The organism is Microbacterium sp. ProA8 (genome assembly GCF_039905635.1).
Lineage (GTDB): Bacteria > Actinomycetota > Actinomycetes > Actinomycetales > Microbacteriaceae > Microbacterium > Microbacterium chionoecetis.
Genome location: NZ_CP157000.1, coordinates 4001507 through 4057987 on the forward strand (window position 1 = coordinate 4001507; position 56481 = coordinate 4057987).

Annotated in this window: 52 protein-coding genes (2 of these 52 only partly in view); 16 read left to right on the forward strand and 36 right to left on the reverse strand. The window is 71.5% G+C overall.

Annotated features, from left to right (window positions below; genetic code table 11):
* The 11 genes from ABG085_RS17880 to ABG085_RS17930 form a co-directional block, all read right to left on the reverse strand.
* Positions 1-2501, reverse strand: the 5' portion of a protein-coding gene (locus ABG085_RS17880) for a S8 family serine peptidase (protein WP_347977094.1). It extends 1288 nt beyond the left edge of the window; the window shows 2501 of its 3789 coding nt (coding positions 1-2501); it begins with the start codon at positions 2499-2501; its stop codon lies off the left edge, out of view.
* A 336-nt stretch (positions 2502-2837) separates the two neighbouring features.
* The gene (locus tag ABG085_RS17885; RefSeq protein WP_347977095.1) at positions 2838-3620 is read right to left on the reverse strand and encodes an SDR family oxidoreductase; all 783 of its coding nucleotides are present in this window, start codon (positions 3618-3620) and stop codon (positions 2838-2840) included.
* Between the two features lie 270 nt (positions 3621-3890).
* On the reverse strand, positions 3891-5276 hold the full coding sequence (locus tag ABG085_RS17890) for a glycine--tRNA ligase (RefSeq protein WP_347977096.1): 1386 nt from the start codon (positions 5274-5276) through the stop codon (positions 3891-3893).
* 70 nt (positions 5277-5346) lie between these two features.
* Positions 5347-6387 (reverse strand): hypothetical protein, encoded by a 1041-nt coding sequence (locus ABG085_RS17895; RefSeq protein ID WP_347977097.1) that lies wholly within the window; start codon positions 6385-6387, stop codon positions 5347-5349.
* Between the two features lie 2 nt (positions 6388-6389).
* Entirely contained in the window at positions 6390-8264 is a 1875-nt protein-coding gene (locus tag ABG085_RS17900) for a substrate-binding and VWA domain-containing protein (RefSeq protein WP_347977098.1), read from the reverse strand.
* Between the two features lie 53 nt (positions 8265-8317).
* Positions 8318-9682, reverse strand: a complete 1365-nt coding sequence (locus ABG085_RS17905; RefSeq protein WP_347977099.1) for an alpha-hydroxy-acid oxidizing protein — start codon at positions 9680-9682, stop codon at positions 8318-8320.
* A 32-nt stretch (positions 9683-9714) separates the two neighbouring features.
* The gene (locus tag ABG085_RS17910) at positions 9715-10644 is read right to left on the reverse strand and encodes a hypothetical protein (RefSeq protein ID WP_347977100.1); all 930 of its coding nucleotides are present in this window, start codon (positions 10642-10644) and stop codon (positions 9715-9717) included.
* 55 nt (positions 10645-10699) lie between these two features.
* The gene (gene menC, locus ABG085_RS17915; protein ID WP_347977101.1) at positions 10700-11863 is read right to left on the reverse strand and encodes an o-succinylbenzoate synthase; all 1164 of its coding nucleotides are present in this window, start codon (positions 11861-11863) and stop codon (positions 10700-10702) included.
* 50 nt (positions 11864-11913) lie between these two features.
* Entirely contained in the window at positions 11914-13254 is a 1341-nt protein-coding gene (locus ABG085_RS17920) for a phytase (protein ID WP_347977102.1), read from the reverse strand.
* Positions 13255-13427: 173 nt separating this feature from the next.
* Positions 13428-13661: a hypothetical protein gene (locus ABG085_RS17925; RefSeq protein WP_347977103.1), complete on the reverse strand. Its 234-nt coding sequence runs from the start codon at positions 13659-13661 to the stop codon at positions 13428-13430.
* Positions 13662-13728: 67 nt separating this feature from the next.
* The gene (locus ABG085_RS17930; RefSeq protein WP_347977104.1) at positions 13729-14679 is read right to left on the reverse strand and encodes a cyclase family protein; all 951 of its coding nucleotides are present in this window, start codon (positions 14677-14679) and stop codon (positions 13729-13731) included.
* A 250-nt stretch (positions 14680-14929) separates the two neighbouring features.
* Between ABG085_RS17930 and ABG085_RS17935 the strand changes: the two genes are divergently transcribed.
* Both ABG085_RS17935 and ABG085_RS17940 read left to right on the forward strand, forming a co-directional pair.
* On the forward strand, positions 14930-15736 hold the full coding sequence (locus ABG085_RS17935) for an SDR family oxidoreductase (protein WP_347977105.1): 807 nt from the start codon (positions 14930-14932) through the stop codon (positions 15734-15736).
* A gap of 2 nt (positions 15737-15738) precedes the next feature.
* The gene (locus ABG085_RS17940; RefSeq protein WP_347977106.1) at positions 15739-15954 is read left to right on the forward strand and encodes a hypothetical protein; all 216 of its coding nucleotides are present in this window, start codon (positions 15739-15741) and stop codon (positions 15952-15954) included.
* A gap of 209 nt (positions 15955-16163) precedes the next feature.
* Here the strand turns inward: ABG085_RS17940 and ABG085_RS17945 are convergent, their stop codons facing one another.
* On the reverse strand, positions 16164-16877 hold the full coding sequence (locus ABG085_RS17945) for a GNAT family N-acetyltransferase (protein WP_347977107.1): 714 nt from the start codon (positions 16875-16877) through the stop codon (positions 16164-16166).
* 129 nt (positions 16878-17006) lie between these two features.
* On the opposite strand from ABG085_RS17945, the gene ABG085_RS17950 reads away from it, so the two are divergent.
* Positions 17007-18410, forward strand: coding sequence for an MFS transporter (locus ABG085_RS17950; protein ID WP_347979237.1), 1404 nt, complete (start codon positions 17007-17009; stop codon positions 18408-18410).
* Positions 18411-18478: 68 nt separating this feature from the next.
* Here ABG085_RS17950 and ABG085_RS17955 read toward each other — a convergent pair whose 3' ends face one another.
* The gene (locus tag ABG085_RS17955; protein ID WP_347977108.1) at positions 18479-19732 is read right to left on the reverse strand and encodes an FAD-dependent oxidoreductase; all 1254 of its coding nucleotides are present in this window, start codon (positions 19730-19732) and stop codon (positions 18479-18481) included.
* Positions 19733-19843: 111 nt separating this feature from the next.
* Between ABG085_RS17955 and ABG085_RS17960 the strand changes: the two genes are divergently transcribed.
* Positions 19844-21466 carry a peptide MFS transporter gene (locus ABG085_RS17960; protein WP_347977109.1) on the forward strand — a complete coding sequence of 541 codons (1623 nt, stop codon included), beginning with the start codon at positions 19844-19846 and terminating at the stop codon, positions 21464-21466.
* A gap of 102 nt (positions 21467-21568) precedes the next feature.
* Positions 21569-22801: an MFS transporter gene (locus tag ABG085_RS17965; protein WP_347977110.1), complete on the forward strand. Its 1233-nt coding sequence runs from the start codon at positions 21569-21571 to the stop codon at positions 22799-22801.
* Between the two features lie 104 nt (positions 22802-22905).
* On the opposite strand, the gene ABG085_RS17970 is transcribed toward ABG085_RS17965, so the two are convergent.
* From ABG085_RS17970 to ABG085_RS18000, 7 genes are all read right to left on the reverse strand, one after another.
* Entirely contained in the window at positions 22906-23985 is a 1080-nt protein-coding gene (locus tag ABG085_RS17970; protein WP_347977111.1) for a fumarylacetoacetate hydrolase family protein, read from the reverse strand.
* Between the two features lie 30 nt (positions 23986-24015).
* Positions 24016-24912 carry an MBL fold metallo-hydrolase gene (locus tag ABG085_RS17975; protein ID WP_347977112.1) on the reverse strand — a complete coding sequence of 299 codons (897 nt, stop codon included), beginning with the start codon at positions 24910-24912 and terminating at the stop codon, positions 24016-24018.
* Positions 24909-26144: an MFS transporter gene (locus ABG085_RS17980; protein WP_347977113.1), complete on the reverse strand. Its 1236-nt coding sequence runs from the start codon at positions 26142-26144 to the stop codon at positions 24909-24911. Before ABG085_RS17980 ends, ABG085_RS17975 begins: the two co-directional genes overlap by 4 nt.
* A gap of 79 nt (positions 26145-26223) precedes the next feature.
* Positions 26224-27252 (reverse strand): amidohydrolase family protein, encoded by a 1029-nt coding sequence (locus ABG085_RS17985; protein WP_347977114.1) that lies wholly within the window; start codon positions 27250-27252, stop codon positions 26224-26226.
* A complete protein-coding gene (locus ABG085_RS17990; RefSeq protein ID WP_347977115.1) occupies positions 27249-28382 on the reverse strand; it encodes an FAD-dependent monooxygenase in 1134 nt (377 codons plus the stop codon). The genes ABG085_RS17985 and ABG085_RS17990 overlap by 4 nt, the downstream gene beginning before the upstream one ends.
* A gap of 44 nt (positions 28383-28426) precedes the next feature.
* Positions 28427-29404, reverse strand: coding sequence for a fumarylacetoacetate hydrolase family protein (locus ABG085_RS17995; RefSeq protein WP_347977116.1), 978 nt, complete (start codon positions 29402-29404; stop codon positions 28427-28429).
* Positions 29405-29473: 69 nt separating this feature from the next.
* The gene (locus ABG085_RS18000) at positions 29474-30511 is read right to left on the reverse strand and encodes a VOC family protein (protein ID WP_347977117.1); all 1038 of its coding nucleotides are present in this window, start codon (positions 30509-30511) and stop codon (positions 29474-29476) included.
* 144 nt (positions 30512-30655) lie between these two features.
* Between ABG085_RS18000 and ABG085_RS18005 the strand changes: the two genes are divergently transcribed.
* Positions 30656-31609 (forward strand): LysR family transcriptional regulator, encoded by a 954-nt coding sequence (locus tag ABG085_RS18005; RefSeq protein ID WP_347977118.1) that lies wholly within the window; start codon positions 30656-30658, stop codon positions 31607-31609.
* 97 nt (positions 31610-31706) lie between these two features.
* On the opposite strand, the gene ABG085_RS18010 is transcribed toward ABG085_RS18005, so the two are convergent.
* Positions 31707-32948: an MFS transporter gene (locus ABG085_RS18010; RefSeq protein WP_347977119.1), complete on the reverse strand. Its 1242-nt coding sequence runs from the start codon at positions 32946-32948 to the stop codon at positions 31707-31709.
* 77 nt (positions 32949-33025) lie between these two features.
* On the opposite strand from ABG085_RS18010, the gene ABG085_RS18015 reads away from it, so the two are divergent.
* The 3 genes from ABG085_RS18015 to ABG085_RS18025 all read left to right on the forward strand — a co-directional run bounded on the left by ABG085_RS18015 (position 33026) and on the right by ABG085_RS18025 (position 34855).
* Complete coding sequence (locus tag ABG085_RS18015) at positions 33026-33409, forward strand: MerR family transcriptional regulator (protein ID WP_347977120.1); 384 nt, start codon at positions 33026-33028, stop codon at positions 33407-33409.
* Between the two features lie 104 nt (positions 33410-33513).
* A complete protein-coding gene (gene purU / locus ABG085_RS18020; protein WP_347977121.1) occupies positions 33514-34389 on the forward strand; it encodes a formyltetrahydrofolate deformylase in 876 nt (291 codons plus the stop codon).
* A gap of 184 nt (positions 34390-34573) precedes the next feature.
* Positions 34574-34855 (forward strand): hypothetical protein, encoded by a 282-nt coding sequence (locus ABG085_RS18025; protein ID WP_347977122.1) that lies wholly within the window; start codon positions 34574-34576, stop codon positions 34853-34855.
* Here the strand turns inward: ABG085_RS18025 and ABG085_RS18030 are convergent.
* The 12 genes from ABG085_RS18030 to ABG085_RS18085 all read right to left on the reverse strand — a co-directional run bounded on the left by ABG085_RS18030 (position 34852) and on the right by ABG085_RS18085 (position 46303).
* Positions 34852-35664: an IclR family transcriptional regulator C-terminal domain-containing protein gene (locus tag ABG085_RS18030; protein WP_347977123.1), complete on the reverse strand. Its 813-nt coding sequence runs from the start codon at positions 35662-35664 to the stop codon at positions 34852-34854. The two genes, ABG085_RS18025 and ABG085_RS18030, sit on opposite strands and share 4 nt — an antisense overlap.
* Positions 35665-35692: 28 nt before the next feature.
* Complete coding sequence (locus ABG085_RS18035; RefSeq protein WP_347977124.1) at positions 35693-36865, reverse strand: thiolase family protein; 1173 nt, start codon at positions 36863-36865, stop codon at positions 35693-35695.
* Between the two features lies 1 nt (position 36866).
* Positions 36867-37577, reverse strand: a complete 711-nt coding sequence (locus ABG085_RS18040; RefSeq protein ID WP_347977125.1) for a 3-oxoacid CoA-transferase subunit B — start codon at positions 37575-37577, stop codon at positions 36867-36869.
* On the reverse strand, positions 37574-38344 hold the full coding sequence (locus ABG085_RS18045; protein WP_347977126.1) for a 3-oxoacid CoA-transferase subunit A: 771 nt from the start codon (positions 38342-38344) through the stop codon (positions 37574-37576). Before ABG085_RS18045 ends, ABG085_RS18040 begins: the two co-directional genes overlap by 4 nt.
* A 160-nt stretch (positions 38345-38504) precedes the next feature.
* Positions 38505-39872: a prolyl oligopeptidase family serine peptidase gene (locus ABG085_RS18050; RefSeq protein WP_347977127.1), complete on the reverse strand. Its 1368-nt coding sequence runs from the start codon at positions 39870-39872 to the stop codon at positions 38505-38507.
* A gap of 101 nt (positions 39873-39973) precedes the next feature.
* Positions 39974-40420 (reverse strand): MarR family transcriptional regulator, encoded by a 447-nt coding sequence (locus ABG085_RS18055; protein WP_347977128.1) that lies wholly within the window; start codon positions 40418-40420, stop codon positions 39974-39976.
* A 142-nt stretch (positions 40421-40562) separates the two neighbouring features.
* Positions 40563-40964, reverse strand: coding sequence for a 4-carboxymuconolactone decarboxylase (pcaC, locus tag ABG085_RS18060; RefSeq protein ID WP_347977129.1), 402 nt, complete (start codon positions 40962-40964; stop codon positions 40563-40565).
* Positions 40961-41863 carry an alpha/beta fold hydrolase gene (locus ABG085_RS18065; protein WP_347977130.1) on the reverse strand — a complete coding sequence of 301 codons (903 nt, stop codon included), beginning with the start codon at positions 41861-41863 and terminating at the stop codon, positions 40961-40963. The genes pcaC and ABG085_RS18065 overlap by 4 nt, the downstream gene beginning before the upstream one ends.
* Positions 41860-43371 carry a lyase family protein gene (locus ABG085_RS18070; protein ID WP_347977131.1) on the reverse strand — a complete coding sequence of 504 codons (1512 nt, stop codon included), beginning with the start codon at positions 43369-43371 and terminating at the stop codon, positions 41860-41862. Before ABG085_RS18070 ends, ABG085_RS18065 begins: the two co-directional genes overlap by 4 nt.
* On the reverse strand, positions 43361-43939 hold the full coding sequence (gene pcaG, locus ABG085_RS18075) for a protocatechuate 3,4-dioxygenase subunit alpha (RefSeq protein WP_347977132.1): 579 nt from the start codon (positions 43937-43939) through the stop codon (positions 43361-43363). The genes ABG085_RS18070 and pcaG overlap by 11 nt, the downstream gene beginning before the upstream one ends.
* Complete coding sequence (pcaH, locus tag ABG085_RS18080) at positions 43939-44841, reverse strand: protocatechuate 3,4-dioxygenase subunit beta (RefSeq protein ID WP_347977133.1); 903 nt, start codon at positions 44839-44841, stop codon at positions 43939-43941. Before pcaH ends, pcaG begins: the two co-directional genes overlap by 1 nt.
* 703 nt (positions 44842-45544) lie before the next feature.
* A complete protein-coding gene (locus tag ABG085_RS18085) occupies positions 45545-46303 on the reverse strand; it encodes an IclR family transcriptional regulator (RefSeq protein ID WP_347977134.1) in 759 nt (252 codons plus the stop codon).
* Between the two features lie 335 nt (positions 46304-46638).
* Between ABG085_RS18085 and ABG085_RS18090 the strand changes: the two genes are divergently transcribed.
* From ABG085_RS18090 to ABG085_RS18100, 3 genes are all read left to right on the forward strand, one after another.
* On the forward strand, positions 46639-47391 hold the full coding sequence (locus tag ABG085_RS18090; RefSeq protein ID WP_347977135.1) for an IclR family transcriptional regulator: 753 nt from the start codon (positions 46639-46641) through the stop codon (positions 47389-47391).
* A gap of 324 nt (positions 47392-47715) precedes the next feature.
* The gene (locus ABG085_RS18095; RefSeq protein WP_347977136.1) at positions 47716-48924 is read left to right on the forward strand and encodes a 4-hydroxybenzoate 3-monooxygenase; all 1209 of its coding nucleotides are present in this window, start codon (positions 47716-47718) and stop codon (positions 48922-48924) included.
* A gap of 222 nt (positions 48925-49146) precedes the next feature.
* Complete coding sequence (locus ABG085_RS18100) at positions 49147-50373, forward strand: MFS transporter (protein WP_347977137.1); 1227 nt, start codon at positions 49147-49149, stop codon at positions 50371-50373.
* A 154-nt stretch (positions 50374-50527) separates the two neighbouring features.
* Here ABG085_RS18100 and ABG085_RS18105 read toward each other — a convergent pair whose 3' ends face one another.
* Positions 50528-50992, reverse strand: coding sequence for a MarR family winged helix-turn-helix transcriptional regulator (locus ABG085_RS18105; protein ID WP_347977138.1), 465 nt, complete (start codon positions 50990-50992; stop codon positions 50528-50530).
* 93 nt (positions 50993-51085) lie between these two features.
* On the opposite strand from ABG085_RS18105, the gene ABG085_RS18110 reads away from it, so the two are divergent.
* From ABG085_RS18110 to menE, 4 genes are all read left to right on the forward strand, one after another.
* Positions 51086-52030, forward strand: a complete 945-nt coding sequence (locus ABG085_RS18110; protein ID WP_347977139.1) for an SDR family NAD(P)-dependent oxidoreductase — start codon at positions 51086-51088, stop codon at positions 52028-52030.
* 25 nt (positions 52031-52055) lie between these two features.
* Entirely contained in the window at positions 52056-52940 is an 885-nt protein-coding gene (locus ABG085_RS18115; protein ID WP_347977140.1) for an amidohydrolase family protein, read from the forward strand.
* 46 nt (positions 52941-52986) lie between these two features.
* The gene (locus tag ABG085_RS18120; protein WP_347977141.1) at positions 52987-53439 is read left to right on the forward strand and encodes a MaoC family dehydratase; all 453 of its coding nucleotides are present in this window, start codon (positions 52987-52989) and stop codon (positions 53437-53439) included.
* Positions 53440-53563: 124 nt separating this feature from the next.
* Positions 53564-55090, forward strand: coding sequence for an o-succinylbenzoate--CoA ligase (menE, locus tag ABG085_RS18125; RefSeq protein ID WP_347977142.1), 1527 nt, complete (start codon positions 53564-53566; stop codon positions 55088-55090).
* A gap of 112 nt (positions 55091-55202) precedes the next feature.
* Here menE and ABG085_RS18130 read toward each other — a convergent pair whose 3' ends face one another.
* Entirely contained in the window at positions 55203-56060 is an 858-nt protein-coding gene (locus ABG085_RS18130) for a PaaX family transcriptional regulator C-terminal domain-containing protein (RefSeq protein ID WP_347977143.1), read from the reverse strand.
* Positions 56057-56481, reverse strand: partial view of an ABC transporter ATP-binding protein gene (locus tag ABG085_RS18135; RefSeq protein ID WP_347977144.1) — the 3' portion only. The gene runs 397 nt beyond the window's last position; only the last 425 of its 822 coding nucleotides appear in the window; its start codon lies off the right edge, out of view; its stop codon occupies positions 56057-56059. The genes ABG085_RS18130 and ABG085_RS18135 overlap by 4 nt, the downstream gene beginning before the upstream one ends.

A 56481-nucleotide genomic window follows, 5' to 3' on the forward strand; every position in this document is an offset into this window, starting at 1 on the left:
GCCTCGACCAGGGCGATCTTGCCCGCCACTGCCGCCTTCTGCAGCTCGGCAGGAGACCCGGTGCCCGCATCGACGATGGTGGCACTCACCTTGCCCTTGAGCTCGGGAGACGTGACGGCGTAGCGCAGGTCCTCGGCCAGATCGAGGGTCGTCGACGCGGAGACCGCCTGGACGTCGAGCTTCGGCGCGCCGAGCAGCCAGCTCTCGGTGAGGGTCTCCTCGCCTGCCAGCTCGCCTTCGGCCAGCACGTAGAGCTGCTCCGGCAGCCCCGGCCGCGTCACGATCGTGCTGAAGCTCGTCGCCTGCTGCACCGGCCAGCCCCAGCCGGGCAGGGTGCGCTTGAGCACCTGCTCGATGTTGGTCACCTGCGCCTTCTTCTCGGTGTCGACGGTGACGGGCAGGGCCTTGGTCGCATCGAAGACCACCGTCTGGTCGCCCACCTCCGTCACCTCGAGGTCGCGCGTGAAGAGCGTCGCACCGCTGATGAGCTCCGCGTCCGGCTTGCTGTTGTCGAGCACGCCGAGGATGGCGTAACGCCCGAGCGGCAGGCGCACGTCGGCCTTGCCCTCCACGAACGTCACGGAGTGGACCATCGACGGGTCGTCGAGGTTGTACAGGGTCGCGGAGCTCGCCGAGATGACCGGCGTGCCGTCGGGCTGGAGGGCTTCGAAGTGCAGGTGCGCGAGGTTCTGCTCGACCTGCCAGCCCATCACCGTGCGCACGGGCGCGAAGCCGGGTCCGGCGGCGGTCACCGTGCCCGTGTAGAAGCCGGGGTCGTCGACGCGCGGGTCGATGGTGACGTCGACGGATGCCGTGCCGAAGGCCGGGACCGTCACCACATCGCTCGAGAGCGTCACGGTTCCCTCCGCTGCCGGAGCGCCGTCCGAGCCCGAAGCCGCGGTCGAGAGGTAGAGCGTGAACGGCGTGGCCGACGTGTTGGTGTAGTCGACGGTCGTCGTACGCGGACTCTGCGTGGAACGCGGCGAGGCGAACACTCCGACCGACAGCGAGGCCGGTTCGGCGTACAGCGGCTCGGCGATGGCGGAGGGGATGATGACCTTGCCTGCGCCCTCCTGCCAGATGCTGCCCACCGTGGGCTGAGCGGTGCCCATGAGCAGCGCCTTCAGCGCCTCGCCGTCGAGGTCGGGGCGAGCCGCCTTCACGATCGCCGCGGCACCGGCGACGTGCGGCGCCGCCATCGACGTGCCCCCGTCGTGGAGGTACATGTCGCCGGCAGGCAGGTCTGGCCGCGTTCCCGCCGCACGCGCGGCCAGGATCCACGCGCCGGGAGCCGTGACGTCGGGCTTGACGCCCGCATCGCCGAAGCGGGGGCCGGTCGATGAGAAGGCCGCGAGCCGGTCCCACTCGTCGACCGCACCGACCGTCAGGGCACTGTTCGCGGTGCCGGGGGTCGTGACGGTCGTGGCGCCTCGAGTCCCCTCGTTGCCGGCCGCGACGACGACCAGGGTGTCGTAGCGCTGCGAGAGCGAGTCGATCGCCAGCGCCCCGGGGTCCTTGCCGTCGGTGTACTCGCCCCGGACGCCGAGGCTCATGTTGATGACGTCGGCGCCCTCCGCGGCCGCCCACTCCATCGCGTCGATGATCCAGGAGGTCTCGCCGAAGCCGGCGGCGTTGAGCACGCGCCCGTTCAGCAGCTTGGCACCGTACGCCACGCCGCGATTCGCGCCGCCCGAGGCCTCCCCGGTGCCGGCCACGATGGACGCCACATGCGTGCCGTGGCCGGCGGCATCCTTCGCCGTCCCGCTTCCGGTGAAGTCGCGCTCGCCGATCACGACACCCTCGTCGAGGTCGGGGTGAGTGGTGTCGATGCCCGTGTCGAGCACGGCGACGACGGCCCCCGTGCCGTCGAGGCCCGCCTCCCATGCCGCGGGGGCGCCGATCTGCGGCGCCGAGATCGCGTCGAGCGCCTCGGTCGGGGCGTCCAGCCACACCTTCTCGACAGCGGTTCCCTCGGATGCCGCCTCGATGAGCTCAGGGGCGCCCTCGGCGGGCACGTCGCCGGAGATCGCGTCGATCGACTCGAGCGTGCGGTCGGGGTCGACCGAGAGCGCCTCCCAGTCGGCGGCGTCGGCCTTGGCGTCCGTCGGCTCGGTCGACTGCACGATGACCGGCAGGCGGTCGTCGGATGCGACCTCGGCGAGGGCCTTGACGTCGAACAGGCTCAGGTCGAGCTCCGTGGGGACGAGCTCCGCCACATCCGACGGGATGACGTAGTAGTGCTCCTCGTCGCCGTAGCTCGCGTAGCTGACCGGCGCGCCGGAATCGCGCTGCGCGGGGGCGAACTCGACGACCGGCCCGTGGGGGCCATCGTGCAGCGTCACCCGGTCGCCGGTGATGAGGGTCACCGCCTGCGCCTGCTCGGGCGGCGTCAGCTGAAAGCCCCCGCCCCCTGCGGCCGCCGTCGCGGGCAGCGCCGCTCCGACGAGCGCCGCGCATCCCACGCCCACGAGGAGCGCCTTGCCGATGGTGCTGAATCTCACGCCGAAACTCCTGAAGTCGCGGACGAGACGGACGCGCGGCGGCTGTTCTCTCGGCAGGGGAGGTCACCGGATGCTGCGGCGCACCGTCAGCGTCCATGCCGATCGATGGGTCGACTCAAGCAGGGCTGGGAGCGCTCCCGCAAGCGTTCCGGCAGGAATTTACAATCGTTGTAGATCCGCCCTGGCACCACCCCGTACCGATATATGTTGTGATCAGCCCCTTATCCGGCGAGACCGTATACGATCCCGCGACGGCGACACAGACTTGTAACACGAGCGACTCGGCCAGCCGACGACGCGACAGTCCGGCGGGCCCTCACCCGTGCCCCGCGGAAGTCAGCGCAACACGCGGCCACTGACGCCCAGCGCGAGTCGCCGCGGCAGGAGGCCGGCGAGCTTCGCAGCCACGGCGTTGACCCATCCCGACACGACGCTCGCGCGACGTCCGCGATCGAGCTCGCGCACCGCCAGCCCGACGACCTGCGCCGGCGTCTGGAAGCGTCCCACCGCGGCATCCTCGGTGCCGACAACGTCGAAGAACTCGGTGCGGGTCGCCCCCGGGCTGAGCGCCAGCACCCGCAGTCCGCTTTCGCGGGTCTCGTACGCGAGCGCCTCGGTGAAGCTGAGGACGAACGCCTTCGTCGCGCCGTACACCGCCATGTTCGGACACGGCTGATAGGCGGCCGTGCTCGCGACGTTCACCAGCGAGCCGCGGCCGTCGGCGACCAGCTCCGGCAGGAGTTCGCGCGTCACCGCGACGAGGTTGGCGACATTGACCTGCACCATCTCGGCGATCCGGCCGGCTTCGGCCTCGACGAACGCCCCCTTCATGCCGAACCCGGCGTTGTTGACGAGGGTCTGGACGCGGATGCCGCGCTCGTCGAGTGCGGCGCGGAGCGTGGCGGCGGCATCCGCCCGTGAGAGGTCGAGCGGGATCACCGTCGCCCGGATGCCGTGCGCTGCTTCGAGCCGCTCCGCGAGCTCGCGCAGACGCTCTTCGCGCCGTGCGACGAGCACGAGATCGGCGCCGCGTGCGGCGAGCTGCTCGGCGAACTCGGTGCCGAGCCCGGCACTGGCACCGGTGATGAGAGCGGTCGTGCCGCGGTAGATGACGGTCATGTCGCAAATGTAGACACTGACAGCATTGTTTGGGGCCGCCCGCCCGAGGGCTCGCCCACCTGAGGGCTCGCCCACCTGAGGACTGCCGCCGGGGCCACATCCAGCGGCCGAGATCAGGTGATCCGGCGAGAACAGGACGATCCGGGCGGGATCGGCCTGCGCACGCCAGAACACCTGTTCCGGGCAAACTCCCCAGGACGCCGGACGCCCACAGCCGGAAGCGACGGATGCCGCGACCCGGTCGGGTCGCGGCATCCGTCGTCTTGCGGGTCAGGCGCCCTGGAGGCGCTCCGCGAGGTAGGCGTGCAGGCCCTCGAGCGGCACGCGCTCCTGGCCCATCGTGTCGCGGTCGCGCACGGTGACGGCGCGGTCGTCGAGCGAGTCGAAGTCGACCGTGACGCAGAACGGCGTGCCGATCTCGTCCTGGCGGCGGTAGCGGCGACCGATGGCGCCGGCGTCGTCGAAGTCGATGTTCCACTCGCCGCGGAGGTCCGCCGCCACTTCGCGGGCGATGGGCGACAGCTGCTCGTTGCGCGACAGCGGCAGCACCGCCGCCTTGACCGGCGCGAGGCGCGGGTCGAGCTTGAGCACGGTGCGGGTGTCGGTGCCGCCCTTCGCGTTCGGCGCCTCCTCCTCGTGGTAGGCGTCGACGAGGAACGCCATCATTGCGCGCGTCAGGCCGAACGAGGGCTCGATGACGTACGGGATGTACTTCTCGCCCGACGCCTGGTCGAAGTACGACAGCGACTGGCCCGAGGCCTCGGAGTGCGAGCCGAGGTCGTAGTCGGTGCGGTTGGCGACGCCCATGAGCTCGCCCCACTCCTTGCCGGCGAAGCCGAAGCGGTACTCGACGTCGATGGTGCCGGCCGAGTAGTGGGCGCGGTCCTCTTCGGGCACGTCGAACCGGCGCAGGTTGGCGGGCTCGATGCCGAGGTCGATGAACCAGTTCCAGCAGGCCTCGACCCAGTGGTCGAACCACTCGCCGGCTTCGGCCGGAGGCGTGAAGAACTCGATCTCCATCTGCTCGAACTCGCGCGTGCGGAAGATGAAGTTTCCCGGCGTGATCTCGTTGCGGAACGCCTTGCCGACCTGGCCGATGCCGAACGGCGGCTTCTTACGGCTCGCGGTGAGCACGTTCGCGAAGTTCACGAAGATGCCCTGCGCCGTCTCGGGGCGCAGGTAGTGCAGGCCCGACTCGTCGTCGACGACACCGAGGTAGGCCTTCACGAGGCCCGAGAACGCCTTGGGCTCGGTGTACTGGCCCTTCGTGCCGCAGTTCGGGCACGGCACGTCGGCGAGGCCGTTCTCGGCCTTGCGGCCCTTGCGCGCCTCGAAGTCCTCGATGAGGTTGTCGGCGCGGAAGCGCTTGTGGCACTGCAGGCACTCGACCAGCGGGTCGGTGAAAGTCGCGACGTGACCGGATGCCTCCCACACGCGCTTGGGCAGGATGATCGAGGAGTCGAGGCCGACCATGTCGCCCCGGCCGCGCACGAAGGTCTGCCACCACTGCCGGCGGATGTTCTCCTTGAGCTCCGTACCCAGGGGGCCGTAGTCCCACGCCGACCGGGATCCGCCGTAGATCTCACCGGCCTGGAACACGAACCCGCGATGACGGGCGAGGGCGATGACTTTGTCGAGGCGAGACTGCTCGGCCACGGTGGCTCCAATGGTCGGGTGGGGGGATGCACGAGGGTGCGGATGCCACGGATCGCGGCATCCGTCGATTCTAGTCGCCGTGCGGCACGGGGCCGGCGTCGCCGTCGGCCCGCTCGAACGCGCGGTCCCAGTCCTGCAGCTCTTTGCGCCGGCCCATCAGCCCGTCCAGCGACACCTGGAAGTGCAGGCCGCGGCGAGCGTTGACCTGCTTGATGTTCTCGACCAGCTCGGTCGAGAACGACGAGAGCGCGGTGCGGACTTCGCGGACGCGCTCGACGGGGTCGTCCCACAGGTCGGGATGGGTCAGGATGTCGAGCAGGTAGTCGCGGTCGAGCGCGCCGGTCAGCTTGCGCAACGTCTCGCCGTACTCCACCGCCGCGATGGGGCGCTGACCCTCTTCGCCCTTTCGATCCAGGCGTTCGAACAGCTCCGTCGTGTTCTGGGCGATGAGTCCGACCTGCGCGGCGACCTCGCCCGCCTGGGCGACGCCGGCCGCGCCGGCGCGCGCGTACTCGGCGGTCAGCGCCTGCAGCGTCTGCACGTGGGTGCGCACCGGCTCGGGCAGCGGCGCGTGGCCGGCGGCGGGCCGGTTGCGGCGGCGGGCGCGGGACCGCGCGATGCCGAAGACGGCCCCGCCTGCCGCGAGGAGCACGGCCACGCCGAGGGCGATGCCGATGAACGGGCCGGCGTCGCTCGGGCCCGCCGGGGAATCCGGCGTCGTCGCGACCACGCCCTGGATCGTCTCGATGAGTGCGGTCTCGACGTCGCCGGCCTGTCCCTCCGCCTCGTTGGCGATGCGCATCGCCTCGCCCTGCTCGAGCACGCGCGAGCCCGCCGACAGATTGTCGCCGACGGCCACGATGATCGTCTGGCATTCGGGATGGGCCGCGGCGAGCTGCGCCACGATCTCTGGACCGGATGCCTCGATCCCGGCGTTGTCGGAGAACACCGCGATGCCGATCGACTCATCGCCGATCTGCGCCTCCAGCTGGTCTTCCAACGCCGCCGCATCCGGCACCTCGGACGAGACGTAGACGCCGTCCTCGCCGATGCCCTCGACGGCATCGTCCACGTACCCCTGCCCGTCGGCTGCCACGATCATCCGGGTCACGCCTAGAAGTTGTTGATCACGGACGCGAACACGAGGTCGATCTTCGCGGCGTCCGACGCGTCGAACCACTGGCCGCCGGTCGCCTCGGCGATGCGCTGCAGCGCGGCGGTGTCGGCGCCCTCGCCGTACGCGATCGGGAAGATCCGCACCGGCGCTTCGTCGCCGCCCTCGCGCGCGGACGCGCCGATCCGGGCGACGAGCGAGTCGAGCGAGATCGTCGAGTCGGTGTCCTGGCCGTCCGACAGCAGCACGATGGCGTTGATGCGGCCGGGCTCGGCGCGCGCCATCATCTCGTCGTACGCCGCGGCGACGGCGTCGTAGAGCGGGGTGCCGTCGCGGTGGGCGAACCGCAGGTCGTCGAGCGAGGCATCCACCGATTCACGGTCGGAGGCGAGCGGCTCGACCCCGCGCAGCACGACGATGTTCTGGCCGGCCTCGGACTCGACACCCGTCGTGAAGGCCCAGACGCCGACCTCGTCGGAGGAGCGGAAGTGCCCGAGGGTGGACTGCGCGCCCTCGATGGCGCCGTCGAGCTTGGAGCGGCCGTCGCCGATCGCCTCGTCCATCGAGCCGGAGATGTCGATCACCTCGAGCACCGACGACGGCTTGCGGATCTGCGTCCACTGGTCGATCGCCGCGGAGACGACATCCACGGCGGGCTTGGGCAGGGTGACCGCGGGGCCGGCCGGGTCGACGCCGTACTCGGCGGTGAACAGCTCGCCGAGCGGCGCGTCGGCGTCCAGCGGCCGGAACCCGTACTCGGGCAGGATCTCCTGCGCGGCATCCGTCTGCAGGAAGGCGGCGAAGGCCGCACCCGCCGTGGCCTGCACGTCCGTCACCCAGTCGGCGCCGAGCACCGTGATGGGGTTGTCCGACCACATCGAGCCGCCCGAGGGGTAGACCGCGACCAGCTTCTCTTTCGGCGGTGTCAGCGTCTCGCCCGGCTGCACGGTGTGCGAGTCGGGGTTGCCCTGGTTGTAGTTGAGCAGCGACGTCTCTTCGAGCGCCACGGCTGAGACGTACCCCGAGCCGCCGGCGCCGTTCTGGGTCTCGTCGTACAGCCGCGTCAGCACCTTGCCGGTGGTGTCGCCGTAGTGGATCACGCACTCCTCGAAGACGCGGGAGAACTCCGCCGCGGCCGCGACGTCCTCCGCCGTGAGATCGGACGACTTGCCGGATGCCTCGTACGACTGCATCAGGATCGCCGAGAGCCCCGTCGTCGAGGTGTTCGGATTCGTCTTCGAGATCTTGAACGAGCCCCAGAGCGGCTTGCCGACGCTGGCCCAGCCCTGCGGGTCCTGGCAGAGCGCCTCGAAGTCGGCGATGCCGATCTCGGTGCCGGGCCAGCCGAGCGCCTTGGCCATCGTCTCGGGCACCCCGAACACGACGGGCGTGTGGGTGAAGGACTCGGGCTCGCCGACGAGGGAGGCGGATGCCGCGGCCGCGACCCGGTCGGTCCAGACCGTCGATGCGGGCGACCACATGGTGGGCCAGCGGCGCGGGTTCTCGTCGGGCCAGTCTCCGCCCGAGGTGAGGAACCGCGTCGCGTCGCCCGACGAGACGTTGATCGGGTGCACGGTGGCGCATTCGTCGAGCTCCTCGTGCTGCGGCGACTCCTTGAAGGCGTCGGCGAGCGCGTCGAGCATGTTGACCTTCTCGGACGAGGTGGCGACCACCACGCTCGTGCAGCCGTCGTCGGCGAAGTCGCCGTCGCCGAGGCCGCCGCCATCGGGCCCGTCGCCCGTGCACGCGGCGAGCGCGAGCGCGGCCACCACCAGCACGGCTCCCACGGCTGTCGCGCGGGCGGCACGGCGACTGCTCGGCGTCGGCGTCGACGGGGCGGAAGGGACGGACGGTCGCGGCTGGCGAGGGACCATGGGTACAGAGTAAGTCCCGCGCCGACACGACGCACCACGCCGACGGCGGGCGCTCACACCTCGCGCAGCGCGTGGCGGTCGAGTTCGGTGACGGACGTGTTCCCGGACAGCCCCAGCGTGATGTCGAGCTCGGCGAGGACGTTGCGCACCACCTCGCGCACGCCTGCCTCGCCGGCGATCCCGAGGCCGTACGCGTACGGCCTGCCGAGGGCCACGGCAGTGGCCCCGAGGGCGAGCGCGATGAAGACGTCGGAGCCCTGGCGCACGCCGGAGTCGAAGACGATCGGCACGCGGCCCGCGACCCGTTCGACGATGGTGGGCAGCACCTCCAGCGTGGGCACGGACTGGTCGATCTGGCGGCCGCCGTGATTGGAGATCCAGATGCCGTCCATCCCGGCATCGAGGGCGCGGATCGCGTCGTCGGGATGCACGATGCCCTTCAGGATGATCGGCAGCGACGTCCACTGCCGGGCCTTGGCGAGATCGTCCCAGGTCAGCGCGGGCGTCGAGAAGACGTCGAGGAAGGTCTCGACCGCGGCGCGCGGCAGCGGCGAGCGCAGGTTGTCGCGCATGCTGGTCGAGCCCGTCAGCACGGCGCCCTTGCGGGCGATGCGCACCCCGGCGGCCACCGCCTTCGGGGTGAGCCTGACCGGCGGCGCGGGCGGGGCCGCGGCATCCGTCCCCCCGTTCGCGGCAGCGGCCGACGACCGCGACCGCTCGCGCACCAGCTGCTGGAAGACGGGGTCGCTCGTGTACTGGGCGATGCCCATGGCTCGGGTGAACGGCAGGTAGGCGAGGTCGAGGTCGCGCGAGCGCCAGCCGAGCAGGTGGGTGTCGAGCGTCACCACGATCGCTTCGCAGCCGGATGCCTCGGCTCGCCGCAGCAGCGAGGCGTTCAGCTCGTCGGAGGCCGACCAGTAGAGCTGGAACAGCCGCGATCCGGTCGGTGCCGCGTCGCGCACCTTCTCCATCGGGACGGATGCCTGATTCGAGAGCGTGCACGGGACCCCGAGGGCTGCCGCCGCCCGCGCCACGGCGAGGTCGGCCGCGGGGTGGGCCAGCTCCATGACGCCCAGCGGCGCGAGCAGCAGCGGCGTCGGGCGTCGCACCCCGAGGAAGTCGATCGACAGGTCGCGCGACGACACGTCCCGGAGCGGCCGGGGCCACACCTGCCACCGCTCGAACGCGGCCCGGTTGGCGGCGACGGTGCGCTCGGCGCCCGCTCCCCCGGCGATGTAGGCGTAGGCCTCGGCGCTGAGCGCCTTGCGGGCGGCGGCTTCGAGGGCGTCGGCGTCGACGGGCACGCGAGGGCGCGTGCCGCTGATGCCGGCGCGGTAGATCTCGGACTGTGCCCGGCGCGAGACGCCGCGCGATGCGGCGACGGGGTCGTCGGGAGGGGCGGCGCTGCCTTGAGCCATGCGGTCAGCCTACGCAGGGCAGGCCGAGCCGGTCAGCTGCCGAAGCCGCACCAGTCGCCGACCCAGGTGAGGATGCGGCCGCGCATCTCGTCACCGACGAAGAGCGTGAACTCGCCGGACTCACCCCCGTGCTCCACACGCACATCGAAGATGGTGCCGCGCTTGTCCTCCAGCACCGCGTGCGGGTCGCAGCGGAACGGCAGCAGCGGGATCTGCACGACGACCGGCTCCGTGTCCGTGGCGAGGACGGTCAGGCCGAGCGGGTGCAGCTCTTCCTGCGCGGACGAGCCCGCGAACTCCAGCAGGTTCGTACGCTCCAGCCCGACGACGGTGGCCTCGCCGGCGCCGGTGGGGGTCACGGTCAGCTCGAGCGCGGCGGGTTCGCCGGGCGGCGAGGGCTGGAAGCCGGTGAATGCCAGGGTCGCGGCATCCGCCATCCGCTCCTGAAGGCACTCGCGGGCGTGCAGCGGCGCGAGGAAGCCGAGTGCGTCGGGAGCCGGCACCGTGACCTCGGCAGACGACGACTCCCCGACGAGCTCGAGCACCACTTCCGCCTCTGCGTCGTCGGGCGCAGTGCAGTCGACGGACGGCAGCTGCACGCGGATGTCGACCATCCCGCCGGGGCGGACGGTGCTCGCCCGATCGGCGATCACCCGCGTGGCCGGGCCGTCGAACCGCGGGTCGTCGACCCGCACGTCTCTCACCATGATCGGCGTATCCGACCCGTTCAGGACGCGCACCTGCGCCTGCCGCGGCGCCACGTCGGCGCGCAGCTGCGCGATCTCGACCGTCACGCCCTCCGGCAGGGTGGGCGTGGGGTCGGGAGTCGCCGCGGGCGGTCCGGCGCATCCCGAGACCACGAGTCCGGTGGCCACCACCGCTGCCGCCACGGCCCGCCGGGCACGCACCGTTCTCAGCACCGCCGCGAGACGCGCGCCCGGCGAGGCGGCCGGGGGCGGCATCCGTTCCGCCTTCCTGAGAACGGCACGTGCGGCGGACATCCTGGGGACTCCGCGGCTACCGCGTCAGCGTTTCGCGGACGACGGTGAAATCGTCGAGCGCGACCGGATCGATCTCGACGCCGAGGCCGTGGCCGGTCGGCACGCGCACGTGCCCGTCCTCGAGCACCGCGGGCTCGGTCACGATGTCGCGCGTGTAGAACCGGCTCGACGCCGAGACGTCGCCCGGCAGCGTGAAGCCCGGGAGGGCGGCGAGCGCGGCGTTGGCGGCCCGCCCGATGCCGGTCTCGAGCATGCCGCCGCACCACACCGGCACCCCGGCGGCGAGGCAGCGGTCGTGGATGCGGACCGCTTCGAGGTAGCCGCCCACCCTTCCCGCCTTGATGTTGACGACGGATGCCGAGCCCAGCGCCAGCGCGTCGGCCGCGGCCTTGTCGGACACGATGGACTCGTCCAGGCACACCGGCGTACGGAGGCGCCGGGCCAGCGACGCGTGGTCGACGAGGTCGTCCTCCTGCAGCGGCTGCTCGATCAGCAGCAGGTCGAAGAGGTCGAGCTCGGCCAGGGTGTCGGCATCCGCCAGCGTGTAGGCCGAATTCGCGTCGACCTGCAGCGGGATCGTGCCGAACGCGTCGCGCACCGCGGCCGTGTCGCCGACGTCGCGGCCGGGCTTGATCTTGATCTTGATGCGCACGTAGCCCTCGTCGAGGTACCCGCGCACCGTGTCGACCAGGGCGGCGGGGTCGCGCTGGATGCCGACCGAGACCCCGCTCGGCACGCGGTCGCGCGCGGCGCCGACGTATTCGCCGAAACTGCGCCCCTCGGCGCGGAGCGCGGCATCGAGCACCGCCAGCTCGAGCCCGGCCTTCGCCATGCGGTGGCCCTTGAAGGGCTCGAGCACGTCCGCGACCTCGTCGGGCGCGAGCCGGCCGGGCTCGCGGACGGCACGGTCGCCCGCGGCACCGTCGAGCAGCGCCGGCACCAGGAAGCGCAGCGCCACATCCCACGCGCCCTGCGTGTACTCGCTGGAGTACAGCGGATCGGCCTGTGTGACGATCTCGCCCCATCCGTCGCCGCCGGATGTCAGCGCGCGCACGACGATGACCTCGCGCACCGTCTCGGTGCCGAACGACGTCGTGAACGGGGCGACGAGCGGCAGGTGCAGCACCCGCAGCTCGAATCCTTCGAGGGCGACGGATGCCGCGGGTCGGGCGATGGGCATGCGCTCAGCGTACGCCCGGCCGCCGCCCCCACGGCGGCCGGGCGGAGGCCTCAGCGGAAGCGCGGGTCGTTGCGCGGAGCGGTGTCGACCTTCAGTCCGAGCGCATCGGCGACCTCGCCCCACGAGACGTACGAGAAGTTGGTCGCGTCGCGCTCGTCGTCGACCTCGGGGCCGGTGTCGGGCTCGTCGTGCGTGACGAGCAGGCCCTCGCGGTAGTCGCCGACGGGCCGGTTGGTGACGGCGAGGCCGTCGGAGCCGTGCACGTCGTCGACGCCGCCGACGCCCGCGATGCGGAAGGTGCCGACGAGGTCGTTCCGGCCCTGCGTCCGGTAGACGGCGTAGGTGTCGTCGCCCTGGCTCGACACGATGACGTAGCCGGTGGAGCCGGGGCCGTAGTAGAGGTCGACGCCCTCCGCGTCGGCCTCGAGGGCCGTGCCGCCGAAGCCCGGTGCCGCGGCATCCACCGGCTCGCACTCCTCGGACTCGGGGTCGAAGGCGTCATGGATGCCGAAGTCGCGGACGCGGTCGATGAGCGTCGGCTCACCCGACCCGAGGGGCAACTGCAGGCGCCAGAGGCCCACGTCCTCCTGTGCGGCGTACAGCACGCCGGACCGCTGGTCGACGCTCAGCCCCTCGAGCTGCGGCAGGATGCCGGGCTCTTCGCACGGCTGCCAGGTCATGCCGTCGGGGAGCGGGAAGGATGCCGGGAAGTCGACCGTCTCGACCGCGGTGTAGCCGACGCGTCCGCCCTCGACGGTGAGCTCGGCGGTCGCCACGGTCGTCGTGCCCTCACGGGTGACGACGGCCACGGGTGCGCTGCCCGCCGGCTGCCAGACGGCGAGCCCGTACGCGGTGTGCTCGTCGTCGACCTCCGCGCGATCCGCGCTGAAGAGGAACGGCTGCTCGGCGGCGGTGATCTCGTGCACCGGGGTCGCCGCCTGCGCCCCCGCCGGGTCGATCGCGAAGAAGCGCAGCTGGTCGTTGTAGCGGTCCGAGACGACGGCGACATCCACGGGGCCGGCGCCGAGGTCGATCCCGTAGGCGATGTCGACGTTGTTGTAGCGGCCCGCGACGCCGTCGGCGCGCGGGGCGGGTTCGGCCGTCAGGGACTGCAGCTCTGCGCCGTCGAGGTCGTAGACGCGGAGTCCGCCTTCCTTGGCGGTGGCGATGACGATCGAGTCCTGCGCGTCGCCGGGGGCGACCCAGATGGCGGGGTCGTCGCCCGAGGCGCTGCCGCCTTCGTCGTCGTCATAGAGCACGGGCGTCTCGGTGGCGGTGGTGACGACCGCCGGCGGGGCCGGCTCGTCGACCGGCCGGGCCGTGGCGGAAAGCGGAAGGGAGGTGATGAGCACCGCGGCGAGCGGGGCCGCGAGCAGCAGACGGGGAGACATGCGTCGAGCGTGACCCGCCGGGGAGAACGGCGCGTGACGTGCGGGTGAACGCCCCCGGCCTGCGGGTGGCCCGCGCCCCCGTCTCGGGGTCCGCCTGTGGGGGCTCGCCCGGTCGGATCGGCGTCCGCGAGTTCACGCGCTCGTCGCGCGGCGCGGCCGCCGTGGTCAGCCGGTCAGTGGGCGAAGCGCGCGTCGACGACGTCGCGCCGGACCGGGATGTAGGTCGACCGTGCGATGCGGGGCCGACGGCGTCGGGGCTCCCGCGGTGCGGTGCGGTGCTCCGTGTGCCGCCACCCGTCGCTCAGGGCGATGATCAGTGTCTCGATGTGCTCGCGCATCTCTTCTCCTCGTTCCCACGAGAAGAGGCCCGCATGCCGGGGCTGATACGTCGCGCGTACCGCGTCCATGTCTTCACGGTACGAGGGGGTTCCGACATCCGAACCGGCCCATCGGCCACCGAGGAGCGGCGCGCGCTCAGGCGGGAAGCTCGGCGAAGGCGCGCACCGGGAACGTGCCGAAGCCCTCGACCGCGGGCGGGGCCGCGGTGAACCGGGCGCCGCGCGGCGGCAGCGCGGCGAGGTTCGTGAGGTGCTCCACGACGTGCACGCCGGCGCCGAGCAGCAGGCTGTGCGCGGGTCGCTCGCCGCCCCCTGAGCCTGTCGAAGGGTCGGCGTCGTCGATGTTGACCGAGTCGATGCCCACGAGCGCCGCACCGGCCTCGACGAGCCACTGCGCGGCCTCGCCGGTGAGGAACGGCGCGCCCGTCCCGTACTCCGGCTGCCCGAACCACCGGTCCCAGCCGGTGTGCAGCAGCACGGCGGCGCCGCGCACGTCACGATCGGCGAGAGTGGACGAACGGATGCCGCGGCTCTCGGCATCCCACGCGTCCTGAAGGTGGAACACCTCGGCGCGAAGGCCGACGAGCGACGACAGGTCGAGTCCCGCCAGGTCGGTGCCCGCGGCGTAGCGGTGGAACGGCGAATCCAGGTACGTGCCGGTGTTGCCGATCATGTGGATGACGTCCATCGCGAACTCGGTGCCCGGCGCGTAGCGGGCACGCGAGTCCTCACGGGTGAGGTGGGGCGTGATGGTCGGCGCGGGAAGGCCCGGGTACGTCACGAGACCCGCCCGGATCGGATGGCTGAGATCCACGATCCGGGTCGGCGAGCCGGGCGCTGCGGCATCCGGAGCCGTCTCGACGCCACGGCTGCCGCGGTGCGGCTCCTCGACGACCCGGAGGCCGCGCAGCTCCACCACGTCGACGAGCGCGAGTCCGAGGTGCACGATCAGCAGGCGCGAGACCTCGTCCTGAGTGAGGTCGGGCGAGGGCAGGTCGAGCCGGAAACCCGTGCCCGAGAGGCCGCCCCCGTTGGCGAAGCGGATGTCGAAGTCGAAGTGCGCGCGGTACTCGGGTGCGGGAGGCATGGCGAGAGCATAGGACTGCACGGGTTCTTCCACAGGTGCTCGACGCTTCCGCGGGACGAAGTGGGCAGGATTCCTCCTGTGGAAGGGCAGTTCTCCTGCGATGCGCCGGGCGGCGCCACCCGGGCACACGCGCTGGCCCCACGCCGGGGATGTGCGAACCGCCCGCAGGCGGGCCGGCGACCGGTAGCCGGTCGTCGTCCCGATGGCAACCCCGTGCGCGCCGTCCGAGCGGGCTCGTAGCGTCGGGCTCATGGACACCTTCGACTTCTCACCACGCCGCGCGATCGTGACCGCCTCGGACTCGGGCATCGGACAGGCGACCGCGCTGGCACTGGCCGACGCGGGGCTCGACGTCGGCATCACGTGGCACAGCGACGAGGAAGGCGCCGAGCGCACCGCCGCCGCCGTGCGCGAGCGCGGCCGCACCGCCGAGGTGGTGCAGTTCGACGCCACCAGACTCGACGACGTCGCCGGCACCATCGACGGGCTCGTCGAGCGGCTCGGCGGGCTCGACGTCTTCGTGAACAACGCCGGCGGCGGTTCGGGCGGACCCTTCCTCGAGGTGTCGATCGAGGACTGGCGCCAGGTCGTCGCGCTCAACCTCGACGGCGCCTTCGCCGGACTGCAGGCGGCCGCCCGGCACATGGTGCGGGCGGGCACCGGCGGGCGGCTCGTCGCGATCACGAGCGTGCACGAGACGCAGCCGCGCGTGGGGTCGGCGGCGTACGTCGCCGCCAAGCACGGCCTCGGCGGCCTGATCAAGACGATGGCCCAGGAGCTGGCCGAGCACGACATCACCGTGAACGCCGTCGCTCCGGGCGAGATCGCGACGCCGTTGACCGACCAGGAGCCGGAGGACGCCGAGCGCACCCATCGCCCCGGCATCCCGCTCGGGCGCCCGGGAAAGCCCGAGGAGATCGCCGCGGTCGTCGCGTTCCTCGCGTCTCCGGCGGCCAGTTACGTCACGGGTGCGAGCTGGAGCGTCGACGGCGGGATGCTGCAGATGGGCCCGCAGGCCGGTTCGCACCTGAAGAGCGACGAGTGGCGGAAAGGATGACCATGAACGCCCCCGACAACACCGATGACACCGACGGCACCGGGATGACCGACGAGGAGAAGCGCCGCGACCAGCTCACGTCGGCGCCGGACGCCGTGGAGTCCGACGCCGACCCGCGCATCGACGTCACCCATCGCGAGGGCGTCACGCGCATCGACATCCGGGACGACGCCGACGTGCGCCCCGGCGACCCCACGAAGGAGCCACCCGGTCGTTGAGCGAGCGAAGCGAGACGAAACGTCTTCGGCGTGCTCGAGGCGTTTCGTCTCACTCGCTGGCGCTCGCTCGCTCAACGACCGGAGATCGGAGTCCGCGTGCGCTCGCTCAACGACCCGAGATCGGAGTCCGCGCGCACTCGCTCACGACCGGAGATCGCAGTCCGCGCGCACTCGCTCAACGACCGGGGATCGGAGTCCGCGCTCCTCGCTCAGGCCCGCACCAGAAGGTACCCGCGCGCGTCGTCGAAGCCGCCGATCACCAGGCCCTGGGCCAGGTGCGCGGTGAGCTCTTCGCGCACGCGAAGGCGCCAGGCTGCGGCATCCGTCGGCGCTTCGCGCCTCATCGCCTCGATGTCGTGCGGGATCTCGACCGACGCGACCACCCGATCATCGTTCGGCGTCGCCACGGGCGGGGCGGCGAGCGCCCACGACACCATGATGCGGTCGGTCTCGTCGCCGCGGTTGACGCCGTCGTCCATCGGGCCGTAGTGGTTCACGAGGTACTCGGTGACGCGCGTGCCGAGCACCCGGAGGTTGAAGTGGGCGTTGCGGGCGACGAGCGGGTCGAAGGTCCAGGTGATGTGCCCCACCTCGCGGGCGAGCGCCCACTCCCGCTGGTGCTGCTTCAGCACGCGCCCGAGCCCCTGCGCCTGGTGGTCGGTCAGCACGCCGGTGATGTGGCTGTGCATCGAGCGCGCCGAGGGCACGGCGAAGAAGGCGACGGATGCCCCGACCATGCGATCCCCGTCGTACAGGCCGACCGCGTAGTTGCCGGAGTGCGCGAGGGCGCGCAGCAGGTTCGGCGGCATGCCGCCGCGGTCGCCGCCCCACACCTCGGCGAGCACCTCCGAGGCGCGGTGGACCTCGTCGACGGTGTCGAGCGGGCGGATGTCGATGCCGGGCGGCGTCACGGTCTCGGCCATGCGCCCACGGTACTCCCGTGCGATCAGACGGTCGTCGAGCGAGCGGGCAGCGGAGCCCGCACCGCGGAGCGCCGATAGCCTGAAGCGATGGGCACGGGTGACGAGGACGCGAGAAGACGACTCACCCGGATGCCGCGGCAGGGCGCCATCGTTGCCGTTCTGGCGGTCGCGGGCCTCTGCTCGTCGTTCATGTTCACCCTCATGGTGCCCATCCAGTCCAAGCTGCCGGAGCTGCTGAACTCCAGCCGCGAGGACACCGCGTGGGTTGTCACGTCGACGCTGCTGGCGGCGGCCGTGATCACCCCGATCTCGGGGCGACTCGGCGACATGTACGGCAAGCGCCGCATCGTGCTCGTGCTCGTCGCGGTGATGGTCGCCGGCTCCGTCGTCGCGGCGCTGTCGCCCGGCATCGTCGGCATCATCGTCGGGCGCACGCTGCAGGGCGCGATCGTCGGGGTCGTGCCGCTCGGCATCTCGATCATGCGCGACGTGCTGCATGAGGACCGCGTCGACTCCGCGATCGCATTCATGAGTGCCACGCTCGGCGTCGGCGGCGCGCTGGGCCTGCCGATCAGCGCGCTCATCACCGAGCGCAGCGACTGGCACCTGCTGTTCTGGATGGCGGCCGGCCTCGGCATCGTCGTGTTCGCCCTCGTCCTCTGGATCGTGCCGGTCAGCGTGCTGCGCACGGCCGGCCGGTTCGACTACGTCGGCGCCGCGGGCCTCGCCGTCGGCCTCATCGGCATCCTGCTGGCGATCTCGCGCGGCAACGAATGGGGCTGGGCGTCCCCGCCGGTGCTGGTGTGCGGGCTCGGCGGGCTGCTCGTGCTGCTGCTCTGGGGATGGTTCGAGCTGCGCATCGACGAGCCGCTGCTCGACCTGCGGGTCGCCGCCCGCCCGGCCGTGCTGCTGACCAACATCGCCTCCGTGGCGATGGGGTTCTCCCTCTTCGCCTCGAACGTCGTCTACCCGCAGATGCTCGAGCTGCCGGTCGCCACCGGCGCCGGATTCGGGCTCTCGCTGCTGGTCGCGAGCCTGATCGTCATGCCCTCCGGGCTCGTCATGATGCTGCTGTCGCCGATCGCCGGGCGCATCGCCTTCCGCACCGGTCCGAAGCTCCTGCTGCTCCTCGGCGCGTTCTCGCTGATCGCCGCGTACGGCTTCACGCTGCTGTTCTCCTCCGAGGTGTGGCACATCCTCGTCTCCAACATCCTCATCGGCGCCGGTATCGGCTTCGGGTACGCCTCGATGCCGATGCTCATCATGCGCTCCGTCCCGCAGAGCGAGACCGGCGCCTCGAACGGGCTCAACGCGCTGTTCCGCTCCCTCGGCACCAGCACCGCCGCGGCGGTCATCGGCGCGGTGCTGGCCACCTACACCGTCGACTTCGAGGGCGTCCCGGTCCCGACGACGACCGGATTCACTCTGTCGCTGATCCTCGGCGGTGCCGCCGCGATCGTCGCGCTCGTGGTCGCGCTCTTCATCCCGCGCCATCACGCGCCCGAGGAGCGGCATCCGTCCCTCCGAGAGTGACCCGACCGACGCGGCCGGCTGACCCGGCCGCGTCGCGTGAGGCCTGAGCGCGTCGCGACGTAGCCGGGTCAGCCGCGCAGGCTCGCGAGACGTCGCGAGCCGGGCGCGAGGCGCTCGGCGACGGCCACCGCGGACAGGATGGCGCTCTCGTGCGAGTCGGCGTCGGCGGTGTAGAGCCCGGCGAGCGAGATCCCGTGGCGCCCCTGGAGGGGGCGCAGCCGCCGCTGCGCGTCGAAGTAGGCGGTGTCGATCAGGCCGTGCTCGTAGGTCGCGGTGGCATGGAGGGGCTCCGGGAGGACCTCGTCGTACGTGACCCAGCTCTTGAAGACCGGGAGCCCGCGCGCCGGATCCCAGATCGACAGCGAGCTGTGCGCGGCGTCCGCGCGGATGTTCACCACCGACCACGCCGCCTCGTCCCGCGGCATCAGCCGCCGATCGCCGTGGATGGCGATCGTCGTCGAGAAGTAGTCGAACCTCGCGAGCTGCCGCGTCAGCTCGTCCAGTTCGGGATGGTGCGCAAGCAGCAGATGGGCGTGGCGGGCGCTGCACGCGAACACGAGATGGTCGAACGGATGCCGCACCCCGCCCGCCTCGATCTCCAGAGTGCCGTCGCCGTCCTTCGTGACCGACTCGACCGGCGAACCGGCGTGCAGCGTCGCCCGCTCGAGGGAGCCGATGAGGGCGTCGACATAGACGCGCAGTCCGCCCGGGATCTGGCTCTGCACCGGCGGCCGAAGACCCCTCGGGAGGTTGGCCCCGAGGTAGTAGAGCGCGTTGTAGGCCGAGAAGCGGCGGAAGTCGGCGAGGTCGACGCACCAGAACGCGAGGAGCAGCGGGAGCAGGAACCCGTCGACGAACGACCGAGGCAGCCGCTTGCGCTCGAGGTACTCCGCGATGGTGACGGTGGTGTCGTGCTCGGCGAGGAACGCCGGGATCTCCGCCAGGAACGACCGGAAGCGCAGCAGCCGGCCGATCGCGTCGGGACCGAGCGACGACCACACGGGACGCCCCGCGCGGAACGGCGGCATCGCGGTCGGCCCGGTGCCGTCGCCGCCGACCACGGTGAGGGTCGCCGGGTACGACTCGCGGCAGACCCCGAGCGCATCGAGCAGCCGGTTGAAGGTCGCGTAGGCCGCGCTCGGCGCGAAGAACTGGAAGCCGGCGTCGACGGCGAACCGCTGCCCGTCGACCTCGATGTCGACCGTGTGCGCATGCCCGCCGAAGCGGTCGTCCCTCTCGAACAGCGTCACCTCGTGATCGCGCTCCAGCAGCCACGCGGTCGCGAGTCCCGCCGCTCCCCCGCCGATGATCCCGATCCGCATGTGGCAGCCGTCCTGTGAGGGGTCGTCCTCAGACTAGGGCCCCGAGGTGGGTCTATCGGCTCGTGCGCCCGGTCGCTAGCCTGACGTGAACCGGGGCGACGGGAGCGGGCGATGAGCGGGCGTGATCAGGGCTTTCAGGACGACGACAGGACTCGACCGGGCCGTGGCGAGCCCGAGCAGGTGCCCGTAGGGCCGCCGGACGGCGCGACGGCGGCGGGCGACGCCACGCGGACCGGCACCGTCGCCGCGGCGAGCGGCACGGACGCGGCGGGAACCACGGCGGCAGACGACGGTGCCGACCACGATGCCCGGTTCTTCGGACAGCCCTGGGCGCTCGCGCACATCTTCGGCGTCGAGATGTGGGAGCGGTTCAGCTTCTATGGCATGCAGGGCATCCTGCTCATCTACATGTACTACTCCGTCGCGGACGGCGGGCTCGGCATTCCCGAGGCGACGGCCACCGGCATCGTCGGCGCCTACGGCGGCACGGTCTACCTGTCGACGATCCTGGGCGCGTGGGTCGCCGACCGCCTGCTCGGCTCGGAGCGGGTCCTGTTCTTCAGCGCCTGGGTGATCATGGCCGGTCACATCGCGCTCGCGCTGCTCCCGAGCGTGTGGGGGCTCGGCGTCGGCCTCATCCTCGTCGCCGTCGGATCGGGCGGCCTGAAGGCGAACGCGACCGCGGTCGTGGGCACGCTCTACTCCGAGAAGGACCCGCGCCGCGATGCGGGCTTCTCGCTGTTCTACCTCGGCATCAACCTGGGTGCGTTCCTCGGGCCGATCGTCACCGGCTTCCTGCAGAGCAACGTCGGGTTCCACTGGGGCTTCGGCGCCGCCGCGGTCGGCATGGCGATCGGCCTCCTCCAGTACTCGTTCGGGCGCAAGCAGCTGCCGGCCTCATCGCGCGTCGTGGCGAACCCGCTGCCCGCCAACCGCCGCGGCGTGATGATCGGCATCGGCGTCGCCGGACTGCTGCTCATCGTGGTGCTCGTGCTGACGGGCGTGATCCGTGCCGACAACCTCGCCGGCATCGTGATCCTCGTCACGCTCGTCGCGGCGATCGCCTACTTCTCCGTCATCATCTCCTCGCGCGCCATCACCGCCGACGATCGTTCGCGTGTCATCGGCTTCATCCCGCTGTTCATCGTGAACGTCGGATTCTGGTCGCTGTACCAGCAGCAGTTCACGGTGCTGACGATCTACTCCGACAAGCAGCTCGACCGGACGATCCTCGGCTGGGAGATGCCGGTGTCGTGGGTGAACTCGATCAACCCGATCTTCGTCATCATCCTCTCCGGCGTCTTCGCGGCGATCTGGACGAAGCTCGGCACACGCGCCCCCTCGGCCCCGGTGAAGTTCTCGCTCGGCGCGATGATCATGGGCGTCGCCTTCCTGCTGTTCCTGCCGTGGGCGAACGGTGCGCCGAACTCCACGCCGCTCCTGGCGATCGTCCTGATCCTCCTGGTGTTCACGATCGCCGAGCTGTTCATCTCGCCCCCGGGGCTGTCGGTGACCACGAAGCTCGCGCCTCAGCGGTTCCACACCCAGATGGTCGCGCTGTACTTCCTCTCGATCGCCCTCGGCACCGCGATCGCCGGCTGGCTCGCGCAGTTCTACGACCCCGAGAACGAGGTGCCGTACTTCACGATCCTCGGCGGCATCGCCATCGTGCTCGGCCTCGCGCTCCTCGCCGCCGCCAAGCCGGTGCTGAAGATGATGCGCGGCGTGCGATAGTCACCGCACCGGTATCAATGCCATCGATGCCCTGGATAACCGCATCGCTCTTCGCTGATCTCCCCGCTCGGCCTTCAATGAAGGTGAGTCAAAGGAGATTCAATGACGAAGCCCAACCTCGAGGTCGCCCCGACGCCGACCCGACGCGCCGGAGCCTGGCAGGCCGCCCTCCTGCTGGCCGGCAGCTGCATGCCCGTGATGGGGTCGGTCCTCATCACTCCTGTCCTGCCCCAGCTCTCGGCCCACTTCGCCGACGAGCCGGGTGCGGACGTGCTGGTGCCGATGATCGTCGCCATCCCGGCGCTGATGATCGCGCTGTTCGCACCGTTCGCCGGGCAGATCATCGACCGCACCGGCCGCAAGACGCTGCTGGTCGTGGCGATGTTCGCCTACGCCGTGGCCGGCACCGTGCCGGCATGGCTCGACAACCTGACCGGCATCCTCATCAGCCGCGCTTTCGTGGGGCTCTTCGAGGCGGCCATCATGACGGTCTGCACGACGCTCATCGTGGACTACTTCCACGAGGAGAACCGCCGCAACCGGTACCTCAGCCTGCAGACGGTCGCCACGACCCTCGGTGCGACGGTGTTCATCGCGGTCGGCGGTGCGGTCGGCTCGGCCGGCTGGCACGCGCCGTTCTGGATCTACGCGATCGCGATCCCGATCGCCGTGGCCATGGTGTTCTCGCTGTGGGAGCCGGGTCGAGGCGACTCGACCGACCTCCATGTGCCGACCGGCGAGAAGGCGCGCGTGCCGTGGCGCATCCTCGGACTGCCGCTCGTGGTCACGCTCTTCGGCGGCTTCACGTTCTACGTCATGATCATCGAGGTCAGCTACCTCGTCGTGGGCACGGGCGTCGCCGCCGATGACACCGCCACGATCGGCCTGGTCGCGGCGATCGCATCGCTCGCCACCGCCGCCGGCGCCTTCACGTTCCCCCGCATCGCGAAGGCGGGCACGCGGCTCCAGCTGCCGCTGGCGTTCGGGCTCCAGGCCGCCGGCATGATCATCGTGTGGCTGTTCGGCGGCTTCGCCGGGGTGCTGATCGGCGCGATCGTCGCGGGCTACGGCTCCGGCATCCTGCTGCCCTCGCTCGTCACGTGGGTCGTCTCGCGCACCCGGTTCGAGGAGCGCGGTCGCGCGACCGGCTGGTGGACCGCCGCGTTCTTCTTCGGGCAGTTCGTCACGCCGCTCGTGATGGGCGCGCTCACCGCCGGCACCGGTGCGCCCCTGCCCGTCGCCGTGGGCATCGTCGGCATCTCCGCGGCGGTCGTCGCGGCGATCCTCGCGTTCGTCCTCCGCCGGCAGCAGCCGGCCCGGGTCGCAGCCGCCTGATCGACGCGAAAGGGCCGGATCGTCCGTGGACGATCCGGCCCTTTCGTTCGTGCTCCGAGGGGAGTTCGCCGTCGGCAGCGGAGACCGCGCCGACGGCAAACGGCTCAGGCGGAGCCGGATTCCCGGTGCCGCAGACGCGGACGCGGGCGTGCGGGCGGCACGTCCGGCGCCGGCACCGCAGCGCCGACGGTGCCGACGAGCTCGCCGATGCCCTCGACGACCATGCGCACCTCGTCGCCCTCCTGCAGCGGCGGCGGCACGAGGCCGCCGTTGCGGCCCCACAGCTCGCCGAGGCATCCGCCGTTGCCGACGGTGCCACTGCCCAGCACATCGCCCGGCACGACGCGCGAATTGCGCGACGCGTAGGCGACGAACTCGGGGAACGGCCAGCCGGCGTTCGACACCAGGTCCTCGCCGATGAGCTCGCCGTTGACGTAGACCTCGGCGCGGATCGCGATGAAGCCGTCGGCGTCGAGGTACGGCTCGAGCTCGTCGGCGGTGACGATCCACGGGCCGAGCGCCGTGCCGAAGTCCTTGCCCTTCGCGGGCCCGAGACGCACCTTCATCTCGCGGCCCTGCAGGTCGCGGGCCGACCAGTCGTTCATGATCGTGTACCCGAAGACGACGGATGCCGCGTCCTCGACGGTCAGGTTGCTCCAGCCGGTCTCCGAGCCCGGTCCCCCGGTCCCTGAGCCCCGTCCGCCGGTCCCTGAGCCCGCTCCGTCGGTCCCTGAGCCCGCTCCGCCGGTCCCTGAGCCTGTCGAAGGGCCCCCGATGACCACCGCGACCTCCAGCTCGAAGTCGAGCCGCTGGGTCACCGGAGGATGCAGCACGTCGCCGGGGCCGAGGATCGTGTGCGGGTTCGTGAAGTAGAACGTGGGGGCCTGGTACCACTCGTCGGCGACGTGGCTCTTGCCCTCGACACCGGCGCTCACGCCTTCGACGTGCTCCTCGAAGGCGACGAAGTCGCGGACCGATGCCGGCACCAGCGGCGCGAGCAGCCGCACCTCGGCGAGCGGGGCGCCGAGGTCGCCCTGCACGCTCGCGAAGGCCGCGTGCGCGGCATCCGCTCCTCCGGCGAGGATCTCGGCGACGGTGAGTCCGTCACGAAAGGCGACGACGCGATCGTCCACGACGAACCCCTCGCCGACGGTGCCGTCGTGACTCCAGCGGGCGATTCTCATTCGGGCGGTTCCTCTCCTGCGATGAAGGGATCAGGCATGGCAGTCCAGCGGCTGTGCGCCGTTGTACTCGTACATGTCCTGCCAGGCGGCGGGGATGTCGGGCTGCCCGCCCTCCGCCTCGGCGATCGCGCGATGGAGGTTTCCCACGATCCGCTCCTTCTCTGCGAGCCCGGCGAACCGGCCCAGGTCGAGCGTGCGCGCCGTCTCCAGCGGCGACAGCCCGCGAGCGCGGGCATCGGCCGCGGCGTCGATCAGGAACCGGAGGTAGTCCGCGACCGGAGCGAACAGCTCCGGTCCGCCGACCGGCCCGTGGCCGGGCACGACGATCTCGGCTTCCAGCGATGCCATCTGCTCGAGGGCGCGCAGCCAGCCGACGGGCGATCCAGACAGCGCAAATGGGGTGCCGCCGTGGAAGACGAGGTCTCCGGTGAAGAGCACCCGCTCGGCGGGAAGCCAGACGTACGAATCCCCCGTCGTGTGCGCGGGCGTGCCCGGATGACGCACCTCGATCCGGCGCCCCTCGGGCGCGATCGTCAGCGCGTCGTCGAACACGAGCGTCGGGATCCGCGGCGCGACATCGCCCTGCACGAACGGGGTGAAGATGTGCGGAGCCAGCCGGTGGGGCGCGCGCAGATCGTCGGCGACCCGGCGATGCGCGATGATCTCGGCGTCGGGCAGCAGGGAGGCGCCGTTGCAGTGATCGGGGTGGGAGTGCGTGAGGATGACCCGTCGGACGGGCGACGACGCGACCTCCTCGGCCGCCCCGAGGTACGCGCGCGTCCTCGCGGCCGTCGAGGTGACGTCGATGCTCGTCGCACCGCTCGCGTCGTCGACCAGCCCGGTGTTGTTGATCATCCACCCGCCGTCGGGCTGGACGTACGCCCAGACTCCCTCGGCGAGCCGCTGCAGCTGCGGGGCATCGGTCATGCGTCGGTCTCCTCGGCGAAGCGGGGCAGCGTGAGCAGGATGACGGTGGCGACCACCATCATGCTCGCCGCCGTGATGAGCGGGATGTCGTAGCTGCCCGTGGCATCGAACGCGAAGCCGGCGGTGACGGGACCGAAGGCGCTGCCGATCATGAAGACGCTGTACACGATGCTGTACAGGATGCCGAAGGCCCGGGGACCGAAGTACCGCGAGCTCAGGTACCCCATGAGGTCGATCTCGGCGCCGAATCCGATGCCGATGAGGAGGGCGGTCAGCGGGGCGAAGCTCGGGCCGGCCCACAGCAGGAGGAGGCAGCCGAACGCGGCGGCGAGGAAGAGGGGGACGGCGACATACGTGACGTAGAACCGGTCGAAGAGCCAGCCGATCAGAGGCCGGGCGATGACGGTCCCGACGCCGACCAGCGATGACAGGAACGCCGCCTGCACCGGGTCGACACCCGAGTCGATCAGCAGCGGCACGAAGTGCGGCACCATCGTGAGCAGCGCCCAGCCGAGCAGGAAGAACACCACGCAGAGGCTCCAGAACGCGCGGTTGCGCAGCGCGCCGGCGACGGTGAGCCCCGGCAGGGTGGAGCGATCGATCGCGGCGACGGCTGCCGGCGCACTCAGACGGGCGAAGAAGACGAGCACGAAGGGCAGCGCGCCGAGCACCGCCATCGTGAGGTAGGCCGCGCGCCAGCCGCTGTCGGCGATCACGATGCCCATGAGCGGCGGCAGGAACAGACCGGCCGCTCCGAGGCCGCCGGCGACGATGCCGAGCGCGATGCCGCGACGCCGGTCGAACTTCTCGACCACCGCCTTGGAGTACGTGACGGCCGACGTGCCGGCGCCCAGGACTCCGGCGAGCGCGTAGAACGCGAGGAACGTCGCGAGATTCGAGGTGAACAGGCCGATCATGACCAGCATGAGCACGAAGAGCGGAATCGAGACGAGGGCGACGCGCTTGACGCCGAGCCGATCCAGGAATCGCCCCACGAAGGGAAGGGCTGCCGCGAGTCCGAGCGAGCTCACCAGCGAGGCGAGGTTGATCTCGCCGCGTCCCCAGCCGAATTCGGCCTGCAGCGGCACCACCATGGTGCCCAGGATGTAGCCGAGCGAGCTGAGTCCCACGCCGGCGCCGATCGTGCTGAACACGAGGGTCGGCCACGCGCGGCGGAACTCGCCGGACGGCGCCGTGGGGGCGGCGGTGCGCGAGGTGGTGGTGTCGGCCATGAGTGTGTTGCTTCCTTCCAGGTGATGTCGGATGCCGCCGCGCGGGGATCGCGGCGATCCACTGTCTGCAGGGGTTCGGTTACGCGGGTACGCGTGCGGCCAGCAGCGCCGCGGCGTTGCCGGCGAGGATGCGGTCGGCGACCTCGGACGGCAGGCCGGCGTCGCGGACGAAGGCGACCGGATCGTCGAGGCCCATGTCGAACGGGAAGTCGCTGCCGAGCAGCACCCGCTCGGCGCCGGCGACGTCGATGAGGTGCCGCAGCGCCGCCGGGTCGTGCACGACGGTGTCGAACCAGAGCTTCTTGAGGTAGCTCGACGGCTCGTGCGCGCAGCGCTGCGCCTCGGGCCGCACGCGCCACGCACGGTCGGAGCGGCCGATCGCGAAGGGCAGGTAGCCGCCGCCGTGCGCGGCGACCAGCGTGAGCCCGGGGTGCCGGTCGAGCACGCCCGCGAAGATCAGGTGCGAGAGGGCGACGGCGTTCTCGGTGGGCTGACCCACCGTGTTGGACAGGTAGAACCGGTCGAGCCGTTCGTCGAGCGAGCAGCCGAACGGGTGCAGGAAGACGATCGCGCCCAGCTCCGCGGCGCGGGCCCAGAACGGCTCGAGCCGCTCGTCCGACAGCTCGACGTCTCCCGCGAAAGACGAGATCTCGACGCCCGCGAGGCCCCGACCGAGCACCGCGTCGTCGAGGCACTCGACGATGCGCTCCGGGTGCTGCAGCGGCACGAGCCCGAGCCCGGTGAGGCGGTCGGGTGCCTGTGCGACGTGCGCGGCGACCAGCCGGTTCGCCTCGTTGGCCGCCCAGACCGCGAGGCCCTCCGGCGCCCACGGGTAGAAGTGGTTCGGCGAGGCGCTCACCCACTGCCGGCCCACGCCCTGGGCGTCCATCGCGGCCAGCCGCTCGGACACCTGCGTCAGCTTGGGCACGCGCGACCCCACCATCGGGCCCGACACCGCCAGGCTCTCGGCGCCGTTGCGGACGAGCTCGAGTGCGGCCGCCTCCTTCACGAGCTCGGGCACCCGCGCCTCGACCTCGGCGTGGAGCGACGGCAGCAGCAGGTGCGCGTGCACGTCGGTCACGGCATCCTCGTTGACTCCCCCGCTCATGCCGGCTGGGCCATCTGCTGCGCGATGCCGAAGATGAGTCCGCCGGCGTCCGCATCCCGGTTGTGGTCGAGCTGCCACTGGCCGAGCTGGACGGATGCCTCGACCACCGCGGTCGCACGCGGAATGCGACGGGCATGGAACTCGGCCCACAGCGCCTCGTCGACGGCATCCTTCGTCGTGAGCAGCTCGGTCAGCACGTGGGCGTCTTCGAGCCCCTGCGCCGCCCCCTGCGCGATCGTCGGCGGGCACGAGTGGGCGGCGTCGCCGATGATGACGACCCTGCCGCGGTTCCACGGCGCGGGCACCACGTGCTGCGTGAACCACGTGTAGTGCGCGCGGGCGCCGCCTTCGAGGTCGGCGCGGATGTCGTTCCACGGCCCGTCGTACGCGCGGGACTCCTCGAGCATGATGCGCGTGGCCTCCTCATCCGACACGCCGAAGCGGTCCTGGGCGTCCTCGACGAGGAACGCGTACATGGTGTCCTCGCCGGTCGGCGTGTAGCCGGCGATGTACACCGGCCCGCCGTAGTACAGCTCGGTGCGCACCACCTCCGCCGGGCGCGACACGAACGCCCGCCAGATGCCCATGCCGGTCGGCTGCGGCTTCGTCTCGATCCCGACGAGCTCGCGCACCGCCGAGTGCAGACCGTCGGCGCCGACGAGCAGGTCGTAGGTCCCGACCGACTCGTCGTTCACGAACACCTCGACCCCCTCGGGCCGCTGCTCGAGGCCGGTGAGCGGGGCGCCGAAGCGCAGGTGCGCACCGGCGGCGCTCGCGTGCTCCAGCAGGATGCGGGTCAGCTCGCGCCGCGGCATCCCCATCGCCGCCGGGTAGTCCGGCCCGCCGGTCTTGACGTCGGGGAGCTCGGCGACGACCGGCGCGCCCGGCCCGGGCGCGCGCAGGTGCAGACCCTCGAAGGGGTAGCCGGCGTGCTGGATGTCGTCCCACGCGCCGAGTGCGTCGAACACGCGCAGGGCGTTGCCCTGCAGCGAGATGCCCGACCCGAGCGCCGACGGCTCGGGCTTGGCCTCGAAGACGTCGACCTCGACGCCGGCCTTCGCGAGCTGGATGGCGGTGGCCAGACCCGCGACGCCGGTGCCGGCGATCGCGACCTTGCGGACTGCGGTCATTTTCAGAACCTCCCTGTTCTGTGAGCTGAGATGGTGGCGGATGCCTAGCTGACGGCGACGGGATCCGCGACGCAGCGGACCACCTGGGCGCCCAGGCCCGCGATGGTTCCCGTCATGACGTCGCCGTCGCGGAGGAATCGCTTCCAGTGCTGGCCGTTGCCCGCCGGGCTGCCGGTGAGCAGGATGTCGCCCGGCAGCAGGGGCATGGTCTGCGAGGCGCCGGAGACGAGCGCCGGGATGTCGAACAGCAGGTCGCTGGTCGAGGCATCCTGCATGACATCGCCGTTGAGCTCCAGCCGCACGGCGAGGTCGGAGCCGTCGATGAAGGCCGCGGGCACCAGGAACGGCCCCGTGGGCAGGAAGCCGGGGGCGTTCTTCGCGCGGTACCAGTCGGTGCCGATCTCCTTCATGTCCTTGCGGAACACCAGGTCCCGCGTGGTGATGTCGTTGGCGATCGTGTACCCCGCGACGTGGCCGAGAGCGTCCTCGCGCGAGACGCGGAACGCCTCGCGGCCGATCACGACGGCGAGTTCGAGCTCCCAGTCGTGCACGTCGCTGTAGGCGGGGAGCGCGAGCGGCACGTCGTCGCCGACCACGCACGCGGGCAGGCCGATGAAGAAGTACGGCTCGCCGTTCGCGGCACGGTCGTCCATCATCTTCGCCGCGGACTCCCGCGCCTCCTCGGGCGTGCGATCGGAGTTGTTCGTGAGCCCCGCCGCCACCAGCTCGATCACGTGCTGCCGGTAGTTGGCGCCCGTCTGCAGCACCTGGCGCGGCTCGACCGGCGCCGTCAGCGTGACGTCGGCCAGCGGCATCCACCCGCCGTCGGCGTTCTTCGCGAGCGTCGCCAGCCGGTCCCAGTCGGGAGCGGCGAGGAAGGCGTTGAGGCCCGGCGCACCGAGGTCGTCGGAGGTGAGCGGGCGGATGCGGTCGCCGGCCACGAGGCCCAGGCGCACGCCACCCTCCTCCCGGTAGCGGGCGAGGGCGAAGGGGGCTTCGGGTCCGGTCGACGTCGTCGTCATGTCTGCTTCCTGGTGGATCGAATGGTGCGGCCGGGGCGGCGCGATCGGCCGCGCCGCCCCGGCCGGGTCTCAGCCCTGGCCGTGCTTGGCGTAGGGATTGAGCAGTGCGTCCTTGATCTCGTCGGGGACGCCCTCCTCGGTGGCCGACGGGCCGTCTGCGGACGGGAACGACTCCGTCATCGACATCGGCATCGTGCTGTTGCGGTAGAAGTTGTTGGAGCCCTGCGACGGCCGCCAGGTGTTGGGCTCCCAGTCCGGCACGTAGTTGCGGTAGCCGCCGGTGTTCAGCTCGATGCGCAGGCTCGAGGGCTCCCGGTAGTACAGGAAGTTCTGCTCGCCGATGCCGTGGATCGACGGGCCGTACTCGATCGGGTAGCCGTTCTCGCCCAGCACGTCGGCCGCGATGAGCAGTTCCTCACGGGTGTCTACCCAGAAGGCGTAGTGGTTGATGCGTCCGGCGCGGCTCGAGCCGTCGAGCACGACGCCGAGGTCGTGCGACTTCTCGTTCGTGGTGAGCACCGAGAACACCGAGATCGGGGCCTCGTCGAGGACGGTGCGGGCCATGATGCGGAAGCCGAGCACGTCGTTGTACCAGGCCGCGAACGCGTCGACGTCGCTGCACGCGATGGTGACGTGGTCGAGCTGGCGCGGCGCGCCGGCGACCTTGCTGCGCCGTGACGGACGGTCGGGGTAGATCGAGGCGGACTCGCCCTCGAGCGCGTTCGCGTCGGTGGCGTGGTGGCGCGTGACGTCCCAGTGGAGCGTCATCGAGTGACCCCACGGGCCCCTGAAGCGGTACGCGCGGCCGATCTGCGGCACGTCGTCGAGCCACTCGCCTGCGACGCCCGCGGCCTCGATCCGGCGGGCGGCCTCGTCGAGCGCCTCGGCGCTCGAGGTGCGCCAGGCCATCGTGTCGAGGGCCGGCTCGTCGCCGGGCACGACCACCACCGAGTAGGCGTAGTAGTCACCCCAGCAGCGCAGGTAGACGGCGCCGTCGATGCGGTCGACCTCGACGAGACCGACCTGGTTCTTGTAGAACTCGACGGATGCCTCGACGTCCGGCGACGTGATCGCCACATACGACAGGTGAGACAGGAGTTTGATCATCTTCGATCCCTTCAACGACTTCGGTGTTCCCGTGGACCACTCTCGCCGCGGCTAGCTCATCCAGCAACGCGATATCGACTATCCCCCGCATAAATCTCGTGGATACACTGATCGCAGCATCCCGAACCGAAGGAACACATCGCCGTGTCCGACCGACCGCTGCTCTCCCGCCTGGATCTCAACCTGCTCGTCGCCCTCGACGCGCTCCTCACCGAGCGCAGCGTGACGCGCGCGGCGGAGCGCCTGCACCTCAGTCAGCCCGCGCTGAGCGCGTCCCTCGCGCGCCTGCGCACCCACTTCAACGACCCGATCCTCGCGCGACGCGGCAACACCTACGAGCTGACCCCGTTCGCCCTGCATCTCGCCGACCACACGACGGCGGCACTGGAAGCCGCGCGCCGGGTGTTCGAGAGCCAGGCGACGTGGTCGCCGGAGGAGTCCACGCGCGAGTTCGCGATCTACGGCTCGGACTACGGCTTCGTGACGGTCGGCAACGTGGTGTCGAGGCTGGCCGAAGAGCGCGCCCCCGGCGTGCGCTTCCGCTTCATGCTGCACAACCCCGCGATCGTCGACGACGCGGCCGCGCGCCTGCGCTCGGTCGACGGCATCATCATCCCGCACGGGCCACTGTCGGAACTGCCCTACGCCGACCTCTGGCACGACGACTGGGTGGCGATCGTGGCGGATTCCAACGACGCCGTGGGCGACGTCCTCACCCGGGAGCAGCTCGGCGAGCTGCCCTGGGCGATGACGTATCAGTCGCGTTCCGCCTTCACGTCGGCGGCCCGGCAGGTGCAGCAGCTCGGCATCGAACCGCGCATCGAGGTCGTCGTCGAGAGCTTCCTCTCCATGACGCACTTCATCGTCGGCACGTCGCGCGTCGCCATCATCCAGGCCGCCATCGCGCCCCTGGCCCTGCGCGCCGGCGGCGTGCGCGTGGTGGGGCTGCCGTTCGATCCGACGCCTTTGACCAACGCGCTGTGGTGGCACCCGGTGCACGGCCGCGATCCCGAGCACGCCTGGATGCGCGATCTCTTCGTCGAGGCGGGACGGATCGTGGATGCCGGAGCCCACGTCCACGCCCAGGCCGGGACGTAGGCGGCGGGGTCGGTCGCCTGGGGCGCGGGTCGGCCGCGTGCGGGGTCGGTCGCCTGCGGGGTCGGTCGCCTGCGGGGTCGGTGAGCCGGCCGAGGGGTCAGTCGCGCGCCGCGGCGAGCCGGCGCCCGGCGAGCACCACGCCGAGTGCGCCGAATAGCGCGGCGACGACCATCGCCGCGGCCGAGACCGCGGTCGTGACGGTCGGCGACGTCTCGCCTCCGACGACCCCGCCGAGCCACGGCCCCGCGGCGATGCCGACGTTGAACAGCACGACGATCCCGGCGCTGGCGAGCGTGCGGGTGCGTTCGGTGGCGATCCGCATGAGCGTCGTCTGCAGCAGCGGGAAGAGCGCCCCGATCGCGAAGCCCCACACGAGGAGGGCGCCGATCACGACCGCGAGCACCCCCGCGGCGAGGGTGAGCATCGTGAACGCGAGGGCGAACGCGATCAGGATGACCACCAGCGAGCTGCGGGGGAAGCGGTCGGCCAGGAAGCCGGCCGCCACCACGCCGCCCATGCCCGCGATGCCGTAGGCGAACAGCACTCCCGCCACCCAGGCGGAATCGACGGAGGCCGAGACATCCAGGTAGGGCCTGATGTAGGTGAACGAGGCGAACTGCGCCACCGCGATGAGGATCGCCGACGCCCCGAAGGCGATCAGTGCCGGCAGCGACGGGTCGCGCCAGAAGCCGGCCGCTCGCGCCGACGCCGACGCCGGCTCGGGCACGTACCGCGGCATCCCGCGCATGACCACGACTCCGAGGATCAGCGCGATGGCCCCGAGCACGGCGAAGGCTGCCCGCCAGCCGAGGCCCTGAGCCAGGAGTGTCGCCGCGGGAAGCCCGGCGACCGTCGCCGCCGTGCCGCCGGCCGTGACGAGCGCCAGCCCGCGGCCGAGGTGCGAGGGCGCCAGCAGCGCGCTCGCGTAGACGATGACCACGGCCCAGAACACGCCGTGCGCCATCGCCGAAGCGATGCGCATGGCGAAGGCGAAGCCGTACGACGGCGCGAGGGCCGTCGCCAGCGTCGCGAGCGCGAACACGCCGAGGGACACGCCGACCACCAGGCGCCGGTCGACCCGCGACACCGTCTTTGCCAGCGGGATGCTCGTGACGATGACGGTGAGCGCCCAGATCGAGATGAGCAGGCCGATTTGCATCGGCGAGACACCGAGGTCGGCCGACATCTCGGGCATGAGCCCCGCGGGCAGCGACTCGGCCGTCACCGTGACGAGCACTCCGAGGCTCAGGATGAGGAGGGAGCGGAGCGGAAGGCGAGCAGGCGCGGACGTCGCCGCAGATGCGGGAGGGAGAGCGACGGATGCCGTGGACGTGGTCATGCACCGAGGCTAAACTTTGACATCAATGTCAATGTCAAGCTTTCGCGCGACAGAAACCGACGAGGGGGCAGGACGACGTGAAGATCGGCGAACTGGCGGAGCGCACCGGCATCCCCCCGCGGATGCTGCGGTACTACGAAGAGCAGGGTCTGCTGGTCTCGGAGCGGTCGGCGAACGGCTACCGCTCGTACGACGAGGCGGACGTCGAGCGCGCCACCCGCGCCCGCGGCCTCGTGCAGGCGGGCCTCACGACGCGCCTCGCGAAAGTGGTGCTCGACGTCGAGCGCCAATGCGCCATGGCTCAGCCGACGTGCTCGCGGGAGCTGGCCGAGATGCTGGCGACCGAGCTCGCCGCCCTCGACGAGCGCCTCGCCTGCCTCACGAAGAGCCGCGACGCCGTCGCCGAGTACCTCGCACTCACCCGCAACGGCGACCTGTTGCGCGCCGTCGGCGCGGCGTAGCGGCATCCGCCATCGCACGCGGGGCCGCTGCCGACGCGGTGCCGCGGCATCCTTCCCCGCCGCCCCTGCGAACCGCGCCCGTCACGACACGGCAGAATCGAACAATGGCTGCCTCCCCGCATCTCAAGCCCGACCACGCCTGCCTCATCGTGCACGGCAGTGACCGCCCGGGGATCGTCGCGGCGGTGTCGGCGATGATCACGCGCATCGGCGGCAACATCGTCGCGTTCGACCAGTACTCCGACGACCCGACCGGGGGCGCGTACTTCCAGCGCGTGGTGTTCCACCGCCCCGGCTTCGCGGCCGACCGCCCCGCCATCGAGGGCGAGATCGCGCAGACGCTCGCCGGATTCGAGCTGGAGTGGTCGCTCACCGACCAGTCGGTGCCGAAGCGCATGGCGATCCTCGCCTCCCAGCAGGACCACTGCCTGCTCGACCTGCTCTGGCGACACCGTCGGGGCGATCTGCCCGTCACGATCCCGATGGTGATCTCGAACCACACCACCTCCGCCGAGGACGTCCGCTCCTTCGGCGTGCCGTTCTTCCACGTGCCCAGCACCCCCGGACCCGACAAGTCGGCCTCCGAGGCGAAGATCCTCGAACTGCTCAAGGGGAACGTCGATGTCGTCGTGCTCGCCCGCTACATGCAGATCCTGTCGGGCGACTTCCTGTCGCAGCTGGGCGTGCCGGTGATCAACATCCACCACTCCTTCCTGCCCGCCTTCATCGGCGCCGAGCCCTACAAGAAGGCCAAGGAGCGCGGCGTCAAGCTCATCGGCGCGACGTCCCACTACGTCACCGACGACCTCGACGAGGGTCCGATCATCGAGCAGGACACCGTGCGGGTGACCCACGCCGACTCCGCCGCCGAGCTCGCCCGTCGCGGCGCCGATGTCGAGCGCCAGGTGCTCTCGCGCGCCGTGCTGTGGCACGCCGAGGACCGCGTCATCCGTCACGGCAACCACACGATCGTCTTCTGAGACGGATGCCGCGGCCGCCCGCGCCGGCCCGCAGGTCGACGTCGACGTCGACGTCGACGTCGACGTCGACGTCGAGGATTCAGGAGACACGCCGCGGCTTCGGCCCTGCGGGCGCGCGACGACGCCGGAGTTCCTGAATCCTCGACGGCGCGCGCGACCGCGTGGCCGCTGGCAGGATGAGCCTATGACGCACAATCCCTGGGCCACCGCCCTCTGGGTCGGCGGCGGGCTGTCGCTCGTGAGCGCGTTCATGCTGACCGTCGTGACCTGGCAGCTGACGGACTACTCCACCTACGACGCAGCCGGCGTGGCGTCGATCGAGGGCTGGGTGCGCCTGCTCGTGGGTGTCGCGGCGGTCACCACAACGGGCGCGGTGGTGCTGAACGGCATCGAAAGGATGCTGCGACGCCGGGACGCTGTCGCAGTCGACGCTCCTCCCACCGGCCTGGAGCGCAACGCCCGCTAGACCAGGCGCAGCTCGGCGTCGATGGCCGCCGCGGTCTGCTGCAGCGGCGGCAGGTACTGCGCGAGGACGTGGTCGACGCTGTCGCGGGTGGCGCTCGTCGAGACGTTGACGGCCGCGACCACGTCCCCCCGACGATCGTGCAGCGGCACGGCCACCGAGCGAAGCCCGGGCTCCAGTTCCCCGTCCACCAGCGCCCACCCCTGCTCCGCCACCCGCGCGAGCTCGTCGCGCAGCGCGCTGGCGTTCGTGAGGGTGCGGTCGGTGAGGGCGGGGAGAGCGGATGCCGCGAGCAGCGCGTCGCGCTCGGCAGCCGGCATCCCGGCCAGCAGCGCGCGTCCCATCGACGTCGCGAAGGCGGGGAACCGCGTGCCGATCGTGATGCGCACGCTCATGATGCGGCGAGTCGGCACGCGAGCGATGTACACGATCTCCTCGCCGTCGAGCACAGCCGCCGACACGCTCTCGTCGACCTCGCGCGAGAGCCGCTCGAGGTGCGGCTGCACGATCTCGGGGATCGACAGCGCCGAGAGGTAGCTGAAGCCCAGTTCGAGCACCCGCGGCGTCAGGGCGAAGAGCCGGTCACGCCCGCGGACGTAGCCCAGCTCCTCGAGAGTGCGGAGGAACCGGCCGGCCGCCGCGCGCGTGATGTCGGCGCGTCGCGCGACCTCGCTCAGCGTGAGCTCCGGATGGTCGGCATCGAACGCGCGGATGACGGCGAGCCCCCGCGCGAGGGACTGTACGGTGTCCCTGCTCGGGGCCGGCTCGCCGCGGCGCTCGGCCGTGGTGGGCTCGTCGCTGGTCGCGGTCACCGGCTCACCCTACCGACCGGTGCGCGGGTCACCGCTCCAGGACGACGGCGAGGCCCTGCCCGACGCCGATGCAGATGGCGGCGACGGCCACACCGCCGCCGCGCCGACGCAGCTCGTGCGCGGCGTGGCCGATGATGCGTCCGCCGGAGGCGCCGAGCGGGTGGCCGATCGCGAGTGCGCCGCCGTGCACGTTGAGCTTGTCGGGATCTAGCTCGGGCCAGCCGGCCAGGCAGGCGAGCGACTGCGACGCGAACGCCTCGTTGAGCTCGACGAAGTCGACGTCGGCCCACGCGCGACCGGCCCGCGCCAGCGCCTTGTTCGCGGCCTCGATCGGCGCGATCGGGAACTGGTCGGGATCGACGCCGTGGGCGGCGCGCGCGGTGATGCGGGCGAGCGGCTCGCCGGGCAGCGCGCCCTCGCGCGCGAGGAGCACGGCGGACGCCCCGTCATTGATCGGCGAGGAGTTGCCGGCCGTGACCGTTCCCTCGCCGTCGGCGGCGAACAGGGCCTTGAGCCCCGCGAGCTTCTCGACCGAGGTGTCGTCGCGGATGCCCTCGTCGCGGGCCAGCTCCGCCCCCGGAACCTGCACGATCTCGCCGTCGTAGTGCCCGGCCGCCCATGCCTCGGCGGCGAGCCGGTGCGAGCGCACGGCGAACTCGTCCTGCGCTGCGCGCGAGATGCCCCACTCACGCGCGATGAGCTCCGCGGACTCGCCGTTCGAGATCGTCCAGTGCTTCGGCAGCTTCGGGTTGGTCATGCGCCACCCGATCGACGTGTTCCACATCGTCTGGTTGCCCACGCTCGGCCACGGCCGCGGCGACTTCTCGACCACGTACGGCGCGCGGCTCATCGATTCGACACCCCCCGCGAGCACGATGTCGGTGTCGCCGGCCTCGATCGCGCGCGAGCCCAGCACCACCGCCTCGACGGACGAGGCGCACAGGCGGTTCACGGTGACGCCCGTGACGGATGTCGGGAACCCGGCCAGCAGCGCGCCCATGCGCGCGACGTTGCGGTTGTCTTCGCCCGCCTGGTTCGCATCGCCGAAGATCACGTCGTCGATCCGGGCGGGGTCGAGGCCGGTGCGCTCGATCGTCGCCTTCATCACGATGGCGGCGAGGTCGTCGGGCCGCACGCCCGACAGGGCGCCGCCGGCGCGCCCGAACGGCGTGCGGACGGCGTCATAGATGTAGGTGGCCATGTCAGTTCTCCTCACGGATGCCGCGGGCCGCGGCATCCGCTGTCTCCGATGCATCGGTCAGTTCCAGTCCGGTGAGCTCTGCGAGAAGCTCGACGGTGTTGTCGCCGAACGCCTCGCGGACGGCGAACCCGTCGGGGGTGACGTCGAAGACGGCGTGGTCGGTGTAGACGCGAGTGACGCACTCGACGCCGGTGAGCGGGTACGTGCACGCCTCGACGAGCTTGGACTCCCCGCTCTTGGTGAGGAGGTCGGTCATGACGTAGACGTTCTTGGCGCCGATGGCGAGGTCCATGGCGCCGCCGACGGCGGGGATCGCGCCGGGCGCGCCGGTCGACCAGTTCGCGAGGTCGCCCGCCTGCGACACCTGGAAGGCGCCGAGCACGCACACGTCGAGGTGGCCGCCGCGCATCATGCCGAACGAGTCGGCGTGATGGAAGTACGCGGATCCGGCGAGCGCGGTGACCGGCTGCTTGCCGGCGTTGATGAGGTCGGGGTCGACCTCGCCGACGGCCGGCGACGGCCCCATGCCGAGCATCCCATTCTCGGTGTGCAGGATGATCTCCTGGTCCTGCGGCAGGTAGTCGGCGACGAGCGTCGGCGCCCCGATGCCGAGGTTGACGTACGAGCCCTCGGGGATGTCCTGCGCGATGCGCGCCGCGAGCTGCTGGCGCGTGATCCGCGTGGCGGACGTCGTGAATTCTGCGGCGCTCACTGGTCGCCCTCCGCTCCGGTCGCTGAGCCTGTCGACGCGTCCGCGAGGAGGCGCCCTTCGATGTCCACGCCGCCGACGAACGCGCCGTCGCGCAGCCACGCCCGCTCCCCCACGGCGACCACGCGGTCGACGAAGATGCCCGGGGTGACCACGGTCTCGGGATCGAGCGACCCGAGCGGCACGATCTCGTCGACCTGCACGATCGTGGTGGACGCGGCGGCGGCCATGATCGGACCGAAGTTGCGCGCCGTCTCGCGGTAGATGAGGTTGCCCCAGCGGTCACCGCGGTACGCGCTCACCAGCGCGACATCCGCCTTGATCGGATACTCGAGGGCGTACGTTCGCCCGTCGATCTCGCGGAGCTCCTTGCCCTCGGCCAGCTGCGTGCCGACGCCGGTCGGCGAGAAGAACGCGCCGATGCCCGCGCCCGCGGCGCGGATGCGCTCGGCGAGGTTGCCCTGCGGCACCAGCTCGAGCTCGATCTCACCGGCGCGGTACAAGCCGTCGAACACCCACGAGTCGTGCTGGCGCGGAAACGAGCACACGATCTTTCGCACGCGCTTCTTGGCGAGGAGGGCGGCCAGCCCCGTATCGCCGTTGCCCGCGTTGTTGTTGATGATCGTGAGGTCGCCGGCGCCCTGGGCGATAAGGGCGTCGATCAGCTCCACGGGCTGCCCCGCTCGCCCGAACCCGCCGATCATGATGGTCGCTCCGTCACGGATGCCGGCCACGGCGTCCTCGACGGAGCCCACGGTCTTGTCGATCATGCGATCCCCTTGTGTTCGCTCTGCGAACAGTCGTCCGTTCTGCGGCCAGTCTAGCGCACGACGCTCGGCTGCGGCATCCGTCCGGGTGCGCGACAAAAGCCGCAGGAGGCCGCACCCGGGGTTCGGGTGCGGCCTCCCGCAAGGCGCGATGCGGCCTGGGTCAGCGGCGTTCGCGGTCGCCGAGGAACTCGCCGGGCTTCGTCTGCACGAAGGCCGATCCGCTCTCGTCCAGCGACGCGGCCAGGCTGTTCATGAGCTCGGCCGACTGGCCGCCCCAGTGCCCGGTCTCGACGCGGTCCATGAGCGTCTCGATACCGGCCGCGATCTCCGCCGGCGTGAAGTTGCAGTGTCCGACGTGGTCGACGAAGTACTGACGGAGGAGGTTCCGGTCGCCTGCCGCGCGGACGTCCTCGGCGTACTCCTCCTCGACCTGCACGGGGGCGAGCACGTCGTCGAGGGTGTGGAGCGACAGCACGGGCATCTCGAGGTCGCCGGTCAGGCCCGACGACGCGCGGAGCGTCTCGACCGATCCCGGGTCCGCGACGACGTCGGCGGTCTGCGTCAGCGTCGCGAGGTCGGCGTTCAGGTCCAGGCCGGCCTGCCGGTACAGCTCTGCGACGAGTGCGCGGTCGGCCGACTGCGCGAAGAGCTTCTGGTAGTCGACGCCGACGTTCCACGTCGCGTTGCCGCCGGCGGTCGACTCGATGTCGAACCGCCCCGGGGTGACGAAGCCGATCGTGCCGATGAGCTGAGAGAAGAGCGCCTGCTGTGCCACGGCGGGATCGGTGGGTGCGTCTGCCGCGAGAACGCCGTCCGACAGGTGGAACAGGGCGGCGGCGAGGGCGACGCGCGCACGCCCCTCGGGCGTCTGCTGGCCGGCCTGCACCGCTGAGCTCAGTGCCGACGACGCCGCGAAGGCCTCGGGAAGCGTGGCGTAGCCCTCGATGTCGATGTCCTGCGCGGGCGCCAGCAGCTGGTCGATCGCGTGCGCGCCGTCGAGCTGGTAGTTGTTCAGGTCGACCCCGCCTTCCATGAGTCCGCACGTGGGCATGGCGCCCTCGACGACGTCTCCTGCGGATTCGGCGATCCTGCCTGTGACGAGGCCGCCCATCGAGGTGCCGTACGCGAGGATGTGCTCGGGGTCGAGCCCGGTCTGGTCCAGCATCGCGTCGAGCGACTGCAGCTGGTCGTCGACCGCCGTGGGAACCGCCCAGCCGCTCGCGGCGTACGACGAGCCGACGAGCGCGTAGCCCTGCTCGAGCAGCAGTGCCTTCGTCGCCTCATTGGGAGCGACGGATGCCGGATTCCCGGGTACGAACGAAGGCCGGTAGCCGTGGCTGTAGAGCAGCACGGTGCCGTTCCAGTCGGCGGGCACCGAGGCGAGCCAGGTCGTGCCGGTGGGGAGCGAACCGGAGTAATCGCCCGGAGTGGCTGCGACGGCGGCGGGGGCGACGAGACCGGCCGAGAGCAGCGCGCCGGCGGCGACCGCTGCGACTCCGAGGATGCGCGTGCGAACGTGCGGGGACATGGGGTGGTCCTTCCGTTGTCATCATCGACAGGGGCCCCGACGTCGGCGACGGAGCTAGGACCAATTATCAAGTTTCCTGATGATCAGTCAATGGACAGATCTCAGTCGGTGAGAGGCGGCGATTTCTCCAGCGCCCGCCGCGCGTCTTGCAGCCATCTGCCGAGGGCCGAGCGCTCGACCGACGACAGCCCCGCGAACGCCTCGGCCTCGATGCGGTCGACGTCGTCGCGGCATGCCGCGAGCAGCGCGGTGCCGGCCCGGGTGAGCGAGATCGTCATGCGGCGGCGGTTGTCGGCGTCGCGCGCACGCTCGATCAGTCCGGCCTCGGCCAGGGCCCGCACGATCCCCTCCATCGCCTGCGCCGACACGAAGGCATGGCGGGCGAGCTGAGCGGAGCTCATACCGGGATGCTGCTCCAGCACGGTGAGCGCCGTGTACTGGGTGACCGTGATGCCATGGGGTCGCACGACCGCGTCGAGGCGCCCGCGGACCGCCAGTTCGACCTGCTTCACCTGATAGAGGATGCGGGGCGCGTGCTCGGCCGTCATGCGGTCCCCGGGTCCGTCATGCGATGAAGCATAGAGGCTCCCACACGGGATCGACGTCCGGCGCGGTGCCGCGGCATCCGTTCGCCGGTCACGAAAGGTGCCTTCATGCCGGGCGCGGCGGCATGACGTGACCCGCGAACGGTCAGGCGGGCTCGGCGAAGACCTCGCTCGCGATGCGGAACGCCGTGTTCGCCGCCGGGACACCGGAGTACACGGCCGACTGCAGGATGATCTCGCGGATCTCGTCGACGGTCAGGCCGTTGCGCAGCCCCGCGCGCAGATGCATCGCGAGCTCTTCGTGGTGTCCGTGCGCGATCAGTGACGTGATCACCGCGACCGACCGCGACCGCCGATCGAGCCCCGGTCGCGACCAGACGTCGCCCCACGCGACGCGGGTGATGAAGTCCTGGAAGTCGGCGGTGAGCTCGGTGGTGCCGGCGATGGCCCGGTCGACGTGCGCGTCCGACAGCACCTCGCGCCGCACTGTCATCCCCTGGTCGTAGCGCTCCTCGTCGGTGAGGCCCTCCCCCTCGGGGCGGCTCATGCGGCACGCTCCCGGGCGACGGCGTCGAAGAACGCGCGCAGCGCCGCGGCGGTCGCCGCCGGGTCGTCCGCAGGAGGCAGGTGCGCGGCATCCGGAATCCCGATCGCCTCACCCCGCTGCACGCCGTCGGCGATCTCGCGAGCGGATGCCTCGGGCGTGACGCCGTCGTGATCGCCCCACACCGCGAGCACCGGGGTGGCGATCTCGCCGAGCCGGTCGCGCACGTCGAAGGCGGCGAGCGCCTCGCAGCACAGGGCGTAGCTCTCGTCGTCGGTGTTCTGCAGGACGTGCAGCATGCGCCCGGTCAGGTCGGGGTCGCGCGCGATGGTGTCCGGCGCGAACCAGCGCTGCGCCGAGCCGACGACGAGGCTCGACGTGCTCTGCGCCCGCACCTGGGCGGCGCGGTCGTGCCAGCCCTGCGGTGCGCCGATCGCCGCGCCGGAGCACAGGATGGCTGCCGCGCCGATCCGGTCGCCGTGGCGCAGCAGCAGCTCGAGGCCGACGCAGCCGCCGAGGGACACGCCGGCGTAGAGGAACGGCCCGTCGATCGCCGCAGCGACGGCCTCGGCGAGGTCCGCCATCGTGAACGGCTCCGTCGCCGCCGGCGCCGTGCCGTGGCCCGGCAGGTTCCACGCGACGACGCGATAGTGCTCGGCGAGCGTCGGGATCACGCGCTCCCACAGCATCGTCGAGGTGCCGAGCGACGGGCCGAGCACGAGCGTCGGCGCGTCGGCGGCTGCGCCGGTTCCGGCGCCCGCGCTGATTCCGGTGTCCGCATCGTGTCGGACGCCTGCGCCGGTTCCGGCGCCCGAGCCGGTTCCGGCGGCGGCGCCACTCCCGGTCCCTGAGCTTGTCGAAGGGCCGACGGGCGCGCTGACCGCGATGGGGGGAAGGGTCACGGGTTCTCCTCCTGGTCCGAGAGCGGCGTTCGGGGCGCGTCGTGCCCGCTTGGGGCGTGCGCCGCGCGCCCCGAACGCACGTCGTGCGCCCCGAACCGGGGTCCGGCGTCGAAGCCCGACCGGCCGGAAGGCCTGACGGCGTCGTCGACGAGCGCTCCAGCGAGGCCGGTGTAGTTCGCAGGGTCGAGCAGGTCGGCGACGAACGCCTCGGGCGTCGCGCCGCGCTCATCGGCGAGCGTGGCGACCTCGGGCGTGCCGGCGAGCGTCGACGCGAGGTCGCTGCCCGCGGCCGCCTCCGACACCAGCCGCGTCACGCGCTGCGCGCCGAGCGCCGGGCCGAGCACGAGCGAGAGCCGCTCCGCCACGATGAGTCCGCGCGTCGCGGCCAGGTTGCGGGCCACCGCGTCGGTGTCGACGTGCAGGTCGGCCACGAGCGCAGCGGCGTTCGCCGTCGCACCCAGCGCCAGCCGCAGGAGCTCCCTGAGCGTCGGCCACTCCGCGTGCCAGGCGCCGTCGGGCCGCTCGTCGGCGGCGAGCGCCGAGGCGAGGTGCAGCGTCGCGCCGAGCTGGGGTGCACGCAGCGCGGCCGAGCGGATGAGCACGGATGCCGCGGGGTTGCGCTTCTGCGGCATCGCCGACGACCCGCCGCCCGAGCCCTCGGCGAGCTCGCCGATCTCGGTGCGGCTGAGAGTGGCGACATCCCCGGCGATCTTGCCGACCGCATCGATCGCCTGCACGAGCGCGTCGCCGAGCTCGGTGACGGGCCAGCGCGTCGTGTGCCACGGCGCGTCGGGGGCCGCGAGTCCGAGCTCGCGCGCGAATGCGGCGGGAAGGTCGGCCGCCACGTCGGGCCCGGCGATCTCGGCGAACGACGCCAGCGTTCCCGCCGCCCCGCCCAGCTGCGCCGGAAGCCGGTGCTCGACCGCTTCGACGCGCTCCTTGGCACGCGCGACGCCCCGCAGCCACCCTGCGGCGCGCAGGCCCACGGTCGTCGGCACCGCGTGCTGCGTGAGCGTGCGAGCGGCCGCCACCTCGTCGCGCCGGGAACGCGCCAGCGAGCGCAGTGAAATCTCGGTGTGCGCCAGCGCCGCGATGATCCTGCTGGTCGCCGTCCGTGCGATGAGCATCGCCGCCGTGTCGACGATGTCCTGGCTCGTCGCGCCGCGGTGCACCCAGCCGCGGGCGTCGTCCGACACCCGCTCCTTGAGCTGCGCGACCAGGGGGATGACGGGATTCCCGCCGGACACGGATGCCGCAGCCAGCGCCGTCGGATCCACGCCGTGCTCGCGGCATCCGCGCAGGGCGCCCTGCCAGCCGAACTCCGTCTCGATCTCGTCCACCGCGTCCGCCGGCGCGATGCCGACCTCGCGATACGCCCGGGCCAGCGCGACCTCGGCGGTGACCAAGGCGTCGAGGTACGCGGCATCCGTCACCGTCTCGTCGTGACCCACGGTCACCGGCGAGAGCAGGCCCTCATCGAGTGGGGGCCGGTCACGGTCAGAAGGCAAGGAACACGGTCTCCTTCTCGCCCTGCAGGTGGATGTCGTGGTGCAGGTTGCCACCGGGCAGGCGCGTCGCGATGAGCGTAGCGCGCTCGTCTGCGTCGAGCGAGGACAGCAGCGGATCGGCGGCGAGGAGCTCCTCGTGCTCGGGCAGGTAGACGCGGGTCACGAGCTTGTCGGGCAGGCCCCGGGCGAAGACGACCACCGAGTAGAACGGCGCGCCGCCGTCGACCGGACCGGGGTTGCGGGTCCAGAACTCGTAGCGGCCGACATCCGTCGTCGCGGCGCGGCCGAAGCCGGTGAACGAGTGGTCGTCGCGGCGGAGCGCGCCGTGCGCGCGCGGGATCTCGCCGTTCTCGTCGGCGCTCCAGATCTCGACGACGGCGTCGGGGATCGGCGCACCGCCGCCGTCGAACACCGTGCCGCCGAGCACGATCGCGCCGGGGCTGTGCGGGAAGACGACCTCGTGCTTCTTCGGATAGTCCAGGCCGAAGGCGAAGAACGGGCCCACCGTCTGCCCGCCGGTGGCCTCGTGGGTCTTCGGGCCCAGGTCGCGCTTGGTGCGGGTCGACATCAGTGCTCTCCTTCTTCGGGCTCGAACCAGGTCGCGTCGGGGCCGTCGACGACGATGTCGAAGCGGTAGCCCATCGAGAACTCCGGAACCGACAGGTCGTGGTCGTACAGGCCGATGAGCCGGTCGCGGTCCTTCTGCCGCCAGATGGTGTTGTAGATCGGGTCGAGCGGGAACAGCGGATCGCCCGGGAAGTACATCTGCGTCACGAGGCGCTGCGTGAACCCGGAGCCGAAGATCGAGAAGTGGATGTGCGCCGGACGCCACGCGTTCACGTGGTTCTTCCACGGGTAGGCGCCGGGCTTGATCGTCGTGAACTTGTAGAACCCGTCGTCGTCGGTGACGGTGCGGCCGGCCCCGGTGAAGTTCGGGTCGAGGGGCGCCGGATGCTGGTCGCGCTGGTGGATGTAGCGGCCCGCGGCGTTCGCCTGCCAGATCTCGACGAGCTGGTTGCGGACGGGCCGGCCCCACGAGTCGAGCACGCGGCCCTCGACCGTCATCCGCTCGCCCTGGGGCTCGCCGATGTGCTGCAGCGTCAAGTCGGACTCGATCGCGGCGACGTCGCGCTGGCCGAAGGCCGGCGACCACAGCTCGATGGTCTCGGGGTCGACGAGCTTCGGGTTCTTCGTCGGGTGGCGCAGCAGGGTCGAGCGGTACGGCGGGAAGTCGTGGAGGCTCATGTTGAGCCTGTCTCCCGCCTCCTCCCGGCGCGCGGCGGCGGCGTGGTAGTCGACGATCTCCTGCGTGATCTCGCGCTGCGTCAGCTGGTCGGGCGAGGCCAGCAGCGACTCCGGCGCTGCCGCGTCAACGCTTGCGCCGGCGGGCGGTGCTGCGGCGTGCTGCTCGAGCACCACCGATGACGAGAACGCCTCCTCGCCCCGGGGATCGGGCTGGGTCGCGGTCATTGAGGTCTCCTTCGACGACTCGGGTGGTCCCAGGTTCGCACCGGCCCGCCGGGTCCGCGTCGTAGATTCCCACTCAGTGGGAATCACGGATGCCTCGGCCGTCGACATCCGTCCCCCACCGGGGTTTGGGGCGCGAATCGTGCGTTCGGGGCGCGAAACGTGCGCCCCGAACGCAAGGATGCGCCCCAAACCCGAGGGATCCCGGCGCGCGGGATGACGGTGGAGACGGATGCCCCGGCCCGCGACATCCGTCCCCCATCGGCGTTTGGGGCGCGAAACGTCCGTTCGGGGCGCGAAAAATGCGCCCCGAACGCACAGGATGCGCCCCAAACCCGAGGGACCCCGGCGCGCGAGACGACGGTGGAGACGGATGCCCCGGCCCGCAGCATCCGTCCCCTACCGGGGTTTGGGGCGCGAAACGTCCGTTGGGGCGCGAAACGTGCGCCCCGATGCACAGGATGCGCCCCAAACCGGAGGGGATCCCGACGGTCGGGATGACGGTGGAGACGGATGCCCTGGCCCGCAGCATCCGTCCACATCGGCGTTTGGGGCGCGAATCGTGCGTTCGGGGCGCGAAAAGTGCGCCCCGACGGCACGGCATGCGCCCCAAACCCGAGGGGACACCGGCTCGAGGGACCGGAGCGACGTCGACCTCAGGATGCCGGGGCGCTTGGGCCCACCGCAGCGAAGTCGTTAGCGACGATCAGGTGTGGCGGAGGTCGTGGTGGAGGTCCTTCGCGGCCTGCACCACCAGCGGACCCAGCCGGCGTTCGTCGGCGCGTTCGAGGTGCACGACCAGGCCGAGCGCCGTGGGTGGCAGGCCGTCGACGCGGGGCAGCGCGGCGGCGACCGAGACGTTGCCGAGGGTCATCTCCTCGCGGGTCGTGGCGTAGCCGAGGGCTCGGGTGCGGGCGATGTCGGCGCGCAGTTCGGACTCGGTCGTGATCGAGTTCACGGTCTCGCGCTCGAGCGGCGCCCGGAAGTACTGCCGCAGCCAGCTCTCGTCGCGCGTCGCGAGCAGGGCCTTGCCGACGCCCGTCACGTGCAGCGGTCCGCGCCCGCCCATGCGGCTCAGGGTGGGGATCGACTGGCGTCCGGTGAGGCGTCCGACGTACAGCGCGCTCGTCGTCTCGGGGGTGGCGCCGTCGAGCACCGCGAGATGCACGTTCTCGCCGGTCGCCTCGTACAGCCGCACCATGTGCGGCAGCGCCGTCTCGCGCAGTCGCAGCGACAGCGGCGAGAGCTCGCCGAGCTCCCACAGCCGCGGGCCGATGGCGTAGGTGTGGCCGGGGCCTCGCGTCATCAGCCCCTGCGCCACGAGGCTGGCGAGCAGGCGGTGCAGCGTCGATGTGGCGAGCCCCGTGCGGGCCGCGAGCGTGGCCGCGGTGGCGGCCGGCTCGTCGTCCGTGAAGCATCCGAGCACGCGCAGCGTGCGCTCGAGCACACCCTCGCCGTAGGCCATGGATCCTCCCCAGCCCGACGTTACTCCGCAGCCGCGCTCGGCAGGATGCTCCGGGCGAAAGGACGGCTCCTCCCGGTCGTCAGGGAGCTCGGGCCGACTGACGCCACCCCACTTCCGGTCGTTGAGCGAGCGAGGAACGAGCGAGACGAAACGCCTGCACCCGGTATCCGTTCGGTTCGGCGCGTTTCGTCTCGGTCGCTGGCGCTCCCTCGCTCAACGACCCCGAACCTTGGGACCGGTCGTTGAGCGAGCTGAGCACCGATCGCTGAGCGAGCGTGCGAGTCGAAACGCAGAGACGAAACGCGCCGCGCGCACCCGGATGGCAGAGTGGGCGCATGGCCAACTCGCCCTCCGGCGACTCGATGACCGACCGCATCGTCCGCGTGCTCGAGACGTTCACGGCCGAGCGCTCGATGCAGTCGGCCGCGGAGATCGGCCGCCGCGCGGGGCTGCCCTCGTCCACGGCGCACCGCATCGTCGACGAGCTCGTCGACGCGGGGCTCCTCGAGCGCGACGAGGACCGCCGCGTGCACCTGGGCCTGCGCCTGTGGGAGCTCGCCCTCCGCGGTTCGACCGCGCTGCGTCTGCGCCAGGCGGCGCTCCCCCACATGGAGCAGGTGCAGGCCCGCATCCGCGAGCACACGCAGCTTGCCGTGCTCGAGCAGGACGAGGCGCTCTTCCTCGAGCGCCTCTCCCACCCCGACGCCGGCGCCAACATCACCCGCATCGCCGGTCGGCTGCCGCTGCACGCGTCGTCCTCGGGCCTCGTGCTGCTCGCCCATGCCCCGTCGCCACTCCGCGAGCGGGTGCTGACCGGCCCGCTGCGGGCATTGGCTCCCGAGACGGTGACGGATGCCGCACGCCTCCGCCGCCTGCTCACCGACGTCCGCCGCACCGGAGTGGTGGTCGCGCCGGGCTCGATCGAGGCCGTCTCGACCGGGGTGGCCGTGCCGATCCGCGACGCGGGCGAGGTCGTCGCCGCGCTCTCGGTCGTGCTCCCTCGCGAGACCGACCCGGACGCCGCCATCGCCGCCCTGCGCGACGCCGCGGCCGGCATCGAGGCCGCGCTCCGCGCCGACCGCCGCTGACCTCGAGCGAAGAGCAGGAGCACGGAGGTGACCGCTGGCCACTGCCTCAACTGAGGAAGCGCGCGGGTCGTCCTCAGTTGAGGAAGCGCGCGGCGCGTACTCAGTTGAGGAAACGCGCGCAGATGCGGAAGGGGATCGCGAGACCGCTCCTCATCTCGGCTCACGTCCTCAGTTGAGGACGCCGGCGCTCAGATGTGCCACCGAACTCCCGCGCCCCAGCGGCAAGCGACGCTTCCCGATGAACGGGAATCCCGCGCAACGCCGGCCCGACAGCGGCACACTGGGCCGCAGCATCCATCACCCGTGCTCGTCGAAGGAGACGTCATGTCCACGATCCGCACCCGCGTCGCCATCGTCGGCGCCGGGCCCGCCGGCCTCCTGCTCTCGCACCTGCTGGGGATCGCGGGCATCGAGTCCGTGGTGATCGACCAGCGCTCGCGCGACGAGATCGAGACCACGATCCGCGCCGGCATCCTCGAGCAGGGCACGGTCGAGATCCTCGACCAGTCCGGCGCCTCCAGTCGCGTGCGCACGGTCGGCAATCGCCACGACGGCATCGAGCTGCGCTTCGCCGGCGCGGGCCACCGCATCGACTTCGCCGAGCTCGTCGGCCGCGGCGTGTGGCTGTACCCGCAGCACGAGGTGCTCAAAGACCTGATCGCCGTGCGCCTCGGCAAAGGCCAGGACCTCCGCTTCGGCGTGACCGCACTGCGCGTCGAGGACGCGGCATCCGATCGCTCTCGCCTCATCGCGACCGACGCAGACGGCTCGGCGCTCGAGATCGAGGCCGACTTCGTCGTCGGCGCCGACGGCTCGCGCAGCGTCGTGCGCGAGGCGGTCACCGGCTCACACACCGGCGGCTACTTCCGCGAGTACCCGTTCGCGTGGTTCGGCATCCTGTGCGAGGCGCCGCCGAGCGCCGACGAGCTGATCTACAGCAACTCGCCGAACGGCTTCGCGCTCATCAGTCAGCGCAGCGCCACGGTGCAGCGCATGTACTTCCAGTGCGATCCGGATGCCGACCCCAGCGCCTTCACCGAGGAGCAGCTGTGGAACGAGCTGCAGTCGCGCGTGCCCGGCACCACGCTGAAGGAGGGCCCGATCTTCCAGCGCGATGTGCTGCGCTTCCGCAGCTTCGTCGCGCACCAGCTGCTGCGCGGCCGGGTCGCGCTCATCGGCGACGCGGCTCACACCGTGCCGCCCACCGGCGCCAAGGGCATGAACCTGGCCGTCGCCGACGTGCTGGTGCTCGAGCGGGCGCTGCGTGCGCTGCTGCTCGAGGACGACGACCGGCTCATCGAGGCGTTCCCCGAGACGGCGCTGCACCGCATCTGGAAGGCCCAGCACTTCTCGTGGTGGATGACCAACATGCTGCACAGCCCTGTTTCTGCGGGCAGCGCCGGGGCCCCCGACGCGTCGGACTTCGACCGCCTGCGCCAGCTCGGCGAGCTGCGCTCGGTCGTCGAGTCCGAGGCCGGCCGCCGCTTCCTCGCCGAGGCCTACACCGGGTGGCCGCTCGAGGGCCTCGCCTGACGCCGCGCCTCTTCCGCCGCCCCTCGCCCTCCCCTCGCACCGCTCCCCGTGCCCCGCTCGCGCCCTCCCGCGCCCCCTCCACCTCTGTTCACTTGCGCTATACGTACGCGAATGGGGGCGTGAAGCGTACGTATAGCGCAAGTGAACACCCACCCCGCGCGACTGCCGCTGAACGGGAATCGACGGATGCCGCAGCCGCCGCTCGGCTATAGTCCGAGCCCTATGGCCTCATCGTCGCGGACCGTGCCGCCCGAGCCGTCGCGCGCGGCGTCGGTCGCCATGCTGCTCGTGGCCGTCTGCCTGGTCGCGGCGAACATGCGGCCGGCGATCACGGGCCTGGGCCCCCTGCTCGACCAGATCGGCGCCGACACCGGCATGTCGGTGTCGGCGCTCGGTGTGCTCGCCGCCGTGCCGCTCGTCGCCTGGGCGCTGTTCTCGCCGCTCGCGCACGAGCTGAGCCGGCGCTTCGGCCAGCCGCGCGTGCTGATGTGGTCGCTCCTCGTGCTGCTGGCCGGCACACTCGTGCGCTCGATTCCCGGACCGGTGGTCAGCCTGTGGGTCGGCACCGCGATCATCGGCATCGGCATCGCGATCATCAACGTGCTGATGCCGGCCGTGGTGAAGCGCGGCTTCCCCGGGCACGTCGCGGCGGTGACGGCTGCCTACACGGCGCTCCTCGCGGGACTCGGCGCCGTCTCGTCGGGCGTCGTGGTGCCGATCTCGCACATCTCCCTCGACGGGGATCCCGCCGGGTGGAGGTTCGCCCTCCTCGTGACGGGCGCGGCGCTGCTGCCCTTCGCGATCGCGGGGTGGTGGTGGGCGCATCGCGGCGCGGCGCACGTGCACGTGCGCGCCACCGCGCCGCGGGGCCGCACCGGCATCTGGGCCGACCCCACCGCCTGGCTCGTGGCGGTGTACATGGGGCTGCAGGCATCCATGTTCTACATGTTCGTGACGTGGCTCGCCCCGCTGTCGATGTCGATCGGCCGCACCGAGGTGGTCGCGGGCATCGACGTCATGGTCTACCAGCTGTTCTCGCTCGCCGGTTGCCTGCTGCTGCCGCTGATCCTGCGCGGGGGCTTGGAGCGGTGGGCGCCGGCGCTCATCCCGTCGCTGGCGATCGTGGGCGTCGCGGGGCTCATGATCGCGCCCGACGCGGTGCTGCTCTGGGCGTCGCTCATCGGGCTGACCGGCGGCGCGACCCTGGCGATGTCGCTGACGCTGATGGCGCAGCGGGCGCGCGATCACGACGCCTCGGCCGCCCTGTCGGGCATGTCGCAGTCGGTCGGCTATGTGATCGCCGCACTCGGGCCGGTCGCCTTCGGCACCCTCCACAGCGCCACCGGTGACTGGACGGCCTCCCTCGCCCTGGTGCTCGCGGTGCTCGCGGCGCTCACCGTGGTGGGACTGTTCGCGGGCCGCGACCGCTACGTGCTCGATCGCTCCTGACCCCGCATCGGTTCGGGTGTCACGACACGCGGCAACAAGGACCGCGTTCCCACACTGTGCGCCCTCCGAACCTCGGCCGGCGCACTTCGGGTGTCACGACACGCGGCAACGACGGCCGCGTTTCCACACTGAGCGCCCCCCGAAGGGGCCCGGGCTACTCGTCGGGGAAGGCCAGTGCGCGCAGCAGTGCGCTCAGGGTCTCGCGGTCTTCGGCGCTCAGCTGACCGTGGACGCGCTCCTCGGCGGCGCGGGCGGACTCGCGTGCGATCGCGACGAGTGAGCGCCCGGCATCCGTCGCCACGACGACGTTGGCGCGACGGTCGGACGGATCCGGCCGGCGCTCGACGAGGCCGCGGGACTGCAGTTCATCGACGAGGCTGACGACCTGGCTCGGGTCGAGGCGGAGGAACTCCGCGAGCTCGCGCTGCGATGGGCGGGCGTCGCCCGAGGCGAGGACGAGCACCGAGTAGGACCGTGCTTTGAGCCCGTGCTCGGCGAGCGCCGCGTTGCCGGCGGCCAGCGCGATCGCATTCGCGCGCGCCAGCAGGAAGCTCACGTCGTCGGTCAGCGCCGACGACCGGAGCCCCTCGGGCGCGACGGCGTCGGCGGGTTTCGGCATGGCCACGATGGTAGTCCACTTCATGGAGGAACGGAATGATTGACTTTCTCAACGGTTAGGGCTTCAATGGACCCGACACGAAGGAGTTCACGCATGTCTTCGCACGCCCCGCTCGACGGCAAGGTCGCCATCGTCACCGGCTCGGGCCGCGGCCTCGGCCTCGCCTACGCCCAGGAACTCGCCCGCCACGGCGCCGCCGTCGTCATCAACGACGTCGACGACGCCACCGCCGCCGAGGCCGTCGCCACGATCGAGGCCGAGGGCGGCCGTGCGGTCGCGGTGGTCGCGCCGGTCGGCCCCACCGAGACCGCGAAGCAGCTGGTGCAGACCGCCGTCGACACGTTCGGGCGGCTCGACATCCTCGTCACGAACGCCGGCGTGCTGCGCGACACGGTGCTCTGGAAGATGAGCGACGACGACTTCGACACCGTCATCAACGTCCACCTGCGCGGCACTTTCACCTGCGTGCGTGAGGCCGCCTCCTACATGCGAGCCAACGAGATCCCCGGCCGCATCATCTGCATCGGCTCGCCGACGGGCCAGCGCGGCAACTTCGGCCAGACCAACTACGCCGCCGCGAAGGCCGGCATCGTCGGCATGGTGCGCACGTGGGCGCTCGAGCTGAAGAAGGCGGGCATCACCGCCAACGCCGTGATCCCCGTCGCCGCGACCGCGATGACCGCGACCGTGCCGTACTTCGCCGCCGCCGTCGAGGCCGAGGCGGCGGGCGAGCCGATGCCGGCGTTCTTCCGCCACGACCTCGGATTCGGCACGTCGGACGACGTCGCGGGGCTCATCGCCTATCTCGCATCGGATGCCGCAGCCGCCGTCACCGGCCAGGCCATCGGCATCGGCGGCGACAGGCTGCAGCTGTGGTCGCACCCCGAGGCCGTCGCGACCGCGTACCACGAAGGCGGCTGGTCGTTCGACGACCTCTCGTCCGGGTTCGCCGAGGCCGCCGGCGAGCTGCAGTCGGTGGGCGAGAAGTTCCCGCCGCTCCCCGAGGAGCTCCAGCGCCCGGCGCCGACCGGTCGTTGAGCGAGCGAAGCGAGACGAAACGCCCATGACCCGCTACGAACCCGCGATCGACGTCGACGCGCTCACGGCGATCGACGTGCACGTGCACATCGAGGTCGACCATCAGGGTCACTCGTCGCTGCCCGACGACCTCCGGGACGCGGCGGCGAAGTACTTCAGCACCGACGGACCGAATCCCGATCTCGACGGCGTCGCCGGGTACTACCGCGACCGGCGCATGGCCGCCGTGGTGTTCACGGTCGACGCCGAGACCAACCTCGGTCAGTCGCCGCTCTCGAGCGCCGCGATCGCCGAGGGCGCCGCGCGCAACAACGACGTGCTCATCCCCTTCGGCTCGGTCGACCCGCTCAAGCCCACCGCCGTCGACGACGCGCGGCGCCTGATCGAGGACCACGGCGTGCGGGGCTTCAAGTTCCACCCGACGGTGCAAGGCTTCGACCCCTCCGACGCGGCGCACTCGCGCCTCTACGAGACGCTGCAGGAGGCGGGCGTCGTCGCGCTCTTCCACACCGGCCAGACCGGGATCGGCGCGGGTCTTCCGGGTGGGCGCGGCCTGCTGCTCGGCCTGTCCAACCCGATGCTGCTCGACCCGGTCGCCGCCCGGTTCCCTGAGCTGCAGATCATCATGGCGCACCCGTCGGTGCCCTGGCAGGACGAAGCCCTGTCGGTCGCGACGCACAAGCACAACACGTGGATCGACCTGTCGGGGTGGAGCCCGAAGTACTTCCCCGAGCAGCTGGTGCGCGCCGCCAACTCGTACCTCAAGAGCCGCGTGCTGTTCGGCTCGGACTTCCCGCTGCTCACCCCCGACCGATGGCTCCGCGACGTCGAGCAGACCAGCCTCAAGCCGGACGTGATGCCCGGCATCCTCAAGGCCAACGCCGCCCGACTGCTCGGGCTCGCCCGCTGACGCCGGGCGCGGCATCCGTCACCGTCCTCACCCAAGGAGAGAACCCATGACCACCACCGTCGACTACGCCGACGTCGCCGGGCTCGCCGGCACGGACCTCGGCTTCACCGAGTGGCTCGAGGTCACGCAGGAGCGCGTGAACCTCTTCGCCGACGCCACCGACGACCACCAGTGGATCCACGTCGACCCCGAGCGGGCCGCCGAGGGGCCGTTCGGCGGGGCGATCGCCCACGGCTTCCTGAGCCTGTCGCTGACCGTGAAGTTCTGGTCGGAGCTGTTCGACGTCACGGGCGTGACCACGCGCGTGAACTACGGCCTCGACAAGGTGCGCTTCGTCTCGCCGGTGAAGGTCGGCGCGCGCGTGCGCGGCGGCGCGGTCATCGCCGAGGTCACCGAGGTGCGCGGCGGCTTCCAGTTCGCCGTCGACCAGACCATCGAGATCGAGGGCGCCGACAAGCCCGCGGTGGTCGCCCGCGGCCTGTACCGCTTCTACGCCTGAGCAGGCGTTTCGTCTCGCTTCGCTCGCTCAACGACCGGGTCCCGGGTCGTTGAGCGAGGGAGCGAAGCGACCGAGACGAAACGCCACACCGCAGGCCTTCCTCGAAGGAGAGGACACCGCAACGATGCACACGCAGGGAATCGGGTTCTGGCTCGCCCGGCGGCGACTGAAGAACCCCGGTAAGACGGCGGTCGTCTTCGGCGACGACGAGCTGACCTATCGACAGCTGGCGGATGCCGCCGACCGCGTCGCAGCCGCGCTCTGGCATCGCGGCATCCGTCGTGGCGACGCCGTCGCCTACATCGGCGAGAACAGCCCGCAGTTCCTGCAGGTCATGTTCGGGACGGCGCAGCTGGGCGCCGTCTTCGTGCCGCTGAACACGCGGCTCGCCGGCCCCGAGATGCAGCACGTGCTCGTCGACTCGGGCGCGCGGGCCGTCATCCTCGATCCGGAGTTCCTGGAGCGGGCGATGCCGGGCGTCGAGGCGGGGAGGATCGCCCACGTCATCGTGACCGGCGAGGGGCTGCCCGAGCACCCCGGACTCGCGCGCCTCGTCGCCGATGCTCCCGGCGGCCATACGGTGGCCGACGTCGGACTCGACGACCCCGCCGCGATCATCTACACGTCGGGCACGACGGGGCGTCCGAAGGGCGCCGTGCTCAGCCACGGCAACCTCACCTGGGTCGCCCTCAACTGCATCGTCGACTACGACGTCGTCTCGACCGACGTGTCGCTCATGATCTCTCCGCTGTTCCACGTCGCCTCACTCGGCATGGGGGCGCTCCCCGTCATCCTCAAGGGCGCGACGCTCGTGCTCGAGAAAGGCTTCGAGCCCGGCCGTGCCCTCGCGCAGATCCAGCGCCACGGCGTCACGATGCTCAGCGGCGTGCCGACCACCTACCAGATGCTGGCCGACCACCGCGACTGGGCGTCGACCGACCTCTCGACGCTGCAGAAGCTCACGTGCGGCGGGTCGGCGGTGCCCACCCGCATCCTCAATGCGTACGAAGAGCGCGGCCTGTCGTTCTCGCAGGGGTACGGCATGACCGAGACCTCGCCGGGGGCGACGTCGCTCGCGCCCTCGATGACCCGCGAGAAGCAGGGCAGCGTCGGCCTGCCGCATTTCTTCACCGACGTGCGCATCACCGACGAGCACGGCGACGTGGTGCCGCGCGGCACGGTCGGCGAGATCGAGATCTCGGGCCCCAACGTCTTCCTCGGCTATCACGGTCAGCCCGAGGCGACGGCGGCGGCGTTCACCGACGACGGCTGGTTCCGCTCGGGCGACCTCGGCTACCTCGATGCCGACGGCTACCTGTTCATCGCCGACCGGCTGAAGGACATGATCATCTCGGGCGGCGAGAACATCTATCCCGCCGAGGTCGAGAACCTCATCTCCGACATCGAGGGCATCTCGGGCGTCGCGGTCGTCGGCGTGCCCGACGACCGCTGGGGCGAGGTGCCGTGGGCGGTCGTCACCGTCAAGGAGGGTGCCGAGGTGGACACCGAGATCGTGCGCTCCCATCTCGACGGCGTGCTGGCGCGCTACAAGCTCCCCAAGAACGTCGTGGTGGTGGAAGACCTGCCGCGCACCGCGTCGGGCAAGGTGCGCAAGGCCGACCTGCGCGCGCGCTTCAGCGACGACGGCTGAAGCCCTCCGAGTGGCTCGACGCGTTTCGTCTCTGCGTTTCGACTCGCAAGCTCGCTCAACGACCGGCTTCGGAGCGCCGGTCGTTGAGCGAGCGAAGCGAGACGAAACGCCCTCAGCCGACGAGTGCGGCGAAGTCGCGGACGGCGGGGAAGGCGAACTCGCGGTGGCGCTGCGTGAACAGCTCCGCCGAGCGGTCGGCGGGCCAGTCGTCGCCCATGTACGGCCGCGGCAGGCGGGGGTCGGCACGCAGCAGGGCGAGCCAGTCGGCGACCAGCAGCGTACGCGCGGTGAGCGGAGGGAGATCGGATGCCGCGTCCTCACGTTCCCAGTGCGAGATGAACTCGTGGTGGGCCTCGCGGATGCGCTCGACGTCCCACGCGACCCGCACCGCCTCGACCATCGGGAACCCGTCGAGCTCCGCGGCCGAGAAGGCGTTGACCGACCCCGGCGGCAGGTCGGGGATGATCGCCCCGAGCGCCGCGGCGAGGTCGACGGCGCCGGGCGCGATCCACAGCCCGTCGCGCAGCACGGCGAAGCCCGACCACGTCAGCGCGGCGCGGAGGCGGTGGCGGAGGTCGCGCAGGTGCTCCGGCACCGTGTAGGTGACCAGGGTCCAGCCGTCGCCCTGGGGTTCGAAGGGCGCCGGGCCGTTGACGCGACCGGATGCCTCGCGCAGCACCTCGCTGCCGTGCCCGGTGAGCACGAACCCGATCTCACGACCCAGGCGCCGGCGCTCCAGCAGCCCGCTGTGCACCATGCGGTCGAGGTTGGTCCGCACCGCGGACGCGGCGACCCCGGCGCTCTCGAGCGCGCCGATCAGCACGCTCGCGCGGAGCGGCTCGAAGTACCTGTCGCACACGTACTCACCGAAGAACGCCAGGAGCAGCTGCCGCGGCTTGCGGGTGAGCACCGACGTCTCGACCGCCGAGAGCGCCGGCTCCGCGACGGCCCTGGCGGCTGCGACGCTCACGCGGCCTCCGGGCGCACGGCCTCGCCGCGCTTGGCGCGCTGGATCTGCTCGTACACGTGGGTGCGCAGCTCGGTGAAGCGGGGCAGTGCGCGCGTCGTGATCTGGTCGCGGTCGGGCGCCAGGTCGATGGCGAGGTCCTCTTGCACCCACGTCGGCGACTTCGACAGCACGATCACGCGCTCGCCCAGGTACACCGACTCGTCGATGTCGTGCGTCACGAAGAGGATCGACATCCCGCGTTCGCGGTGAAGCTTGCGCACGAGGTCTTCGAGGTCGGCGCGCGTCTGGGCGTCGACCGCGGCGAACGGCTCGTCCATGATGAGCACCTCGGGCTGGTACGCGACGGCGCGGGCGATCGCGACCCGCTGCTGCATGCCGCCGGAGAGCTGCCAGGGATAGCTCTTGGTCGCGTGCTCGAGCC

What these genes read in the sequence shown, in the direction of transcription:
- ABG085_RS17885 (WP_347977095.1), bottom strand. Translation starts at nt 3,620, where the DNA reads ATGACCGTCATCTACCGCGGCACGACCGCTCTCATCACCGGTGCCAGT.
- ABG085_RS17900 (WP_347977098.1), bottom strand. Translation starts at nt 8,264, where the DNA reads ATGGTCCCTCGCCAGCCGCGACCGTCCGTCCCTTCCGCCCCGTCGACG.
- ABG085_RS17905 (WP_347977099.1), bottom strand. Translation starts at nt 9,682, where the DNA reads ATGGCTCAAGGCAGCGCCGCCCCTCCCGACGACCCCGTCGCCGCATCG.
- ABG085_RS17910 (WP_347977100.1), bottom strand. Translation starts at nt 10,644, where the DNA reads ATGCCGCCCCCGGCCGCCTCGCCGGGCGCGCGTCTCGCGGCGGTGCTG.
- menC (WP_347977101.1), bottom strand. Translation starts at nt 11,863, where the DNA reads ATGCCCATCGCCCGACCCGCGGCATCCGTCGCCCTCGAAGGATTCGAG.
- ABG085_RS17920 (WP_347977102.1), bottom strand. Translation starts at nt 13,254, where the DNA reads ATGTCTCCCCGTCTGCTGCTCGCGGCCCCGCTCGCCGCGGTGCTCATC.
- ABG085_RS17925 (WP_347977103.1), bottom strand. Translation starts at nt 13,661, where the DNA reads ATGGACGCGGTACGCGCGACGTATCAGCCCCGGCATGCGGGCCTCTTC.
- ABG085_RS17930 (WP_347977104.1), bottom strand. Translation starts at nt 14,679, where the DNA reads ATGCCTCCCGCACCCGAGTACCGCGCGCACTTCGACTTCGACATCCGC.
- ABG085_RS17935 (WP_347977105.1), top strand. Translation starts at nt 14,930, where the DNA reads ATGGACACCTTCGACTTCTCACCACGCCGCGCGATCGTGACCGCCTCG.
- ABG085_RS17940 (WP_347977106.1), top strand. Translation starts at nt 15,739, where the DNA reads ATGAACGCCCCCGACAACACCGATGACACCGACGGCACCGGGATGACC.
- ABG085_RS17945 (WP_347977107.1), bottom strand. Translation starts at nt 16,877, where the DNA reads ATGGCCGAGACCGTGACGCCGCCCGGCATCGACATCCGCCCGCTCGAC.
- ABG085_RS17950 (WP_347979237.1), top strand. Translation starts at nt 17,007, where the DNA reads ATGCCGCGGCAGGGCGCCATCGTTGCCGTTCTGGCGGTCGCGGGCCTC.
- ABG085_RS17955 (WP_347977108.1), bottom strand. Translation starts at nt 19,732, where the DNA reads ATGCGGATCGGGATCATCGGCGGGGGAGCGGCGGGACTCGCGACCGCG.
- ABG085_RS17960 (WP_347977109.1), top strand. Translation starts at nt 19,844, where the DNA reads ATGAGCGGGCGTGATCAGGGCTTTCAGGACGACGACAGGACTCGACCG.
- ABG085_RS17965 (WP_347977110.1), top strand. Translation starts at nt 21,569, where the DNA reads ATGACGAAGCCCAACCTCGAGGTCGCCCCGACGCCGACCCGACGCGCC.
- ABG085_RS17970 (WP_347977111.1), bottom strand. Translation starts at nt 23,985, where the DNA reads ATGAGAATCGCCCGCTGGAGTCACGACGGCACCGTCGGCGAGGGGTTC.
- ABG085_RS17975 (WP_347977112.1), bottom strand. Translation starts at nt 24,912, where the DNA reads ATGACCGATGCCCCGCAGCTGCAGCGGCTCGCCGAGGGAGTCTGGGCG.
- ABG085_RS17980 (WP_347977113.1), bottom strand. Translation starts at nt 26,144, where the DNA reads ATGGCCGACACCACCACCTCGCGCACCGCCGCCCCCACGGCGCCGTCC.
- ABG085_RS17985 (WP_347977114.1), bottom strand. Translation starts at nt 27,252, where the DNA reads ATGAGCGGGGGAGTCAACGAGGATGCCGTGACCGACGTGCACGCGCAC.
- ABG085_RS17990 (WP_347977115.1), bottom strand. Translation starts at nt 28,382, where the DNA reads ATGACCGCAGTCCGCAAGGTCGCGATCGCCGGCACCGGCGTCGCGGGT.
- ABG085_RS17995 (WP_347977116.1), bottom strand. Translation starts at nt 29,404, where the DNA reads ATGACGACGACGTCGACCGGACCCGAAGCCCCCTTCGCCCTCGCCCGC.
- ABG085_RS18000 (WP_347977117.1), bottom strand. Translation starts at nt 30,511, where the DNA reads ATGATCAAACTCCTGTCTCACCTGTCGTATGTGGCGATCACGTCGCCG.
- ABG085_RS18010 (WP_347977119.1), bottom strand. Translation starts at nt 32,948, where the DNA reads ATGACCACGTCCACGGCATCCGTCGCTCTCCCTCCCGCATCTGCGGCG.
- purU (WP_347977121.1), top strand. Translation starts at nt 33,514, where the DNA reads ATGGCTGCCTCCCCGCATCTCAAGCCCGACCACGCCTGCCTCATCGTG.
- ABG085_RS18025 (WP_347977122.1), top strand. Translation starts at nt 34,574, where the DNA reads ATGACGCACAATCCCTGGGCCACCGCCCTCTGGGTCGGCGGCGGGCTG.
- ABG085_RS18035 (WP_347977124.1), bottom strand. Translation starts at nt 36,865, where the DNA reads ATGGCCACCTACATCTATGACGCCGTCCGCACGCCGTTCGGGCGCGCC.
- ABG085_RS18045 (WP_347977126.1), bottom strand. Translation starts at nt 38,344, where the DNA reads ATGATCGACAAGACCGTGGGCTCCGTCGAGGACGCCGTGGCCGGCATC.
- ABG085_RS18050 (WP_347977127.1), bottom strand. Translation starts at nt 39,872, where the DNA reads ATGTCCCCGCACGTTCGCACGCGCATCCTCGGAGTCGCAGCGGTCGCC.
- ABG085_RS18055 (WP_347977128.1), bottom strand. Translation starts at nt 40,420, where the DNA reads ATGACGGCCGAGCACGCGCCCCGCATCCTCTATCAGGTGAAGCAGGTC.
- pcaC (WP_347977129.1), bottom strand. Translation starts at nt 40,964, where the DNA reads ATGAGCCGCCCCGAGGGGGAGGGCCTCACCGACGAGGAGCGCTACGAC.
- pcaG (WP_347977132.1), bottom strand. Translation starts at nt 43,939, where the DNA reads ATGTCGACCCGCACCAAGCGCGACCTGGGCCCGAAGACCCACGAGGCC.
- pcaH (WP_347977133.1), bottom strand. Translation starts at nt 44,841, where the DNA reads ATGACCGCGACCCAGCCCGATCCCCGGGGCGAGGAGGCGTTCTCGTCA.
- ABG085_RS18085 (WP_347977134.1), bottom strand. Translation starts at nt 46,303, where the DNA reads ATGGCCTACGGCGAGGGTGTGCTCGAGCGCACGCTGCGCGTGCTCGGA.
- ABG085_RS18090 (WP_347977135.1), top strand. Translation starts at nt 46,639, where the DNA reads ATGGCCAACTCGCCCTCCGGCGACTCGATGACCGACCGCATCGTCCGC.
- ABG085_RS18095 (WP_347977136.1), top strand. Translation starts at nt 47,716, where the DNA reads ATGTCCACGATCCGCACCCGCGTCGCCATCGTCGGCGCCGGGCCCGCC.
- ABG085_RS18100 (WP_347977137.1), top strand. Translation starts at nt 49,147, where the DNA reads ATGGCCTCATCGTCGCGGACCGTGCCGCCCGAGCCGTCGCGCGCGGCG.
- ABG085_RS18105 (WP_347977138.1), bottom strand. Translation starts at nt 50,992, where the DNA reads ATGCCGAAACCCGCCGACGCCGTCGCGCCCGAGGGGCTCCGGTCGTCG.
- ABG085_RS18110 (WP_347977139.1), top strand. Translation starts at nt 51,086, where the DNA reads ATGTCTTCGCACGCCCCGCTCGACGGCAAGGTCGCCATCGTCACCGGC.
- ABG085_RS18115 (WP_347977140.1), top strand. Translation starts at nt 52,056, where the DNA reads ATGACCCGCTACGAACCCGCGATCGACGTCGACGCGCTCACGGCGATC.
- ABG085_RS18120 (WP_347977141.1), top strand. Translation starts at nt 52,987, where the DNA reads ATGACCACCACCGTCGACTACGCCGACGTCGCCGGGCTCGCCGGCACG.
- menE (WP_347977142.1), top strand. Translation starts at nt 53,564, where the DNA reads ATGCACACGCAGGGAATCGGGTTCTGGCTCGCCCGGCGGCGACTGAAG.